Source organism: Bradyrhizobium sp. 18BD, assembly GCF_054185225.1.
Map to the genome: position 1 here is coordinate 112,158 of NZ_JAVAYL010000019.1, position 56,111 is coordinate 168,268.

Here is a 56,111-nt window from a genome sequence, read left to right on the forward strand (position 1 = left end):
AACTTCGCCTCTCGACTAGCCATAACAAAATAATGCGCGGCCTTGACGGCTGCCTTAGGGGAGTGACGCGATGACATCGATGTTCCATCGATCCGTGTTGGCGCTTGCAGCCGTGGCCCTTCTTGCGGGGGCCAGCGCCGGCAATGCACAAGACAAAAGCAAGCCGCTGAAGAAATACGAATCCGGCAACAAGGAATTCTGGACCCATCCGCCGGATGACTGGTTCCTGGGCGATGAGACCGAGGCGCAGAAGGGCCTCGCGCCGCCCTCGGGTCCGCCGACCGGCGCCTCCGAGGCCGAGCTCGCCAACATCATCAAGAAGGTCAAGCTGCCTCCGGGCTTCAAGATGGAGGTCTATGCGCCCGGCGTGCTGGCCGCGCGGCAGATGGCCTGGGGTGACAAGGGCACGCTGTTCGTCGGCTCGTTCGGTCTCGGCAACGTCTATGCCATCAAGGACAACAACGGGAAGAAGGAGGTCAAGACCATCCTCAAGGGGCTGAACATGCCCACGGGTCTGGCCGTCAAGGACGGTGCGCTCTACGTCATCGCGGTCGACAAGCTGATCCGCTACGACGACATCGAAAACAAGCTCGACAATCCCGGCGAGGGCAAGGTCGTCTACGACGACATGCCGTCCTATGCCGCGCATGGATGGAAGTACATCGCGGTCGACAAGGACGGCTGGTTCTACATTCCGTTCGGACCGCCCTTCAACATTGGCATCCCGCCGACCAGCGTCTCGCAGATCCGCCGCGTCGATCCCAAGACCGGCAATGCCGAGGTCTACGCGCTCGGCGTTCGCAACTCAGTCGGCGGCGACGTCGATCCGCGCACCGGCAAATACTGGTTCACCGAGAATGCCCGCGACTGGATCAGCGATGATCTGCCCAGCGACAAGCTGAACATGATCAACAAGATCGGCGAGCACTTCGGCTATCCCTATTGCCACCAGGGCAATCTGCCTGATGACAAATTCGCGATGGGCCACAAATGCTCCGAGTTCACGCCGCCCGTGCTGAATCTCGGCGCACACGTCGCTCCGCTCGGCATGAAGTTCTACACCGGCGACCAATTCCCCGCCGAGTACAAGAACAACATCCTGATCGCCGAGCACGGCTCCTGGAATCGTCACAAGTACCAGGGCGGCCGCATCATGCGCGTGATCGTCGGGCCCGACGGCAAGAACGCCAAGCAAGAGGTGTTCGCCTCCGGCTGGATCGAGGGTGATCAGGGCTATCTCGGCCGTCCCGATGACATCATCCTCGCCAAGGACGGCTCGATTCTCGTCGCCGACGACTGGGCCGGCGCGATCTACCGCATCAGCTACAGCAAGAAGTAGTGCGACACGACGCGGAGGCTGCGACCGGGTCACGGCCGCAGCCTCTTTCATTTCAACGCCCACACTGTCGTTCCGGATTGCGCGCCAGCGCAAGTCCGGAACCCATAACCCCGAATCGTGGTTATGGATTCTCAGATGCGCAATCGCGCATCATAGTTCGCGCCAAGCGGCGCGCCCCGGAATAACGAGTTCGATAGATCGGATCCCCACCATGCGCCGACTGTTTTCTTCGTACGCCATCGGCGCGCTCTCGCTCGCAGCGATCGCATTCGTCCCGGCCGAGGCCGCCGACAATGCCGCGATCAAGGAGAAGGCCGCCGCCTGCTCCGGCTGTCACGGCGAGAACGGTATTTCGCAGACCGAGAACATTCCCTCGCTGGCCGGCCAACCCGATCAATTCATCCAGTGGCAGCTGGTGTTCTTCCGCGCCGGCTCGCGCAAGAACGATCAGATGCAGCCGATCGCCGAGGAGATCACCAACGAGGACATCCGTAACTTCGGCGCTTATTTCGCGCAGATGACGCCGCCGAAGGCAGCGGAGGATAACGATCCCGATCTCTCGAAGAAGGGTGCGCAAGTCGCCGTCGGCCGCCGCTGCGCCTCATGCCATACGGACAGCTTCGCCGGCACCAAGGCCGTCGCGCGGCTCGCGGGCCAGCGCGAGGAATATCTCGTCAAAGCGCTGCACGACTACAAGGCGGGCGCGCGCGTCGGCGGCGGCGTCGCCGCGATGGCCGACGTCGCCTATCACATGAGCGACGAGGAGATTACCGCCGTCTCGCATTATCTGGCGTATTTCAAGTAGCGCGCGGTGTAGCCGCGAACTCCGCCGTCGTCCCGGACAGGCGAAGCGCAGATCCGGGACGACGACCGAGTGTGGAGCTAGCTCGCCCGCTGCTTCTCATACGCCTTCAGATGCGTATACGCGATGCGCAGCTTCGGCACCGGCACCTTGGCGGCATCGGCGCGCGCGATGAGGTCGCCGATCACGTGATCGGCTTCGACCGGGAAGCCAGCCTTGATGTCGCGGAACATCGAGGCCGTCATCGGCGAGCCCTCGGTGGTGATGTTGCGCTTCACGCGCTCGAAGAACGGTCCGCCCGGCGTGTAGCCGGAGGCGGTGGCGATTGCGCTGGTTTCATCCAGCATGCCGAGCAGAAAATCCCGGCCGCCGGGCGCGGCGAGGATGTTGCCGACCGAGGTGCGCATCAGGCTGGTGCTCGCGGCGAGCGAGGACAGGAACACCCACTTCTCCCACATGTCCTGCATGATGTTCTGGCTGGCGGCGGCCCCATTGATGCCGCTCTTGAAGGCCTCGTCGATCGCCTTGACGCGATCGGACAATTTGCCGTCGCGTTCGCCGTAATTGAGCGACTGCATCGGCTGGAGCTGCACCACCTCGCGCTTCTCGTTCAGGGTCGCGGCGATGGCGCAGAGGCCGCCGAGCACGCGCTCCTTGCCGAATTTCGCATCGAGCGTGTCGAGATGCTTCATGCCGTTGAGCATGGGGATGATCGCCGTATCAGGCCCGACCGCCGGCGCAAACGACTTGATGGCGTCGTCGAGGTCGAACGCCTTGCAGCTCAACAGGATGACGTCGAACTTTTCCTTGAGCGCGTCGGCCTGCACGGTCGGCGGATTCTTCAACGTCACGTCGCCGTTCGGACTCTTGATGACGAGGCCGTCGCTGGCGAGCTCGCTGGCGCGGCGCGGCCGGACCAGGAAGGTGACGTCGCGGCCGGCCTGTAACAGCCTGCCACCAAAATAGCCGCCGATGGCGCCGGCGCCGACCACGAGGATACGCATGGGAAATTCCTTATTGTTGCTATTGGCGGTCTATCTATAGTCGCCCTTGCGCGCGAAGCGAAGCAACCCAGAATGTCACCGCGATCACATTCTGTCGCTGAGGATGCGGAGACTACTTCTCCAGCACCATCTCCTCGACCTCGCGCAGCTGCTCCTTGCCGAAGAACATCTCGTTGCCGACGAAGAAGGTCGGCGAGCCGAACGCCCCGCGGGCGACCGCCTCCTCGGTGTTCTTGATCAGTTTGCCTTTCACCTCGGGCTCCTGGGCGCGGGCGAACAGTTTTTGGGCGTCCAGTCCGGAGAACGCCAGCGCCTGCGCCGCGACTTCCGGATCGTCCATCTTCTTCGGCTCGCGCCACATGTGATGGAAGGCGGCGTCGACGTATGCCTCGAATACGCCCTCGAGCTGCGCCGCGATCGCGGTGCGCATCAGATTCAATGTGTTGACGGGGAAGTTGGGATTGAAGACGTAAGGCTGGACCTTGAAGCGCTTGATGAAGCGCTCGGTCTCGACCTGCTGGAATTCGCGCTTGTTCTTGATGCCGGCGAGCGTTTCGGCTGGCGACTTGTTGTTGGTCGACTTGAAGATGCCGCCGAGCAGGATCGGTACATATTCGAATTTGACGCCGATACGCTGCTCGATCGCAGGGATCGCGAGGTGGCTGAGATAGGCGTTCGGGCTACCGAAATCGAACAGGAATTGCGGGGCTGTGCGGGTCAAATTCGTCCTCCCTGACCGACTTTCTGATCTGGCTTTTCATTCATTGTGGCGCAGGGCGCGCCACAGGTCCACCGTTTAATGATGGTCATAATACTTTGATGATCTGGTCAGATCAGACGCCGGATCGCCCGCTTGCGCCACACCAGCAGGTAATAGCCCATCTGCAAAACGAACATGGCGCAGAACACGATCGGATAGGCGGCCCATACGCCTTTGATGCCGATCATGCGGCTCAGGATCACGGCACCCGGTAATTCGATCGCGACAATGGCTGAGATCGACAGCAGCATCGGCGTCAGCGCCACGCCAGCGGCGCGCATCGCGCCTGAAAACGTCGTCGCGAGGCCGAACGGTACCGAGCTCCACAGGGCGATGTACAGCAGGCCCTTCGCCAGATCGAGCACGGCCCCGTCGGTGATGAAGATGCCAAGCACCGCGCGCGGCGCGAGGTAGATCAGCGCCACCAGCCCGCCGGTCAGCACGAGGTTGAACGCTAGGCCGGTGCGCACGATGCCGTCGAGCCGCGCCCTGTCGCCGCCGCCGACAGCCTGCGCGCCAAGGATCGAGACCGCGATCGAAATCGACATCGCCGTGAACTGCGTGTAGCCCATCACCTGATTGACCGCGCCATAGGCCGCGGTGGCTTCCGATCCATAGCCGTTGACGAGGCCGAGCAGCACCAGCTCGGCGATTGCCATCACCACCATGCCGATCGCGCTCGGCAGCCCGATGCCGAGGATTTTTCCGAGCATCGCGCGATCGAGCCAGAGATGACGCAGCATTGCAGCATCAGGCGCGAGCGCATGTTTTTTCCGCAGCAGATAGACCGCCAGCACGAGCAAGGTCACCGCGTTGGAGATCGCGGCCGCCCAGGCCGGACTGGTGATGCCGGCGGCGGGCAATCCGAGCGACCCGTGGATCAGCATCGGCGTCAGGATCAGGCCGATCGCGGTCGACAAGGCCAGCGCCAGCAGCGGCGTGAGCGCATCGCCGACGCCGCGGATCATGGCCGTCATCAGCAGGAAGACGAAGCCGAGCGGCATCGTCAGCAGCATGATGCGCGCATAGGCACTGGCCTGATCGAGAATGTCCGCGGGCGTCGCGAGCATCATCATGAGTTGTCGGCTGAAGATCCCGCCGGCCAGCGCCACCGATATCGACAGTAGCAGGCCGACTGCGAGCGTCGTGCCCACCACGCTCCGGATCTTGCCGTGCTCGCCCGCGCCAAAGGCCTGGCCGATCAGCACGGTGGCGCCGGTACTGAGGCCCATCACGAAGGCGAACAGGAAGAACATCACTGGAAAGAAAACCGAGACTGCTGCGAGCGCGTCGACGCCGATCATCTGGCCGAGATAGACGTTGCTGACCGTGCCGAACAGCGATTGCAGTGCGTTGCTCAACATCAAGGGCGCAAGGAAGCGGAGGAATGTGGTCCAGAGCGGCGTGGGCGTCGACATGGGTTTGCCTTTCATCAGGGCGCGCGAAGCCGTTGCCGCGCGAAGCACGCGCGGCCCAGCCGTCGTTGGGGTTGGAAGAGATCGCGCCTTAGGCGCGGTCGCTGTAGGCGAGCTTGACGATGTGGTCGCGGATGTCAGCCGGCCAATCGGCGATCAGTCCGGTGAAGCGTCGCCGATCGTCTGCAAACAGCGCACGCGAAGCTTCCTCGAACTGCGGCAGGTTGCCGGCCATGGTCGACATGAAGTGATAGGCCGCATCGCGGGCCTGCCGCTCGCGATCCTTGTCGCCGCTGACGCGCCTGGCCTCGTCGACGAGTTTTCGCAGCGCGACCGAGGCGCCACCGGGCTGCGCGTTGAGCCACTCCCAGTGCCGCGGCAACAATGTCACCTCGCGCGCGACCACACCGAGCTTTGGCCGCCCGCGCCCGCGCGGCTCGGCCGATGGTGCGGTCTCCTCGATCGGCGGCGGGATCAGCTTCGCCAGGCGCGCCAGCACCTCGCGATCCCCGCCGCGCAGATCGAAGTCGATCGACCGGCCCGTGGCGTCCTCGAAGATGATGATGGCCTCGTCCGGTTGCGGCGCCACCCGCTTGACGACGAGTGCGACCTCTCCGGCCGGCCCGGACACCAGGCGGCGCTGCCCCTGGAAGGCGGTGAAAGTCTGCTGCATTGAAACCATTGCCATATTGGTGACGTTGGGGCCATTTAATACCCGGGTAAATTATGGACGTCAATATACCCGGGTTAAAATATCCGGACCGGATGGCTCGACATTGGGGTCCCAGACTGGCAGGTACGCGACTGATCACGCCTAGCCCCGGGGACCTCGCGATGCTGACCGTTCATCACCTCAACAATTCCCGCTCGCAGCGCGTGCTGTGGCTGCTCGAGGAGTTGGGCGTGCCCTACGAGATCGTGCGCTATGAGCGTCAGCCCGACATGCGTGCGCCGAAGGCGCTGCGCGCGATCCATCCGCTCGGCAAGTCGCCCGTCATCACCGACAACGGCAACACCGTCGCCGAGTCAGGTGCGATCATCGAATACATCATCGCGACCTACGGCAACGGCCGGCTGATCCCGCCGCCGAACACGCCGGAGCGGCTGCGCTTCACTTACTGGCTGCACTACGCGGAAGGCTCGGCGATGTCGCCGTTGCTGCTCAAGCTGCTGTTCACGCTGATGCCGAAGCGCGCGCCGGCTTTGCTGCGTCCGCTGGTGCGCAAGGTTTCGAACCAGGCGCTGACAGCGCTGGTCAATCCGCAGCTCAAGCAGCACATGGATTATTGGGAAGGCGAGCTTGGCAAGAGCGAGTGGTTCGCCGGCAACGAGTTCACCGCCGCCGATATCCAGATGAGCTTTCCGCTTGAAGCTGCGCAGGCACGCGGCGGGCTCGAGCAGGGCCATCCCAAGGCGATGGCGTTCCTGGAGCGCATCCACGCGCGGCCGGCCTATGCGCGTGCGCTGGAAAAGGGCGGGCCGTATCAGGTGGGGCGGTAAGCTTCCTCACCGCCCCACGATCGCGCAATCGACTATCAGTCCGCGTGCAGCACGCGGCCGCGCGTCTCAGGCAACGCGAACGCCGCGATGAAGAACAGCACGTAAGCCACGACCGCAAAGATCGCGATCGCATTCGCAAGTGACGTCGTCGCCGACAGTGCGCCGACGAGGAACGGGAACAGCGCGCCGATGCCGCGGCCGAAATTGTAGCAGAAGCCCTGGCCGGAGCCGCGCAGCCGCGTCGGATAGAGTTCAGTCAGGAACGCGCCGATCCCCGAGAAATAGCCCGAGGCGAAGAAGCCGAGCGGGAAGCCGAGCACCCACAGAATCTCGTTGGTGAGCGGCAGCTGCGTGTAGAGCAGCACCACCGCCATCGCACCGATCGAGAAGATCAGGAACAGATTGCGCCGTCCGATCCGGTCGGCGAGCCAGGCGCCGACGAGATAGCCGATGAAGGAGCCGATGATCAGCGTGGAGAGATAGCCGGTCGAGCCGACGATCGACAGATGGCGCTCCTTGGTCAGGAACTGCGGCACCCAGAACGTGACGGCGTAATAGCCGCCCTGGCAGCCGGTCGCGGCGAGTGAGGCCAGGATCGTGGTCTTCAGGATCGGGCCCGAGAAGATTTCCCAGAGCGCCGGGCGATCGCCACTCGCGGCCTGCTTCGCGCGGGCCTCGGCTGCGACCTCGGGCTCGGTGACGGAGCGGCGGATGTAGAACACCAGCAGCGCCGGCAGTGCGCCGATCACGAACATCCAGCGCCACGCCGTCTCCGCCGGCATCAGCGAGAACAGGATGGCTTGCGACAGCACCGCAAGGCCCCAGCCGACGGCCCAGCCCGATTGCACCGAGCCGACCGCGCGTCCCCGATATTGCGGCCGGATCGCCTCGCCCATCAGCACCGCGCCCGCGGCCCATTCGCCGCCGAAGCCGAGACCTAGCACCGCGCGCGCGATCAGGAGCTGGTCGAAATTCTGCACGACGGCACAGACCAGCGAGAAGAACGAGAACCAGATGATGGTGATCTGGAGCGTTCTGACCCGGCCGATATGGTCGGAGAGATAGCCGCCGAGCCAGCCGCCGATCGCGGAGGCCAGCAGCGTCACCGTGCCGGCAAGCCCGGCCGAGGCCGCATCGACCTTCCACAGCGCGATGATGGTGCCGATCACCAGCGGATAGATCATGAAGTCCATGCCGTCGAGCGCCCAGCCCGCGGCGCAGGCCCAGAACGTCCGTCGCTCCGACGGGTTCATGTCGCGGTAAAAGGCGAGAAGGCTGGTGTCTTCGATTTCCGCGCGCTCGATGCGCTGGTTCGGATCGGTTGTGGTCATGTGCGTTTCCCCGGCAGTTTCTTGAAAACCGGCGCGGTGGTAGCACGGGCGGCAGCGCGCGCAAGCGGGTGCGCGCGACCGTGCCATGCAACGGCGATGTTACTGTCCCGCGGCTTCCGCGCCGCGCGTGCGCGGATCGGGCGCGCCGAGCGCACCGTTCGGCGTCACGAGAATCGAATTGGCTGAGGTCTGTCCCATCGGCTCGACGATGAGGTGATCCATCGCCTTCAGCTCGAACAGCACATTGTCGGGAAAGCCGCGCTCGATGCGCACCTCATCCGGCAGCCATTGATGATGTAGCCGCGGCGCTGCGACGGCGGCGGCCACGTCCATCTTGTAGTCGAGCACATTGACGATCACCTGGAGCACGGTGGAGATGATACGGCTGCCGCCGGGCGAGCCCGTGACCAGCACCGGCTTGCCAGCTTTCAGCACGATGGTCGGCGACATCGAGGACAGCGGCCGCTTGCCGGGCCCGGGCAGATTGGCCTCATAGCCGACGAGGCCATAGGCATTGGAAGCACCGACCGCTGCGGTGAAGTCGTCAAGCTCGTTGTTGAGCAGCACACCGGTGCCCTCGGCAACGAGACCGACGCCGTAGCTGAAGTTCAGCGTGTAGGTGTTGCTGACGGCGTTGCCGTGGCTGTCGACGACGGAATAGTGCGTGGTGTTGGTGCCCTCGCGCGGCGCCGGCGGGGCGGCAACGAGCTGCTTCGACGGCGTGGCGCGATCGGTGGAGATGCCGGCGCGCAGCTTGGCGGCGTAATCCTTCGCGGTGAGGGTCTCGATCGGCGCGTTGACGAAGGCGGGATCGCCGAGATAGCGCGCGCGGTCGGCATAAGCGCGTTTCATGGCCTCGATCAGCAGATGCAGCGATGCGGGTGATCCCTGCTTGAGATCGGCCAGTTGAAAACCTTCGAGAATGTTGAGCGTCTCAACCAGCACCACGCCGCCGGAGGACGGCAGCGGCATGGAGACGATGTCATAGCCGCGATAGCTGCCGCGGACCGGCGCGCGGATCACCGCTTGATACGATTTCAGATCGGCCGGCGTCATGATGCCGCCGGCATCGGAGATGGCCTTGGCCAGCTTTTCCGCGACCGGCCCCTCATAGAAGCCGCGCGGCCCCTGCGTTGCGATGGCCGACAGCGTCTCTGCGAGATCGCCCTGCACCAGCCGGTCGCCCTCGCCGAGCGGCGTGCCGTCAGGGCGCGAGAAGATCTTCGCCGAAGCGGGCCAGCGCTTGAGACGCGGGTGCCAGGTCGACAGCGTGTCGGCCATGTCGTCGGTGAGGACAAAGCCGTCGCGCGCCAGCGTGATCGCAGGCTCGATCAATTGCGCCAGCGTGAACTGGCCCGAGCCGTATTTCTCCAGCGCTAGGGAAAAACCGGCAACGGTACCGGGCACGCCGACCCCGAGTGCGGAGTCGCGCGACTTCGCCGGATCAGGCTTTCCGTCCGGCCCAAGAAAGATCTGCGGCGTGGTCGCCGCCGGCGCCGTCTCGCGATAGTCGATCGTGATGTCTTCGTTGCGCTCCGCCGAATGGATCACCATGAACCCGCCGCCGCCGATATTGCCGGCGCGCGGATAGGTCACGGCCATCGCAAAGCCGGTGGCGACCGCGGCATCGATTGCATTGCCGCCGCGTCGCAGGATATCGGCGCCGATTTGCGCGGATATCTTCTCCTGCGCCACCACCATGCCATGCTCGGCCGGGACGGCGTGCACCGTGTCGAGTGCGGGCGGGACATAAGCACGGCGCGCATCCTGCGCGGTTGCTGATGCAAGACCAAACGCCAGAGTGGCGATGAGAGCGAAAAATGTGCGCCGTGTCGAAAATGACGACATCATCAAACTTCCGTCGTGGCATTGAGCCGGTTCACACGCGTCACCGCAATGCTATACGGTTTGCGCTAAGAGAGGCAAAACTGTTCGTGATGGGGACTACGGAATGACGACGATCGCACCGGATGCGCGCATGGCTGGCGCGCCGCGGACCTATCCCCCGCGCTCGGCCGTCGTCAGCTGGATCTTCTTCGACTGGGCCGCGCAGCCTTACTTCACGCTGATCACGACCTTTGTGTTCGCGCCTTACTTCGCCACCAGCGTTGCGCCAAATGCTGCCACAGGGCAATCGCTGTGGGGCTTTGCAATGGCGGCGGCGGGCCTTGCTATCGGGCTGATGTCGCCGGTGCTGGGCGCCATTGCCGATGCTTCGGGCCGCAGGAAGCCGTGGATCGCGGGATTCGGCGCAGTGCTGGTGCTGGCCTCCTGCACCCTGTGGATCGGCAAGCCCGGCGATCCCTCGGTCATTCCTCCCTTGCTCACCGCGGTCGCGCTCGCCAGCGTCGGCGCGGAATTCGCCACTGTCTTCAACAATGCGATGATGCCGACCCTGGTGCCGCCGGATCGCATCGGCCGGCTCTCCGGCACCGGCTGGGCCACGGGCTATATCGGCGGCATCGTCAGCCTGATCATCGTGCTCGGTTTCCTCGCAGCTAATCCGGAGACCGGCCGCACGCTGCTCGGCTTCACGCCGCTGTTCGGGCTCGATCCCGCAACCCATCACGGCGATCGCGCCGCGGGACCGCTGACCGGGATTTGGTTCATCGTCTTCGTGACGCCGATGTTCCTGTTCACGCCGGATTACCCGGCGAAGCTGCCGGTGCGCGAGGCGCTGCGCCAAGGCTTGGCGCAGCTGAAGCAGTCGATCAAAAGTCTGCCGCAGCAGAAGTCGCTCGCGGCGTTCCTGCTCGCCAACATGATCTACACCGACGGCCTGGTGTCGCTGTTCGCGTTCGGCGGCATCTATGCCGCGGGCACGTTCGGCTGGCACACGATCCAGATCGGCTCCTTCGGCATCATGCTTGCGATTGCCGGCACCTTCGGTGCATGGCTCGGCGGCAAGCTCGATGATCGTCTCGGGCCGAAGCGTGTCATCGCCGGCAGCATGCTGGTCCTGTTGCTGTCGGTGGCGGCGATCCTGCTGGTCGACAAGGACAGCGTGCTGTTCGTCAAGGTCGCGCCGCCTCTGGCCGGTGCGCCGCTGTTCTCGAGCGCGGCAGAGCGCGCTTATCTGGTGCTGGGTTGCCTGATCGGTGCGGCCGGCGGCCCGCTGCAGGCGGCGTCGCGCACACTGCTGATCCACCTCGCGCCGAAAGATCGCATCGCGCAGTATTTTGGACTGTTCGCGCTGACCGGAAAGGTGACGTCCTTCATCGGCCCGCTGCTGATCGGCGTGATCACCGCGGCGACGGCGAGCCAGAAGGCCGGCATGGCCGTGCTGGTGGTGTTCTTCGTGACAGGGTTCGGACTGTTGATGCGGGTGAAGGACTAGCCGCACCACGCAATTTCACACCCGTCATTGCGAGGAGCGAAGCGACGAAGCAATCCAGACTTGCTCTGCGGAAACAGACTGGATTGCTTCGCTGCGCTCGCAATGACGAGCCGATAGGCTTAGTGCCTGAAGTGCCGCGTGCCGGTGAACACCATGGCGATGCCGTGCTCGTCGGCGGCCTTGATCACCTCGTCGTCGCGCATCGAGCCGCCGGGTTGCACCACGGCGGTGGCGCCGGCCTCGATGCAGGCGAGCATGCCGTCGGCGAACGGGAAGAACGCATCCGACGCCACGACCGAGCCCTTGGTGAGCGGCTCGGCGAGCTTCAGCTCATTGGCCGCATCCTGCGCCTTGCGCGCTGCGATCCGGGCTGAATCCACCCGGCTCATCTGGCCCGCGCCGATGCCGACGGTGGCGAGATCCTTGGCATAGATGATGGTGTTGGACTTGACATGCTTGGCGACCCGGAACGCGAACTTCAGATCGCGCATCTCGGCGTCAGTCGGCGCGCGCTTGGTCACGACCTTGAAGGTCATGTCGTCGACGACGGCATTGTCCCGGCTCTGCACGAGCAGGCCGCCGGCGACCGTCTTGGCGGTGAGGCCGGGCGCGCGCGGATCAGGCAGGCTGCCGGCGAGCAGCAGGCGCAGATTCTTGCGCGCACCGATGATGGAGATCGCCTCTTCGCTGGCGTCGGGCGCGATGATCACTTCGGTGAAGATCTTCGTGATCTCGCGCGCGGTGTCAGCGTCGAGCGCGCGGTTCATCGCGATGATGCCGCCGAACGCCGAGGTGGAATCGCAGGCCAGCGCCTTGCGATAGGCGTCGACGAGATTCGCGCCTTCCGCGACGCCGCAGGGATTGGCGTGCTTGACGATGACGCAGGCCGCGGTGCGCTTGGCGTCGAACTCGCCGATACATTCATAGGCCGCATCGGTGTCGTTGATGTTGTTGTAGGAGAGCTCCTTGCCCTGGAGCTGCCGCGCGGTGGAGACGCCCGGGCGCTTGTCGGGGGTCGCGTAGAACGCCGCGGTCTGGTGCGGGTTCTCGCCATAGCGCAGCGACTGGATCAGCCGCCCGCCGAAGGCGCGGAAGTCGGGCGCGTCGATTTCGAGCTGGCGGTTGAACCAGTTCGAGATCGCGGCGTCATAGGCGCCGGTGCGTGCATAGGCCTTTGCGGCGAGGCGCCGGCGCAGCTTCAGCGTGGTCGCGCCATTGTTGGCGGCGAGCTCGTCGAGCACGGCCTTGTAGTCCTCGGCTTCGACCACCACGGCGACATCGTCATGGTTCTTCGCCGCGGCGCGGATCATCGCGGGGCCGCCGATGTCGATGTTCTCGATGCAATCCTCGAAGCCCGCGCCTTTGTCGACGGTCGCCTCGAACGGATAGAGATTGACGACTAGGAGGTCGATCGGCGCGATGCCGTGCGCCTTCATCGCCTCGGCATGTTCCTTGTTGTCGCGGATCGCGAGCAGGCCGCCATGCACCTTCGGATGCAGCGTCTTGACGCGGCCGTCCATCATCTCGGGGAAGCCGGTGAGGTCGGACACGTCCTTCACCTTGAGGCCGGCCGCGGCGATCGCTTTCGCGGTGCCGCCGGTCGAGACCAGCTCGACATCATGCGCGGCAAGCGCCTTGGCGAACTCGATCAGGCCGGTCTTGTCGGAAACGGAGAGAAGGGCGCGGGTGACGCGGCGGGGATGGTCAGTCATGAGCAAGATCCTCTGTGAAGGGAGTGTCTATGCCCAGGCGCGCGGCGGATATGTGTCGCGCTTCCCGATGGTGCTCCATCCAAGGTCGCCAGTCGCGCGAACGAGCGCTCGATAGCAGCTTTCGGCCGTTTTCACAACGCCGAGATAGGGCCGAATTCGCCTGATTACAGCGGAAGTTCCGGCTCGCGCCGGGCGTTGCGGCGGGCATTGGTGACCGCCGGCGAGGCGCTGGAGCGGACGAAGCTCCAGCGGATCGAGGGTGCCTGCCGCGCATCCTGCCGAATCACGATCTGGGCGGTGCGGCGCGGACCGTCATTGCCGGCAAGGAATACGCTGTCCTCGAGGTCGACCTTGTCGTCCAGTGCTTCGAAGGTCCAGACGTCGCGGTTCGGCAGCACCAGCATGACGCCGCGCGCATCCGACAGCCGGCTCGCCTTCACCGCGGGATGCAGATGGAAGCGCAGCGCGAAATCGGCATCGGCGCCCTTGAAGCGCCCGCCTTGCGGCGGCGACAGCGTGTCCTCGCCGTCGATGCGCGCGCCGTCATTGGCGACCATCAGCACACGGCGATGGATCGCGCCGAACTTGGAGAGATAGCCGTCATGCGAGGTCGTCAGCAGCGTGCCGTTCTGCACCACCTCGCGATAGCTCTCGACCTCGACCGGGCCGCTGGTGACCGGCGAGCCGTGCAGCAGCCGCTTCATCGCCGACATCTCGACGAACCGGCATGAGGACGTCTCGTGATAGGTCAGCGTCGAATGCGCCGCGGTGCTGCGCGCGAATGGCCGCCAATTGTCGCGGCCCGTGGTCGGCATGCCGCAATTGGTGACGATGCGGCTGATGCCGGAGGACAGTTCGAACGACAGGCAGCCGGCATGGGCATCGTGGCTGACGCCGGCCGGCGGCGGCGGGCCGGTGTCGATGATCAGCGTGGTCTGGCCGGCATCGAGGCGCTGGAAGCCGGTATGCGGCATGTTCGCCATCGGCGCGCCATGGGTGTCGTCATAGGCGAGCAGTGTCGCGAGCAAATCCGAAGGTGTCGCGCTCATGCCGTTGAACAGCGCGAAATTGCCGTCGCCGTGACGGAAGAAACGCAGCATCGGCATCATGCGGTCGATCGCGTTGAGCAGCGCCGGCGGCGGCGCGATGTTGCGCGCGGCAAAGGTCTGCCGCAACGGCAGCAGGTCGATCAAAAGCTCGATCAGCGCGCCCGGATTGCGCGAGATGTGGCCGCCGTCGGGCAGGATCTGCCGCTGCAATTCGTCCGACAGCTTCTTCGACGCACTGCGGATATGACGCGCCTGGTTGGCGAGGCACAGCGCCGCATAGCACAGCGCGATCAGCACCTGCAGCTTCGGCACCCCGTCGGGGATGTCCACCATGGTGTAGCGCAGGAAACGGATCTCGCGTGCCAGCGCGCGCAAATAGCGGCGGTAGAATTTGTTGTCGGTGTCGTTGAGCACCAGCGGCGCCTGCGACAGCAGCGAGATCACGCGCCGCGCCAGCACGTCGGCGCGCCGCGCGACGGGGCGGCGCTTGTTGGCGGGGTTGGCGATCCAGTCCTCGACCAGCGCGCGCGCATTGGCCCGCGTCAGCGCGGTGTCGGCGGCACGCAGATGGCGCAGCCAGCCGAAACCGAGCAGCGCGACCTCCCAATCTTCCGACGGCGGCTCGAGATCGAAGATCGAGCGGCCGTGGCAATTGACGATCTTGCCGGCGAAGACGAAGCGGCCGGCATAGATCTCGGCGGCACGCGTCGCATCCGCGGTGCGCAGATCATGCGGTGCGATGATGAGCCGGTCGGTGCGGCCGGGCCAGACCCGCGACAGCGCCACCGAACTGCCGCTCGCGCGCGCGAGCATGTTCCGCGCGAAGCGGTTCATCACCAGCGTCGAGATACGTCTGCGTTGAGCGACCGACACGCCTTGCCTTGAAGGGGGAGAGGATTCCGACGAATCCTTATTAATCCTAAAATTGACCGCCTGACACCACCCTGAACGGGACGAATCAGTGTCGAAGTTGCAAAAACCGGTGCAAAATCAGGATTTAACGAGCCGGGCCGCGAAGAATCCGTCGAGCCCGCCGAGCTTGGGATCGGCGTTCGGCAGATGGCTGGGCAGGGTGCGCAGGTCGCCATCGGCGGTGATGATTTCGTCGAGGCCCGCGACCTCGGACGCCGCGATCGGGACGCGGCGAAGCGCAGGCTCCGCGGCCAGCAGCGAAGCCACGGCCTGCTCGCCTTCCTCGGGTTCCAGCGAACAGGTGCAATAGACCAGCGTTCCGCCCGGCTTGAGCAGCGCGACGGATTTTTTCAGCAGCCGCTGCTGGAGCGCAGTCAGGGCGGCGATGTCGGATTCCTGCCGGAGCCAAGCGACATCAGGATGGCGGCGGATCGTGCCGGTCGAGGTGCAGGGCGCATCGATCAGGATGCCGTCGAAACCCTCAGCCGGTCCGGCCCATTCGACCGCGTCGGCGACGACAGTCTCCGCCTGCAGCGACAGCCGCGTCAGGTTTTCGCGCAGGCGCGCCACACGGGCGGGGGAGCGGTCGATCGCCGTCACGTGCGCACCTGATAGCGCCAGCTGCGCGGTCTTGCCGCCGGGCGCGGCGCAGAGATCGGCGATGGACTTGCCCTTGATGTCGCCGAACAGCCGTGCCGGCAGCGCGGCGGCGGCGTCCTGCACCCACCATTGTCCCTCGGCAAAGCCGGGCAGCATGGTCACCGCGCCGTGCAGCAGCATCCGTACTGTCCCGGTCGGCAGCGTCTCGCCATGCAGGCGGCTCGCCCATTGTGCGGCATCCGACTTCACGGTGAGATCCAGCGAGGGCTCGTGGCCGAGCGCGAGTGCCATGTCCCGCGCCGTCGCTTCGCCGTAATGCGCGCTCCAGCGCGCGAGCATCCAGGGCGGCAGGTCGAGCGATTGCGCGGCGACTTCTTCGACCAGCGCCTGGCCCTCGCGCGCGCAGCGGCGCAGCACGGCGTTGACGAGGCCGGCATAGCGCGCAGCGCGCCGGTCGGATTGCACGAGGCGGACGGAGAGATCGACCGCGGCGTGATCGGGCACGTCCATCCAGAGAATCTGCGCGGCGCCGATCAGCAGCGCGCTCTGCGCGCGCGGCGCGTCGGAGGGAATGCCCTTGTCGAGCAGGCGGGAGAGCACATGGCCGAGCGTGCCGAGCCGCCGCAGCACGGTCGCAACCAGGCGGCGCATCAGCGCGCGGTCGCGGTCGGCCAGCGTCTTCAGTCCGGGATGGGCACCGCCGCCGTCGAGCTGGTCGTCAAGCGTGCGGTGCTTGTGCAGCACGCCGTCGACGATGTCGGCGGCAATCCGCCGCGCCGCGAGACCAGGCACTTCGGACGGAGGGGCGAAACGTTGAGATGGCATGCGGCTTAAGGTTCTTGGCGAGCGGCAGTTCCGCCGCAATGGGCGCATGCCTTGAGAAGGCGATCTCTGGCACGCGAATATGCCAAATGTAAGAATGGGCTCTCGCGTTTGCAGGCCACGACCACCATTTCAGCAATGCGATATTGCATCTCGCACGCTCCATGATCCTGCGCTAGGAACCACTCGATGAGTGACCAGCCCTCCGTTCCCGATCGCAAGCAGCTCCCTCCGGCCGCCCAGCGCGCGCTGGCTGAGGCGGAAGCGCGCCGGCAGGCCGCAGCGGCGGCGCATGCCGAAGCGGCGCCCAAGGAATTGCAGGGACCGAAGGGGCCTGAACCCACCCGCTACGGTGATTGGGAGCGCAAGGGTATCGCCTCGGACTTTTGATGCGCTGGTCTAAGGCGCGCTTGCCGGGCCGGCCGACTCAGCCCTAGCGTGCGCGGATGTCGCGTTTCGACCCCAGCCGTCCCTATCGGCCCTCATACCGTGGTTCGCCGTTCGGCCGTCGCTTCTCCGGCTTGTTGCCGTGGATGTTTGTGATCGGCGTCGTGACGGCGATTGTGCTCGGCTTCCGCCAGGGAACGATCTGGCCCATTCCGCATGCGGATGATGGACAGTCACGTGATGCCAATATCATCCTGCAGTCCGGCAATTCCGACACGCGTCTAGCGGTCGATGTTGTCCGCACCGTCGATGGCGATACTTTCCTCGCACGCGTACACCAGCCCAACGGGCGCGATCTCGTCGCGCGCGTCCGTCTGCGCGGCATCGATGCGCCCGAGATGAAAGCATCTTGCCAGGCTGAACTGGACAAGGCCGAAGCCGCCAGCGACGCGCTGCGCAATCTGCTCGGTCAGGGCGGCGTCACGATCTATAATCTCGGCCAGGATAAATACGGGCGCGTCCTCGCCGATGCCGCGACCAGGCGCACGCCTAACGTTTCGGCGGCGTTGCTCGCGGGCGGTTACGCGCGCAGCTACAATGGCGGCCATCGCGATGGCTGGTGCGCGCGGGGCTGGCGCTTCTGGTAACGAAAAAGCCGCGTCGTTGGACGCGGCTTTTGCAATTCTCTTCGATCGCGGAGATCAGCGCGTCACGACCACCGTCGTGCCGACCGAGACGCGGCTGTAGAGATCGGTGATGTCGTCGTTGAGCATGCGGATGCAGCCATAGGAGACGAAGCCGCCGACCGAGCCCGGCACGTTGGTGCCGTGGATGGCATATTCGCCGCCGGCCAGCGTCATCGCAGCAACGCCCATCGGGTTGTGCGGCGAGCCGCCGGGGATGACGTCCGGAATGCTTGGCTTGTCGCGCTTCACCTCGGCGGGCGGCGACCATGCCGGATTGCGATACTTGCCGTCGATGCGGGTAGTGCCGGCCCACTGCTTGCCGGACTTGCCGACGCCGACCGGATAGCGCACCGCATGACCGCTATCGAGAATGAGATAGAGTTTGCGCTCGTTGGTTTTGACCACGATGGTGCCCGGCGAATAGTCGCCCGGATGCGCGCCCACCATTTCCGGCCGCGCCTCGGCCGCCGTCGACAACAAAACCCCTGCCCCGATGGTGGCGGCCAGCGCCACTGCAATCCTCATCGCCATCGATTTTCCCCTTGGGTCGTCCAAATTCACGCAAAACCGGCAATCGCCTCGCGTGCCCAGACATTCTTAACCGCGCGCGTTAACCGGATAGTTTCCACGCACGGCCGCCAGGGGCCCGCCAGCCGGGGGAACAAAGGAAAAGTTCGAAATAAAGTAAATGACAAGAAAACAACACCCGGCCGGAAAGACACGGACGAGCCCGCCCGCGCCCTGACAAGCGCGTGAGCGTGTGAACGGCGGTTGTTTTGAGGAGATGGCCGACGCGAAGGACAGTCTCGTGTCCCGGACGCGGCGCGGCATGCAATGACGCGACGCAGAGCCGGGACCCAGCTTTTTCTTTCCGCTGGTCGATGGGCCCCGGCTCAGCAGCGCATCACTTACGCGCTGCGCTGCGTCCGGGGCACGCGGGCGGAGCCTTACGCCGGCTTCTTGTTCTGCCGGTTCTTGACGAGGTCGTCGACCACGGCGGGATCGGCCAGCGTGGAGGTGTCGCCGAGGCTGCTCGGCTCGTCCTCGGCGATCTTGCGCAGGATGCGGCGCATGATCTTGCCGGAGCGGGTCTTCGGCAGGCCCGGCGCGAACTGGATCTGGTCCGGGGATGCGATCGGGCCGATCTCCTTGCGCACCCAGGTCACGAGCTCCTTGCGCAGCTCTTCGGTCGGCTGCACGCCGGCCATCAGGGTGACATAGGCGTAGATGCCCTGGCCCTTGATGTCGTGCGGGAAGCCGACCACGGCGGCCTCCGAGACCTTCTCGTGCGCGACCAGCGCGCTCTCGACTTCCGCAGTGCCCATGCGATGGCCGGAGACGTTGATGACGTCGTCGACGCGGCCGGTGATCCAGTAATAGCCGTCGGCGTCGCGCCGGCAGCCGTCGCCGGTGAAGTACTTGCCTTTGTAGGTCGAGAAATAGGTCTGCTCGAAGCGGGCGTGATCGCCATAGACGGTGCGCATCTGGCCCGGCCAGGAGCGCGTCAGGCAGAGGTTACCGGTGGTCTCGCCGTCCAGCACCTTGCCGTCGGCATCGACGATCTCGGGGACGACGCCGAAGAACGGCTGCGTTGCAGAACCTGGCTTGAGTTTCGTCGCGCCCGGCAGCGGCGTGATCAGAATGCCGCCGGTTTCGGTTTGCCACCAGGTGTCGACGATCGGGCAGCGGTCGTCGCCGACGACGCGGTGATACCACTCCCAGGCTTCCGGATTGATGGGCTCGCCGACCGAGCCGAGCAGGCGCAGGCTGGCGCGCGAGGTCTTCTTCACGGGCTCGTCGCCGGACTGCATCAGCGCGCGGATCGCCGTCGGCGCGGTGTAGAAGGTGTTGACCTTGTGCTTGTCGATGACGTTCCAGAACCTGGAATTATCCGGGTAATTCGGCACGCCCTCGAACATCAGCGTGGTCGCGCCGTTCGCCAGCGGACCATAGAGAATGTAGCTGTGGCCGGTGACCCAGCCGACGTCGGCGGTGCACCAGTAGATGTCGCCGTCGTGATAATCGAAGACGTATTGATGCGTCATCGAGGCGAATACGAGATAGCCGGCGGAGGTGTGCAGCACGCCCTTGGGCTGGCCGGTCGAGCCCGAGGTGTAGAGGATGAACAATGGATCCTCGGCGTGCATGTGCTCGACCGGGCATTCCGTCGTCACCATCGCCGCCGCCTCGTGATACCAGAGGTCGCGGGTCGGGTTCATGTCGACCTTGCCGCCGGTGCGCTTGACCACGACGACCCAGTCGACGCCGTCGGCCTTGGCGAGCGCCGCGTCGACATTGGCCTTCAGCGGCACCTTCTTGCCGCCGCGCAGGCCTTCATCCGCGGTGATGATGAGCTTGGACTGGCAGTCGTTGATGCGCTGGGCGAGGCTGTCGGGCGAGAAGCCTGCGAACACCACGGAGTGGATCGCGCCGATCCGCGCGCAGGCCAGCATGGCGTAGGCCGCTTCCGGAATCATCGGCAGGTAGATGGTGACGCGGTCGCCCTTCTTGACGTTGCGGGTGCGCAGGATGTTGGCCATCCGGCAGACCTCGTCGTGGAGCTCCTTGTAGGTGATGTGCTTGGACTGCGAGGGATCGTCGCCTTCCCAGATGATCGCGGTCTGGTTGGCGCGCTTGTGCAGATGCCGGTCGATGCAGTTGTGGGCGACGTTGAGGATGCCGTCCTCGAACCATTTGATCGAGATGTTGCCCGGCGCGAAGGAGACGTTCTCGATCTTCGTCGGCACCTTCATCCAGTCGATGCGCTTGGCCTGTTCGGCCCAGAAACCGTTCGGGTCCGAGATCGAGCGGGCGTACATGTCCTTGTACTTGGCCTGGTCGACCCAGGCGCGTTTGGCCCATTCCGCGGGGACGTCGTAGATCTTCTCGGACATGTTTCCCTCCAGATACGGCAAGCCGACCACAGATGACTGGCGCGCCGACTTCATCGTTGAACGATTATGCGTCGGGCTAACCGGACCCGACAAGGAGCACAAGCTGGACCTTCGACGAGCCGCCGGCCATGCGGAGAATCAAGCTGCGCAGGACGGCTGTCGCAAATCTGAAACAGGCCAAGAGGCCGCTTTCGGCTCTTTACCCAAATCTCGGGAAGGGGCCCTGCAGGGCGCCCATGCGCCGCAGGCGGTATTTAGAGACCGCTTTTCACTGATTCGGGACTCGCAATGCGGTTCGGAACACCCTAAGTGGCTTAACCGGGTCCCCAGAGACCGTGCAAGACACCCCTTGGAACCAAAATCAGAACAGCGGCATTGACCGATATCAGACAGGGCTAAGGCGTAAGACTATGATGGATCAGCAGAATCTCGGCACGGTCCGGCCCGCTTCGGCCGATCCTGCCGCCATTGCGCTGGCCAAGGCCCTCGGACAATGGCCGAAACCGGCCGGTTCCACCCGCCCCAGTCCCAAAAAGGTGTTCGACACAGCGCCCGCGGCGACGGTCGAGGCGCTCGCCAAGGAGCTGGGCCTGCGGCTCGGCGACCAGAACGAGCTGACCATCCGCCGTATCCGGCGCGGCAAGGGCTATTCCTTCGTTCGCGGCAACGGCGCCCATATCCGCGACGCCCGTACCATCCGCCGCCTGCACGCCATGGCGGTGCCGCCGGCCTATCGCGAGGTGCGCTACTCGGCCGATCCGAGCTCGCATCTCCAGGCGGTGGGCCGCGATGCCGCGGGCCGGCTGCAATATCGCTATCACGCCGACTGGGAGAAGGTTCGGGAGCACCGCAAGGCGCATCGTCTGGAAAAGCTTGTTGGCGCCCTGCCCAAGATCCGGCGCAAGGTCTCGGCGTTCCTGTCGGGCGACGAGCCGACGCGCGAATTCGCGCTCTCGGCCGTGATCGAGCTGATCGCGCGCACCGCGATCCGTCCCGGTAATGAATCCTATGCCCGCCTCAACGGCACCCGCGGCGCCACCACGCTGCTGAAGTCGAACGTGACGCTGGAAGACGATTGCTTCGTGCTGACCTTCAAGGCGAAGGGCGGCAAGGCGGTGCGGAAAGAGTGCGACGCGGCCAAGCTGGTGCGCGCCATCGGCATTTTGCAGGGTGTTCCCGGCAAGCGCATGTTCCAGTATCGCGATGCCTACGGCATCGTGCGCGCGGTCAGCACCACGCAGGTCAACGCGTTCCTGCGCGAGATCGCCGGCATCAAGATTTCGCTGAAGGATTTTCGCACGCTGATGGCCTCCGCCGTCGTCGTCGAGTCGTTGTCGCGGATCACGCCGGCGACCAGCCAGCGTGGCCGCAAGAAGCAGGTGCTGGACGCGATCCGCGCCGCCGCCGACAAGCTCTCCAACACGCCGGCGATCTGCCGCAAGAGCTACGTCCACGACACCATCGTCACCGCCTTCGAGGACGGCATCCTCGAGCGTTTCGCGGCGACCATGAAGGGCCAGCGTTCGCAGGCGCGGCGCGAGCAGCTGCTGGCGCAGGTGGTGGCGACCGCGGCTGTTTAGCAACCGGCGAACTCGTAGCCCGGATTTCGCTTCGCTCCATCCGGGCTACGGCAGCGGCGATTACAACAACGACCCGTCGCTATGCCTTGTCCGACACACCCCTGTCCGGACCGGGATCGCTGCCCGCGGCCGCGATCGTGAGCCGTCCCAGATAATGCGCCCATCCCTTCGCATGTGCGGCCGCCTGTTCTTCGGTCGGCAGCCCGCTATGGGTCATGCGCAGCAGCGTGCCGCCGTCGCGCTCGATCAGGTCGATCTCGATCAGGCTCGAGCCGGGCGGCACTTCCTGACCGCCCTCCCAGCCGAATGTGTAGGCGAGACGATGCACCGGCACGACCTCGCGGAACGCGCCGCGGCCGACGCCACTGCGCGGGCCGATTCCCTTGACCAGATAGAGCCCGCCGGGATGCGGCTCGGTGGTCGCATCCGAACCCATCCAGCTCAGGATCTTCTCGGGGTCGGTCAAATAGGCGAAGACGGTGGCGCGCGGGGCTGCGATCTGGGTTTCGCGTCGCACTACGAACGGCTCGGTCATGGGCGATCATCCCTGGGCTCTGGCTTCTTGTTCTGACGTTTTCCTTACGCGAACCGGTATCCACTTCGCTTGAAAACGCTTTGATCGTCGGACATGGCGGTGCCAAAGCGGCCCGTCAAGGATTGCCCGTGACAAAGGCGGTCCACCTTCGCCATCATCGGGCGATGCACCTCTCCCCGACCCTCGCCTGGCTGGTCGATGCCGCCTCCGATTGTTCCGGGGCCGACCGCCTGCTCGCGGAACTCGGCGCCCATCTGATCGCCGATGGCGTACCGCTTGCGGCAGGCAGCCTGACGCTGGAGGTTCCGCATCCGTTGATCGCGAAACGGACATGGCTCTGGCGTGCGGAGAGCGGCCGGGTGATCGAAGCTCTCGGTTTTGCACCGGGCGGTCTCGCGCCCGATCCGCCCAACGATGCCGGGCGGCGCTGGCTGCGCGACATCGCGGGCGGCGAGGTGCACGAGGACGTCGTCGGGCGACAGGATGGCCCGCTGCTCGGCTGGATCGGCCCGCGTCCGTTCACGTCGGACGAAATCGAGCAATTGCATCAGGCCGCGCGCTTTGCCGCGACCCCGCTCGCCGTGCTCGCCGCGCGCGCCACGTTGCGCGCGACACTCGATGCCTATCTCGGCAAGCGCAGCGCGGAGCGTGTGCTGGCAGCGCCGCTGCGGCGCGATCTCGGTGAGACCATTCAGGCCGCGCTGCTCTATGCCGATCTGCGCAACTTCACGTCGCTGTCGGAAACCACACCGCCCGCCGATGTCATCACTGCGCTCGATGCCTGGTTCGACCGCATCGCCGGCGCCGTTCATGCCTTCGGCGGCGAGGTGCTGAAGTTCATCGGCGACGGCGTGCTCGCGATCTTTCCGGTGGTCGAGGCCTCACCGCGCCGCGCCTGCGAGGCGGCGCTGCGCGCCGCGGGCGCAGCCGAAGCCGGGATGGCGTATCTCAACGCGGAGCGCGGCGCGCAAGGATTGCCGCCGCTCGCGTTCGGCGCGGCGCTTCATCTCGGCGAGATGCTATGGGGCAATATCGGGGCCGCCAACCGGCTCGATTTCACCGCGATCGGTCCCGCCGTCAATCTTGCCAGCCGGCTCGAGGGCTTGTGCAAGCCGCTCGGCCGGACCGTGCTGGTGTCGGGGGCGCTTGCGGCGGAGACGGAGATGCCGCTCGTCGGGCTCGGATCGCATGCGCTGCGCGGTATCGCCGCGCCGTGTGAGGTGTTTGCGCTGCCGGAGACGCGGGCCCGGACATCGTAGCCCGGATGAGCGCAGCGACATGCGGAGACGAATTGGTCCCGGATGTCGCTTCGCTCATCCGGGCTACGGCCGCCCCTAAACCCCGCCCATCTTGCAAACGAGCTTCCATTCCTCGGCCGTCACCGGCTGCACCGACAGGCGCGAATATTTCACCAGCGCCATGTCGGCGAGCTTCTTCTCGGCCTTGATTGCGGCCATTGTCACCGGCGTCTTCAGGGGCTTGTCGGCCTTGATGTCGACGCAGACGAATTTTTCGGTCTTGTCGGTGGGGTCGGTGTAGGCTTCCTTGATGATCTCGGCGATGCCGACGATCTCCTTGCCCTCGTTGGAATGATAGAAGAACGCCTTGTCGCCCTTCTTCATGTTCACGAGGTTTATGCGCGCGGTGTAATTGCGCACGCCGGTCCAGGCCTCGCCCTTGGCGCCCTTTGCCACCTGCTGCTCCCAGGACCACACCGACGGTTCGGATTTCACCAGCCAGTAGTTCATCGTTCGCCCGCCCTGCTTTCGATACGCCATGTCGCCTTCCGCGATGTTTAGGGCACGCGGATGCCCGCGACAAGCGCGGGCATCCGGTATCCCATCGCAGGCACTCATTCCTTCAGATGACGATCGAAGAATTTTGCGATGTCGGTGAAGGCTTCCTTCGTCTCCGGCGCGTTGATGTTGAACTGGTACTGCGCGTGCGACTGGCCTTCATAGACGTTGAGATCGGCAATCACGCCGGCGCGACGCAATTTGCGATGGGTGCGAACCGTGTTGCTGAGGAACAGATCGCGCGTGCCCGATGTCAGAATGGTCGGCGGAAAATCTTTGAAGTCGCCATAGATCGGCGAGATGTAGGGATTCTTCAGGTCCGTGCCGTTGGCGTAGAGCTTTGCGGCCCGGCCGAGCCAGCCGTCCCAGGTCACCAGCACGTTGTCGACCCACTCGTTGCTGGCATAGGTGTCGCCGACCTTGTCGATGTCGGACCACGGCGTGCCCGGGGCGATCGCGGCTGGCCTCTGTAGCTTCTCGTCCTTGGCCCGCAGCACCATCGCCAGCGTCATCGCGCCGCCCGTCGACGTCCCGAAGATCGCCATGCGGCGGGCGTCGTGGTCCCTGGTGACCTCGTTCCAGACCGCCATCGCATCGTCCATCGCGGCGGGATAGGGGAAGTCGGGCGGCATGCGGTAGTCGACCGAGATCACCTTGAAGCCGCCAAAGCCCGCCATCATGATCGCTTCCGGCAGCGCGGCCTCGCCGGGCCCGAACACATAGCCGCCGCCATGGACGTGGACCAGAAGACGGCGCCGGTTCTCCGGCGGGATCTTGTTGGGCGTCACGATGAAGCAATGCACGCCGGCAATTTTGGTCTCCTCGACCTTGACGCCGAGCTTCTCCTTAATCGCCGGTACGCCTGATATCGACAGTTTTGCGCGGCGATCGATCAGCTCCTTCCATTCCGTCGGCGTCTTCGGGTCCGCATTAATGCGGCGGAAACGGTGCACCGATCATGGCCTGCATGTCGGAGCTGACGTCGTTGGCGGGACTGCCGATCGATTTGACCGGTGCGACCCGCTTGCCGTTGTCGGCGTTGGCAGCCGCCTCGGTCTTGGCGAGCTCGTCATAGGAAAGCGCGGCCTGTGTGTAAGCAGCGGTGGGTAGAGCAATTGCGGCAAGTGTGATGATGGCGATCGAAATGATCGCGCGATGCGGTTTGCGCATGCGGTTTCCCCTGGGATCCGTTTCGTTATTGTTGGACCGGGATCCTGCGGTGTGGCGCTAGGCTAGACCAGCGTGCACGGGCCGTGAAGTGCTACCTGCGATGCGCGAAGCTGCGGCTATTGCTCGGCCCTGAACGGCCGCGTCAGCAGCCCTTCGATCGCGGCGTCGATCGTCAGTCTGCCGTCGAGGATGGCGGCGACCGCCTGTGAGACCGGCATGTCGACGCCTCGCGCGGCCGCGAGCTCGACCAGCACCGGCGCGGTGAATGCACCTTCCGCAAGCTTGCCGGCGGGCGCGGCCTCGCCCCGACCGAGCGCGATACCGAGCGCGAAATTGCGCGACTGCTCGGTCGAGCAGCTCAGCAAGAGGTCACCGAGGCCGGAGAGACCCGAAAGTGTCTCCGTGCGCGCGCCACAGGCGCGGCCGAGCCGCGCCAGCTCGCTGAAGCCGCGCGTGGTCAGCGCGGCGTGTGCGGAGGCGCCAAGCTTGCGGCCGACCACGATGCCGGCGGCAATCGCCAGCACGTTCTTGGCAGCGCCGCCGATCTCGACGCCGCGGACGTCGGTGGAGTGATAGGGACGGAAGGTCGGCGAGCCCAGCGCCTGCACCATCGCGCTCGCCAGGGCCTCGTCCTTTGCCGCAAGCGTCACTGCGGTTGGCAAGCCTCGCGCGACGTCGTCGGCAAAGCTCGGGCCCGACAGGATCGCCGGCTGCGCGTGCGGCGCGGCCTCCGCGATGATGTCGGTCATGAATTTATGGGTGCCGTGCTCGATGCCCTTGGCGCAGGCGACGATCGGCACCGGCTTCGCCAGATGCGGGGCCAGCATGTTCACCGCGCCGCGCAGGTGCTGCGCCGGCGTGACGATCAGCAGCATGTCGGCGCGTGCGGCTTCGGCGAGCTCGTGCGTGACAACGATCTCCGGCGCGAGCTTCACGCCGGGCAGCCGCGGATTGTCGCGGGTCGATGCGATCCGCGTCGCGTGCTCTGCACTGCGGGCCCAGAGCGTCACGTTCCGTCCGGCCCGTGCCGCCACGGTCGCCAGCGCCGTGCCCCAGGCGCCGGCCCCGATCACGGCGACGGACTGGAACGCAGTCATGGCTAATATCCCGCCCGCGTCTTGCCGTAGCCCGCGGGTGCCGTCGCGTTGGCGTCGAGCAGCCAGCGGGCGCGGGGCTGAGCTTCCATCGTGTCGGTCAGGCCGAGCGCGAGGCGTTCGGCGCCGGCCCAGGCGATCATCGCGCCATTGTCGGTGCAGAGCGCGGGCGGCGGCATGATGAGTTGCGTGTCGGCCTCGCGCGCGACGCCGTACAGGGCGCCGCGGATCGCATGATTGGCCGCGACACCGCCGGCGGCCACCAGCGCATTGGGCGCGCCGAACCGCTCGCGGAAAAGTCGGAGACCGACGTTGAGACGATCCGCCGTCGAATCCAGCACTGCGGCCTGAAAGCTCGCGCAGAGATCGCTGATGTCCTGCGGCGTGATCTCAGCCAGCCGGCTCGCCTCGGTGCGGACCGCCGTCTTCAATCCTGAGAGCGAGAAGTTGGCATCGGGACGTCCCTGCATCGGCCGCGGAAACGCAAAGCGCATGGCATCGCCGTTTGCCGCCGCGCGTTCGACCTGCGGGCCGCCCGGATAAGGCAGGCCCAGCATCTTCGCGACCTTGTCGAAGGCTTCGCCGATGGCGTCGTCGACGGTGGTGCCGAGCCGCACATACTGACCGACGCCGGTGACGGCGACGATCTGGGTATGACCGCCCGAGGCGAGGAACAGGCAGTAGGGAAATTCGATGGCGTCGGTGAGACGCGGCGTCAGCGCATGCGCTTCGAGATGGTTCACCGCGATCAGCGGCGTGTCGTGCACCATCGCGATCGCCTTCGCGGTGGTGAGCCCGACGATGACGCCGCCGATCAGGCCCGGCCCCGCAGCGGCGGCGACACCGCTGAGCTGGGCGTAGTCGATGCCGGCCTCGTGCATGGCACGGTCGATGATGCCGTCGAGGACATCGACATGCGCGCGCGCGGCGATCTCCGGCACGACGCCGCCGAAGCGGGCGTGCTCCTCGATCTGGGACCGCACGATGTTGGACAAGATCTTGCCGGCCCCGTCGGGTGCGCGCTCGATCACGGCCGCGGCGGTCTCGTCGCAGGTGGTTTCGATGCCCAGCACCAGCATTGGTGAATCGTTATCCAATTTGGGCCCTTGCGCTCATCCGTAAAGCAGAGTTCTGGTACGTCCGGTAGCATTCCGGGGTCGGCTTGCGCAATCGTCACGCGCGGCCGTCCCGGTGAATGCGTCACCGTCACGCGGTTCGGGAACACACGCGATGTCCATTCTTGTCACACGGCCGCATCCCGACAATGAGGCGACGGCAGAGAATTTGCGCGCGCGGGGTCATGTGGTGCTGCTCGCGCCGGTGCTCAAGTTCGAGCCGGTCGCCTTTCATGACGAGAGCGAGGCGGGCTACAGCGCGATCATCGTCACGTCGGCCAATGCAATCCGTGCCGTCGCGCCGCAATTGCAAGATTCTGGCTTAGAGAACCTTGGCCTTTTGGAGCTGCCGCTGTTTGCGGTCGGCGAGCACACTGCGACCGCCGCACGCGATGCCGGCTTTGCCGAGGTGATCGTCGCCGGCGGCGATGCCGCTTCCCTGCGCGACAAGGTCATTCAAAGTGCGCGCGACAAGGTGCTGAAGAAGGGCACGCTGCTTTATCTTGCCGGCGCGGATTTGTCGCGCGACCTCAGCGGTGAGCTCGGAGCCCAAGGATTCAGCGTGGTCACGCAGACCACCTATCGCATGGCGCCGGTCAAGCATCTGCCGCGCGAGGTCTGCGAGGGGTTTGCCGCCCATGGCGTCGAGGCGGTGCTGCATTACTCCCGCCGCAGCGCGCGGGCCTTCCTGGAGGCGGCACGGGACGAAGGTGTCGAAATCTCGGCGCTGGCGATCCCGCAATGCTGCCTGTCCGAGACGGTCGCGGCGGTGCTGCGCGATGCCGGTGCGTCGCAGGTTCTGGTGGCGGCGTCGCCGGACGAAAATGCCTTGTTTGGCACCTTGGAGCGTGCTTTGCGGACCCGTTTGGCGTAAGAGGTCGGGCCGAATCCGACGCAATCGGGTCCGTTTTGGGCATGCAAGTGTGAGGAACCGTCACGATGGCCGACGACAAGCCTGAAGACGCAGGACTGGCCCCCGAATCCGGCCGCGCCAAGCGGACCCCGCCCACCATCGACCTCGAGGCGACCGAAGTCTCCACCCAGCCGCAGGAGACGGCTGCTGCGTCCGAGGTCCAGTCGGGGCCTGAGCAGGCTGCGGTTGACGAAACGAAGTCCGAAAAGGTCGAGGCTGAAGAGGCCAAGTTGGAAGAGGTCAGGTCGGACGAGGTCAAGTCTGAGCCGCAGCCCGAACGGACCGAGGAGCAGCCTTCCGTTACGGCCGCGCCGGTTTCGCCGTCGATTTCACCCTGGGTCATTGCGCCGTTCTCGGGCGCTGTCGCAGCCGCGCTGGTGATCGGGGTCGGCTGGGTGCTGGGCTGGCCTGCCGTGCAGGCGCCGCCGGCCGCCCCGCAAGTGACGAGCGCGACGGTCGACGCGCTGAGCGGCCGCGTTGCCGCGGTCGAAGCCAAGGCCGGCAAGCCCGCGCCTGATACGGCCATGGTGGCGCGGATCGACGCGCTGGAAAAATCAGCCAGCGCCCTGCGCAGCGACATCGCTAATCTGCGCGCGCAGTCCGACAAGACCGCGTCCGCTCTGAACGATGCCAAATCCGCGCCGCGCGATGCCGCTGCTTCGTCCGCCCTTTCAGCGCTGAGCGATCGCATTGCCCAGCTCGAGCGGGCCAGCAAGTCCGAACGCGCCGAGCTCGCGCAGCAGGGCGAGAAGATCGCCGATGCAAAGGTGATGGACGACAAGCCGCTGCGCTATGTGGTCGTCGCCTCCCTGCTCGACGTGGCCGTGCGCCACAATGATCCCTATGAGGCGCAGCTCGCTGCCGCGCGGGCGCTCGCGCCCAAGCCCGACATGCTGAAGCCGCTCGATGTGTTCGCGTCCGCCGGCATCCCGACGCCGGTCGCGCTGAGCCGCGAGCTGCTCAACATCGTGCCGAAATTGACGCCGCCTGCGGAAGCCCCGAGCGCCAACGCCGGCATCGTCGAGCGCCTTCAGGCCGGCGCCTCGAAACTCGTCCGCATCGAGCGCACCGATGGGGTCGGCAACGACCGCGGCGCCATCGTCGCGCGCGTGACAGCGGCGGCGCTTCGCAATGATTTCACGGAGGCGCGGCGCGAGCTGAAGACGCTGCCCGAGGCCGATCGCGCACCGGCCCAGGCCTGGCTCGACAAGATCGATGCGCGAGACGCTGCGCTCGCAGCCTCACGCAAATTCGCCGACGATGCCATGGCCGGTCTCACCAAGCCTGCTCAATAAGATTCGCGCAACAAACTGCGCGTATAGGGATTGCCATGCTTCGCATCGTCCTCTTCCTTGTTCTGATTGCGCTCGCAGGCGCCGGCGCGGCCTGGATTGCCGATCAGCCCGGCGATGTCGTGATGACCTGGGGCGGTTATCGGGCGTCACCGAGCATTCCGGTGTTCGTGCTTGGCCTCGGCATATTCGCCGTCCTGATCGTTTTGCTCTGGAGCCTCGTGACGATGCTCTGGCGCGCGCCGGGGCGTCTGCGCTGCCGCAGCCGCGAGAAGCGCCACGCCCGCGGCCGCCACGCCATCACCCACGGCCTGCTTGCGATCGGCCATGGCGATACCGCGCTGGCCCGCCGTCACGCCGATACCGCACGGCGGCTGGCCACAAACGATCCGCTCGCGCTGCTGCTGCACGCGCAGTCGGCTCAGCTCGAAGGCAATCGCGACGAGGCCCAGCGCGTCTTCCGCGTCATGGCCGAGCGCGAGGATACCCGCCTGCTCGGCCTGCGCGGCCTGTTCATCGAGGCGCAGCGCGCCGACGATGCGGTCGGCGCCGTCATGATCGCGGAGGAAGCGATCAAGCTGTCGCCGTCCTCGACCTGGGCCTCCCATGCGGTGCTCGGCTTCCGCTGCGCGCGCGGCGACTGGAGCGGTGCGCTCGCGATCCTCGATTCGAATCTGTCCGCGGGCCAGATCGACAAGCGGGCCTATCGCCGCCAACGCGGCGTGCTGCTGACGGCGCGTGCGCTCGAGCTGCAAACGATGGACCGCGATGTCGCGCGCGAGAGCGTGATGGAGGCGATCAAGCTGGCGCCGACCCTGGTGCCGGCCGCAGTGCTCGCCGCGAAATTCGAGAGCGAGGCGCATCAGGTGCGCCGCGCCATGAAGCTGGTCGAAGCCGCCTGGCTCGCCAATCCGCACCCCGACCTCGCCGACGCCTATGCGCATGTCAAACTCGGCGATTCCGCGCGGCAGCGCTTGCAGCGGGTCGAGACGCTCGCGGCCAAGACGCCCGCCGACAAGGCCGGTCACATCGAGGGCCAGCTCGCGATCGCGCGCGCCGCAATCGACGCTTCCGAGTTCGCCCGTGCGCGCGCCGTGCTGGCGCCTTACGTCAACGATCCGACCCAGCGCGTCGCGCTGCTGATGGCCGAGCTCGAGCGTACCGAGCATGGCGACGGCGGCCGGGCCCGCGCCTGGACCCTGCGCGCCGTGCGCGCCCGCCTCGATCCGGCCTGGACCGCGGACGGCTATGTCAGCGACCGCTGGCGCCCGGTCTCCCCGGTCACCGGCCGGCTCGACGCCTTCCAGTGGCAGACGCCGGTGGCGAGCCTGCCGTCCGACAAGGGCACCACGATCGAATCCTCGGCCTTCGAGGAAGCCATGCTGGCCGCCCCGCCGCCGAAGCGGGTGACCGCGGCCCCAAGCGAAAGTCCTGTGGAACCGGCCGTGATCGCGCCGGCGCCGGTGCCGGCCGCACAGGACAATTCGCCCCCTGAGGCCAACGAAGCACCCAAGGAGACGGTCAAGGAAACGACCAAGGAAGTCGTCACGGAAGAGCCGGTGGTCACGCCCGCCGAGCCGGCCAAACCGGCCCCTGAGACCGCCGAATCATCGCCGCTGGCGGCAACGCCGGTGTTCCGGACCCGCGCCGACCTCGGCAAGCCTGCGCAGGCCCCGATCCAGACCGTGATTCCCATCATTCGCGCCCCTGACGATCCCGGAATCGATGATGACGGCCCGAGCGATGAATTTACGGAACAAATCGGCACGCCCAAGGCCCAGGCCGGCGGCTGGCGCGGATTCTGGTCCCGCTGGGGCGCCTGAGGGCATTTCGCCTCCGGCTTGTCCTTGCCAATTCGGGCCATGCCCGATATCAGGAGCGCGCGTATCGGGGCCGGCATCGCCAGGTCCCGGCAGGGTTCGCCGCAATAGCTCAGTCGGTAGAGCACGTCATTCGTAATGACGGGGTCGGGGGTTCGAATCCCTCTTGCGGCACCAGCCCCTCCCTTGTCCAGCCCGGAGACATAGGTAACGGATCGTACCTAAGACATGGGTGACAACCTCGTGCCGAACGCGGTCCTGCGGGTTCGAATTGTGCGGCAGTTCATGTGATGCCAGTCACATAATCCCGGACGCATCTCCCGTAGTGTCACGGTCACGCAAACACGGGGAGATTTCATATGCGCAAGATCATTCTGGTTGCCGCCATGGTCCTGGCCTCTGCATCTGCCCATGCGGGCGATCGTAGCCTGTCGCTGTCAGGGGCGGCTGGGCCGACCGTTGCTCCGCAAGCCACGACGACCACCGCCCCGACGACGCAAATCAGCGACGTCGCGCCATCAGTCGAAGCACCGAAATATGTCGACCGTCCGCCGGCGGTGTCGGCGCCTGCTCCTGCGCCCGCCCCCGCTGCGGCGACCGCTCCTGCTGCGACTTCGACCACGATCACCGCGGCGCCGGTCGCGACGACCAAGCCCGCGAAGACCGCAAGGGTGGAGAAGCCGAAGCGCAAACGCGAATGGACCGAGCGCCGCATCATCAGCGAGCTGCATCGCCACGGCATCTATTGGTAAGGTAGCCAACCGCACCAAAAGCAAATGGCCGGGCAACAAGCCCGGCCATGCGCGTATCGGAGGAGCGTTTCGCGCTTACTGCGAGACCGTCTGCACCACGCTCGAGATTGGGCGCGTGGTCGTGCTTGCGGTCGGCACCTTCATGTCCTTCATCAGCACCTCGTCATATTCCGGCAGCGACTGAAGCGTCGTCTTTGCTTTCATCTGCACGACCTTGTAGCCGCCGGCCTTGAGGCGCGCAAGCAGCGCCGGCATCGCTTCGCCGGTGTGCTTCTGGAAGTCGTGCATCAGGATGATGCCCTTGCCGAGCTTGTCGAGCCGCGTCATCACCGTCTCGATGATCTTCTCCGGCGTCGCGCCCTTCCGGAAGTCGAAGGAGTCGATGTCGGTCGAGAACATCGCGACGTTGCGGGTGCCGAAATAGCTCACAATCGCCGGATTGTGCTGAAGCTGCGGGAAGCGGAAGAACGGCGCGGGGTTGGCACCGAGCGCGAATTTCACCGCGCTGATGCCCTTCTCGACCTCGTCCTTGGCCATCTGCTCGGTCATCTTCTTGCCGTTCAGATTGACGTGCGACCAGGTGTGGGTGCCGACCGTGTGGCCCTGGGCCAGCACCTGGCGCAGGATTTCCGGATGATAGGTCGCATGCTTGCCGACCGAGAAGAACAGGCCCTTGGTGCATTCATCCGCGAGCGCCTTCAGCACCGCGGGCGTGTTCACCGGCCAGGGACCGTCGTCGAAGGTCAGCACGACCTCCTTGTCGGTGAGGAAGTCGAACTGCTTGAAATGGTCGAAGCCGAAGCCGGGGCCGCCGGTGGTGTCGATCTCGACCACGCGGGAGACGCCCAGGGCGTTCGGATTGGCGCAGGCCTGCTTCGGCTGCACCGGCATGATCGGGGCGGATGCCGGCGCAGGCGCGGGTGCCTGGGCAAGGGCCGTCGGCCTGGCCGCGATCGTCGCGGTGGTCGCGACGTCGTCCTTGGCGGCGAGCTTCGCCTGTGCCGGCAATTGATCGGCGGCACGGGCGGCAACTGTCTTGGGAGCGCCCTGATCGGCGCGCGAGGAATAATAAAACCAACCTCCGGCGGCGATCACGACCGCCGCAACTACACTGGCCAGCATCAGGCCCAACGCATTACGCATCGCTACTCTTTCCAATTACGCAACCAAACCGGCGGAATCCCCCGCGCGACGAGCCATTAATGCGAAGGAACAGTTAACGTGACACCAACACGACAGCGGATGCGCAGGAATTTCAGCGAGGTGCGCCAAAGTGACCGATGTCACAGTTGGGGTGCGGCTCGTGACCGTCATCACAGTGGAAACTGTTTTGCTGGAGCATCGTAGTTCCCATCAACAACGGGGCCCGCTACGGCGGCGCCAATGGGAGCTTCAAATGACCCCCTCGCTGAACACCAAGTCCCTGACCAGCAAGATCCGCGACACCAGCCTGGCGCTGGGCTTTGCCGCGATCGTCTCGATCATCTCGACGACCTCGAGCTTCGCCTTCTCGGCCGAGGCGCAGCAGCAGTGCACCGGCGATGCCTTCCGCCTGTGCTCGTCGGAAATCCCCAACATCCCGAAGATCACCGCGTGCATGATGAAGCATCGTTCGGATCTGAGCGCCGGCTGCCGCGCTGTGATGTACAAGGACCTCGCCAAGGGCGCCTCACGCAAGGTCGCTGACGCCCAGGACAGTCAATAACAGACAGTCAGTAAGAGAACGGGCAACGTCGCAAGCGTTGCAATCGACGAGCTCCCCTCGCGATGCGCTCCGGCGTCAAGCCGGGGCCACGCGGTGGCGCCAATCAGCTTACAATAAAGCCGTTGCGGCTGAGGGATCGTCGCACTAGCTTCGCCCGCACATTCTTCCGGGTAAGAGGCATTGTGCGATGACCAGATTTCTTTTCATTCTTCCTTTGCTCCTGTGCGCATCGGCCGCGTCAGCGCAGCAGCAGCCTGGCCACGATGCCTGCGCGCGCGACGTCACGCGCTTCTGCCGTGCCGTGATGAACAATGGCGATGGCGCCGTGCTGGCGTGCCTGAAGCAGAATCGCACCAAGCTGAGCAAGGCCTGCGACAAGATGCTGACCGATCACGGGCAGTAAGACGTGACGTCGTAGCCCGGATGAGCGCAGCGATATCCGGGACGCCTGGCCCCGCATGTCGCTTCGCTCATGCGGGCTACGTTCTGACAAGAACCTAAGTGCTGCTCCCCGCCGCGGTCGCGACCACCGGCAGCACTTCGCTCTTGGCGCGATCCGGCGTCTCTTCCTTCCAGCGTACCGAGCCGAACGGCCGTTCCAGCATGCGGCGGATCCGCACCGGATCGGGGCCCATATGGAAGTCGATCGCCTGCTGATGCAGCGCGCGCTCGGACTGGGTCGAACGGTTGCGCTGGCGCAGATAGTCGAACCAGGTCGGGCAGTGATAGCGCTCGGTCCACAATTCGGGATCGGCGATGTCGCGCGCGATCGACCAGCCATAGGCGCCGTTGCGCTGCCGGGAGAGCTGCACGTCCTGCATCACATTGTGGAAGGCGCGCGCGTTCTCCTGAGACACCCGGTATTCGATCTCGACCACCAGCGGCCCGCTGCGGCCGGTGATCGACAGCTTCACCTCGGGATCGGCCAGCACGTCGGCGTCCTCGTTGCGGGCACCGACGCGCGGCATCGCCAGCCAGATCCCGAGCAGCGGCGAGAGCAGCATCAGGCCCGCCGCAACCAGCAGCGCGACCTCGACGCCGGCATAGTCGGTGAGATGACCCCATCCCCAGGCGCCGATCGCGATGCCGCCGGAAATCGAAGCCTGGAACGCTGCAAGCGAGCGGCCGGCGACCCAGCGCGGTGCCGAGAGCTGCACGCCGATATTGAACAGCGCGACAGCCGCCATCCAGACCGCACCCGCGAGCACCAGCGCGGCCGCCGTCAGCACCGGCTCGTTGCTGACGGCCAACGCGGCCATCGCGAAGGCCATCGAGAGGGTGCACGCGCGGATTGCGGCTTCGCCGCTCATGCGCTTGCGCAATTCGTGGATGTTGAGCGCGCCGACCACCGCGCCCATGCCGAAGGCACCGAGCATGATGCCGTAGGTCTGCGCACCGCCATGCAGGAGGTCGCGCGCGACCAGCGGCATCAGCGCCATCACGGCGCCGCCGATCAGGCCCATCACCAGCGTGCGCAACAGCACGATCTTGATCGGCGGCGAGTTGGTGATGTAGCGGAAGCCCGAGACCATGGCGCGGTTGAGCTTTTCCCGCGGCAGGCGCGACGGTTCGACCGAGCGGCGCCACATCAGCAGCACCACCAGCAGCGGCAGATAGAGAATCGCATTGCAGGCAAACGCCGCGACTGCGCCGAGCGAGGCGACGATGACACCACCGACCGCGGGACCGAAGCTGCGCGCGATGTTGTAGCTGATGCCGTTGAGCGCGACGGCCGATGGCAGGGCTTCGGGCGGCACCTGCTCGCTGACCGAGGATTGCCAGGCCGGGCCGAACAGCGCATTGCCGCTGCCGACGACGAAGCAGAAGGCGAGCAGCGTCTCCGGCGTGATCAGCTTGAGCCCGGCCAGGATCGTCAGCGCGGTGGCGCCGGTCAGCGCGATCGCGAGCGAGACCAGGGTGACGACGCGGCGGTCATACATGTCGGCGATGGCGCCGGCCGGCATCGAGATCAGCATGATCGGCAGCATCAGGGCGGTCTGCACCAGCGCGACCTTGTCCGCCGAGGCCGCCATCTGCGTCATCGCCCAGGCCGCGCCCACGCCCTGGATCAGGAGGCCGAGATTGGAGAGCAGGCTGGCGAGCCAGATGCGCCGGAATACGGTGTACCGCAGGGGTGCGGTGATGCCGTCGCCGGCGAATTTCTGACGGTTCGGCTGCTCGGTCATATCCCCTTCCAAATGGGCTGGCAGAAGTGGTCTTGGAGTGGTCTTTGGGTGATTCCGGCAAGTCCAGTGATGCCCGCGAAAGTCCTTCGCTGTCCAGTGCTTAGGCCGGTATAAGCGGTGCAAAGATGGTTTTGCCGGGGAGGAACAGATGAAGCTGTCGCGACGGACGATCTTGCTGGGCGCCGGCAGCTTGCCTTTCGCGGTTGCGAGCTTGCCGACGGGCGCATTGGCGCAATCGGCGCCGATCGCGGCGTCTGTCCCGGAGCCGCCTCCGATCCTGTTCGTGCACGGCAATGGCGACTACGACGCGCTCTGGATCACGACCCTCTGGCGGATGGAATCCAACGGCGTCGCGCGCCACCGCATGATGGCGATCAATTTCACCGATCCCAATGCGCGCACCGACGACAAGGTCGAGCAGGCGGGCCGTTCCTCGACCGAGGATCAGCGCCGCGAGCTCGCCGCCGCGATCGCGGAATTGAAGCGCCGTACCGGCGCACCTCGCGTGGCGCTGGTCGGCAGCTCGCGCGGCGGCTACGCCATCCGCAACGTCATCAGAAACGGCGGCGCCGGCGATGTCAGCCATGCCGTGTTGTGCGGTACGCCCAATCACGGCGTGTTCGCGACCGACGACCAGCCCAGCAACGAGTTCAACGGCCGCGGCGCCTTTCTGCGTGGCCTGAACGAAGGCGAGAGCGAGGTGACGCCGGGTGTCGCCTTCCTCACGTTGCGCAGCGACGGCATGGACAAATATGCGCAGGCCGACGGCCGCTTCATCGGCAAGCCCGGCACGCCGACCGGCGTCACCGCGGAAGGGCCGGAGTTGAAAGGCGCGACCAATCTCGTGCTCGGCGCGCTCGATCACCGCGAGGTGGCGTTCCACCCGCGCGCCTTCCGCGAGATCTACAAATTCATCGCCGGAGGTGAGCCCGCACGCATCGCGATCGTCCCGGAACAAAGTGTCAGGCTGAGTGGCCTCGTCACGGGCGCGCCCGGCGGGGTCTCGACCAATCGCCCGGTTACGGGTGCAACCGTCGAGATATTCCGCGTCGATCCTGATACCGGCGAGCGCAAGGGCGGCCCTGTCCATATCGCGAAGACCGGCGCCGACGGCCGCTGGGGGCCGGCACAGGTCGATCCGTCCTGGTCGCTCGAATTCGTCCTGACCTCGCCGGATGCGCCGACAACGCATATCTACCGCTCGCCATTCCCGCGCTCGTCCGACGTCGTGCATCTGCGGCCTGCGCGCCCGCTCGGGCCGGCGGACAAGGATGCCGGAGCGGTCGTGATCATGTCGCGGCCGCGCGGCTATCTCGGCATGCCGCGCGACGTGGTGCTGCTCGACGGCAAGGAGCCGGCCGACGTCAAGCCGGGCGTGCCCACGGATTCGGCCGCGACCTTGCGGCTCTCGCCAAGCGAAATCGGGCGTAACATCGTGGCCCAGTTCGGCGAAGAATGGATTGTGGCACGCGCCTGGCCCGCCGCCGAGAACAGGATTGCGATTGCCGAGCTGACTTACTAGCTATCTGCCTGCGCTACATCTCGGGAGTGAGCCATGAATATCGCCAGCGTGCGTCGGCCCATCACCCCTCCGGCTCCGCCGCGTGCGCCCGACGACATGACGTTCCTCGGCCGGGTCGCGCTCCTCCGGCAGAACATGATCGCGACCTGGGGGCAGCGCGCCTATGAGGAAGAGGTCATCAAGGGACGCTTCTTCCTCCATAACAGCTTCATCCTGAACCAGCCGGATGCGATCCGGCACGTCCTGCTCAACAACTACGAGAATTACACGCGCACGCCGGCCGGGATCCGCATGCTGCGCCCGGTTCTCGGTGAGGGCCTCCTGATCGCGGAAGGTCATTCCTGGACGTTTCAACGCCGCACGCTTGCGCCTGCGTTCACGCCGCGCGCGACTGCGAATCTCGTCCCGCACATGACGGCCGTGCTCGACGAGACCATTGCGAAGCTCGATACGCAGACCGGCGCGCCGGTCGACCTGCGCGAGATCATGCAGCGCATGACGCTGGAGATCGCCGGGCGCACGATGTTCTCGTTCGGCATGGACCGCCACGGCGCGACCTTGCGCAACTTCGTCATGGAGTATGGCCAGCGGCTGGGACGGCCGTATTTCCTCGACATGCTGCTGCCGGTGTCGTGGCCGACCCCGATGGATTTTGCCCGCGCCCGCTTCCGCAAGCGCTGGACCGAATTCGTCGCGATGCTGATCGCCGAGCGGCGCAAGATGGGCAAGAAGGACGGCGCGCCGCCGCGCGACCTGTTCGACCTCATGGACGAAGCGCGCGATCCTGAAACCGGCAAGGGTTTTTCGGACGAGCAGCTCGTCGACGAGGTCGCAACCATGATCCTCGCCGGTCACGAGACCACGGCGACCGCGCTGTTCTGGGCGCTCTATCTCCTCGCGCTCGATCCGGAGACGCAGGAGGAGGTGGCGTCCGAAACCCGCGGTGAGCATCTCGACAGCATAGCCGACATCGATCGCCAGAAATTCACCCGCGCCGTGATCGACGAGACCACGCGGCTCTATCCGCCGGCTTTCCTGGTCGCGCGGGCTGCGCGCGAGAAGGACAATGCCGCCGGCGTCGAGATCGGCAAGGGCGACATCATCATGATCGCGCCGTGGCTGCTGCACCGGCACGAGAAGCTGTGGGACCAGCCGAACGCGTTCATTCCCAAGCGCTTCATGTCGAAAGAGCCGCCCGACCGCTTTGCCTATCTGCCGTTCGGCGCAGGTCCACGTGTCTGCATCGGCGCGCCGTTCGCGCAGGCTGAATCCGTGCTGGCGCTTGCCCGGCTGATTGGCGCCTTCCGCGTCCAGCTCGCCGACAAGGCTCCGGTGATCCCGCTCGGTGTCGTCACGACCCAGCCGGACCGTTCGCCCCTGTTCAACATCACCCGTCGGTGACAGGCGATTGCCTGGCCGGTGGCGTGATCCAACCAAGATAGAGTTACGTCATGAGCGATATCCAGGCCCAGCTTTCTGTTCTGAAGCAGACCGCCGATGCGAAGGTGACTGACGCGATTGCGGCGCTCATCGAGCACGGCGAGGATCACGAGCTCAACCGCGTCAACGTCCTCGATTTCTCCAGGCAGCACGGGCTTGACGAGGAGCGCGTCATCTCCGCCTTCCTGCATTCGGCCCGGCTCGGTCTGTTCGATCTCGGCTGGAACGTGCTGTGCCCGGGTTGCGGCGGCGTCCTGGGGGCGCACTCGACGCTGAAGGCGCTCAAGCCCGATGATTACCACTGCGCGCTCTGCGCCTGCGGCTACAAGGCCTCGGTCGACGATCAGGTCGAGGTCTCCTTCACCGTGAACCCGCGCGTGCGGCGCATCGCGGCGCACGATCCCGATACGCTCCCTGTGTGGGAGTATTTCAAGCAGGTGTTCTGGAGCTCCGGCGTCGACTTCAACAAGGAATCGTTCGCGACGCTGTCCGATGAGGTGACGCTCGACACGATGGAGCTGCCGGCCGGCGAGAAGGCGACCATGTCGCTGCAACTGCCGAACGACTTCATCATCATCTTCGAGCCGGTGACGCACGCCGCCCATTTCATCGACGTGCAGGGCGAGCCGACCAAGGATCGCCAGCAGCTCGCCATCATGTACAACAAGGTGCAGGCGCCAACCGGGACCACGACGATGCGGCCGGGGCCGCTGCGTCTGTCGCTGGAGAACCAGGCCGGCGTGCGTGTGTTGCCGTCGGTGTTCATCGCTGCCGAGGCGCTTCACCACCTCATCGGCAAGCGCAAGCCGTTCCTCACCGCCAAGCGCATGCTGTCGAACCAGACCTTTCGCGATGTGTTCAAGGCGGACAATCTCAGTCTCGACCAGCGGCTGCAGATCACTTCGCTGACCTTCCTGTTCACCGATCTGAAGGGCTCGACCGCGCTCTACGAGCGCGTCGGCGATCTCGCCGCCTTCGATCTCGTGCGCGCGCATTTCCATGCGCTGCTCGAGATCATCTCCTCGGAGAAGGGGGCGGTGGTGAAGACGATCGGTGATGCCGTGATGGCGACCTTCGTCCGTCCCGAGCATGCGATCGTCGCTGGCCTTCGCATGCGCGCGGCGATGGACCAGCTCAACAAGCAGCGCGGCACCGAGGATCTCATCGTCAAGATCGGCATCCATGAAGGCCCGTGCCTCGCAGTGATGCTCAACGAGCGGCAGGACTATTTCGGCCAGACCGTCAACATCGCCGCGCGTGTGCAGAGCCTGTCGACCGCGCGGGAGATCCACATCACCAGTCCCGTGCTGGACGCACCGGCGGTCGCCGAAGTGCTGGAGCAGCGCGCGATCAAGCCGATCCAGAAACAGGCCGCGCTGCGCGGCATCGCCGACAAGATGGTGGTGTATGAGATTCCGTGAGGGACGGTCGCCGTCCTACACGCTCTCCGTCATTGCGAGGAGCCCTTGCGACGAAGCAATCCAGAATCTTTCCGCGGCGGCAGTCTGGATTGCTTCGCTACGCTCGCAATGACGATGTGGAGACGGTTGCGTGCCAAATCTTCATTGTTCTGGCCGGACAAATGCGATCATGACGCCAGCCAGTGCTCTCCAGATTGCCGAAACGTAATCAGCGCGCGGAGCTGACGCACGTTGCGCTGGTTGGGTTTCCCGCTCATATAATGCCGGTAACGGCCGCGCTCCCGCGGCGTCATCGATTTTGGTAGGACCTTATGCTCGACGGCCTGCGCCAATTCATCGCCGACATTGTTGCTCCCCAAGCCCAGGATCGCGCGTTCGGCGACAGCGATTACCGGCTGGCGGCGACGGCGTTGCTGGTCCACGTGGTCTCGCTGGACGGTCAGCCGACGGCGACCGAGCAGCGCAAGCTGCACAGCCTGATTGAAAGCCATTTTGGGCTCGATCGCGGCACGGCGGATCGTCTGATCGCCGACGCGACCCAGGTCGAGGGCGACGCGGTCGATCTCTATCACTTCACCAGCGTGATCATGCGCTCGCTCGACGAAGAGGGTCGCAAACGCATCGTCCAGATGATGTGGGAGCTGGTCTACGCCGACGGCCAGGTTTCTGAATTCGAGGACAATGTGGTCTGGCGGGCCTCTGACCTGCTCGGGATTTCCCAGCGTGACCGGATCGACCTCAAGCACGCGGTCGCGGACCGGGCCGGTGGTCAGGTCAAGGACGGCGCCGTCGGCGGCTGATGGCTTGCCGGTGGCCGATCGCCGGTTGTATCGGGTACATGACGAAACTTTAATGTAGCCCTCTGCCGCCCGGTTCCGGATTCGCCTGCAAATCCGGGATTTTCCTGCCCTCCTGTTGCCTGCTCAAGCCGCCATGCCAATGGCGACGCTTGCCTGTCGCGCATGCCCTATGCTCTCGTTCGGCAATTGTGCGGCCAAAAAACGTCAATTCAAGAGACTTCGATCGTGACTGAGCGGGTAACGTTGATCACCGGTGCTTCGGCGGGCATAGGTACGGAGCTGGCGCGTGTGTTCGCCGCCAACGGGCATCGTCTCGCGCTGACGGCGCGACGGGCCGACCGGCTGGAAGCGCTCGCCAATGAGCTTGCCGCTAAGGGCGGCAAGAAGCCGATCGTGATCGCCTGTGATCTCCAGGACATCGACGCCGGCGAGAAGATCGCCGCGGCGCTCGCGGCCGAAGGTGTCGAGCTCGACAATCTCGTCAACAATGCCGGCTTCGGCGTGTTCGGCGATGCCATCGAGCGCGACCGCTGCGAGCAGGTCGGTATCGTCGACGTCAACGTCCGCGCGTTGACCGATCTGTCGCTGCGCTTTGCCGATCAGCTGATCAGGAACAAGGGTGGCCTGCTCAATGTCGGCTCGGTCGCAGGCTTCCTGCCCGGCCCCGGCATGGCCGTGTACTACGCGTCCAAGGCCTATGTGATTTCTCTCACCGAGGCGCTGCGGGCGGAGCTCGCGCCGCGCGGCGTTCGCGTCACCGTGCTTTGCCCGGGTCCAGTGCCCACCGAATTCCAGGCGCGCGCCGGCGTCGGGTCCGGCCACGATACAGCCCTTCTCAATGTCCCCGCGGCCGTTGTCGCAGAGCAGGCCTATCGCGGCCTGATGGCTAACAAACGGGCAGTGCTGCCCGGTCTCGGCATCAAGATCGTGCCCTTCGCGCTGCGTTTCTTCCCGCGCGGCTTCATCCTCTCCGCCACGAGCCGGTTTCAGCGGCAGCGGCACTGAAGAAAGCCCTCAGCACCCGTAGTGGCCCGGAGCTTGCTTCAATATCGGGGCGTGTGTGCGCGAACTCACGCGATGTTAACCTTCGCTTAGCTATGCTGGCGATCTGAACCGATAGCACTCGCAGAGGCCATGTCGTTCCGGACGGACAGGTTTGGTGGCGCAGAGTTGGTGCCCTTCCCCAGAAGGACGCCGGGCGCGGCCGCCTCCGAGACCCGGTTGCCGGTTCTGATCGTCCTGCATCAGGAATCCTCGACGCCCGGCCGCGTCGGCAATGCGCTCCGCGCGCTCGGCCATCGCCTCGACATCCGCCGTCCCCGTTTCGGCGATCCCCTGCCCGAGACGCTCGACCGGCATGCCGGCGCCGTATTCTTTGGCGGCCCGATGAGCGCCAACGATCCCGACGACTACATCCGCCGCGAGATCGACTGGATCGAAATTCCGCTCCGCGAACAGAGGCCGTTCCTCGGCATTTGCCTCGGTGCCCAGATGCTGGCGATGCAGCTCGGCGCCCGCGTCGCGCCGCACGCGGAGGCGCTGACCCAGATCGGTTACTACCCGATCCGCCCGACAGCGGCGGGTCACGCGCTCTGCCCGCACTGGCCCGCGCAGGTCTATCACTGGCATCGCGAGGGATTTCAATTGCCTGCAGGCGCCGAATTGCTGGCGGAAGGCGATGATTTTCCGATCCAGGCATTCCGCACCGCCAATGCCTTCGGCGTGCAGTTTCATCCCGACGTGACCTACGCGATGATGCATTGCTGGACCACGCGCGGCTATGATGGCCTCCGCGCGCCCGGTGCGCGCGAGCGGCATCATCATTTCGCCGATCGCGCCGTCTATGATGCCGCGGAACGCGCCTGGCTCGACCATTTCATCGACGGCTGGCTCGAACGCCGGCCGGTGCTGGCGCAAGCCGCGGAGTAATCGCGCTTACGCGCAGATCCTTCGCACAGGTCCTTGGCGCAAGTGTCCTTGCCTCTTCCCTGGATATGCTAGGCTCGCTGCCAACGAGCGCGCGCGAACGCGTGCCGGCAAAGGGAGAGCGCCATGGCCTATGAACACATTCTCTATGAGGTGAGCGACAAGATCGCGACCATCACGCTCAATCGCCCCGACCGCATGAATGCGTGGACGCCGATCATGGAGCGCGACGTACGTCACGCGATGGAAGCATCGAGTGCTGACGACAATGTCCGCGTCATTGTGCTCACAGGCGCGGGCCGCGCCTTCTGTGCCGGCGCCGACATGGATGCGCTGAAGGGGCTTGATCCCAACGACGTCAGGCGCGCATCGAACCTGCCGTCGTTCGACATGAACCGCCGGCCCGACTGGCAGACGCGCTACGGATTCTATCCGTCGATCGGAAAGCCGGTCATCGCCATGCTCAACGGCGCGACTGCCGGCATTGGCCTGGTCCACGCGCTCTATTGCGACCTGCGCTTTGCCGCCGACAACACCGTGTTCACGACGGCCTTCGCGCGGCGCGGGCTGATCGCCGAACACGGCATGTCCTGGATGCTGCCGCACATCGTCGGCCACGCCAATGCGATGGATCTCTTGCTCTCGGCCCGGCGTGTGTCGAGCGAGGAGGCGTTGCGAATCGGATTGGTCAATCGGCTCTGCTCGCCGGAAAAGCTGCGCGAGGAGACCTATGCCTATGCGCGCGACCTCGCCGATTTCGTCTCGCCGAGCGCCATGGCCGTGATCAAGCGGCAGCTCTACGAGGTGCCGTTCCAGACCCTGGCCGAGGCGACCATCGAGGCGAATCGCGAGATGATGGTGGCGCTGAACGGCAGCGATTTCCGGGAGGGGGTCGCAAGCTTCATGGAGAAGCGGCCGCCGCGGTTTACGGGGAGATAGGGGGGAGGTTGTTCCTCAACCAGTCCGTCTCGCCCTGCGGGCTTCGCCGGACACCACGCTTCACCCTTCGGGCTCTGCGCGGCTGCGCCACGCGTAGCCCGAAGGGCGAAGCGTGGTGGAGCCAGGCGGGATCGAACCGCCGACCTCGTCATTGCGAACGACGCGCTCTCCCAGCTGAGCTATGGCCCCTTTGCTGGCCGCTCTGGTAAACGCGGCCGACAACCGGGCGCCATTTAAGTCCCCGGCAGGGTCAAGTCAAGGACGCGTGTAACCCGGTTTTAGCCATCCCGGCACCGACTTCCCTTGTTTGGGCGGGGGGGAACCGATATCTAGCAAAAGGCGTCAATCCCGACCGCAGCCAGCGTTTTCAAAAGCCAGAGTCTTCAAAAGCCAGAGTTCTGAAAAATCATGCGTGCCGTTCTCGACATCGTCATCATCGTGCTCGACCTCTACGTCTGGCTGCTGATCGCCTCCGCGATCCTGTCCTGGCTGATCGCCTTCAACGTCGTGAACACCCGCAACCAGTTCGTTTCGGCGGTGGCGGAGTTCCTGTACCGGATCACCGAGCCGGTCCTGGCGCCGATTCGCAACTTTCTGCCCAGCCTCGGCGGCCTCGATATCTCGCCGATCATCCTGATCCTGCTCATCATGTTCATCGAGCGGGTGATCCTGTACTACATCTATCCGAACGTGATCTGAGCAGGCTGGAGCGCCTTGGTTGCCAAAGACGCCTTTAGGGAACCCTGGCGCTACTCGGCCGCAGGAATCAGCATCGCGCTGCGGGTGACGCCCCGCGGCGGCCGCGACGACATCGACGGGATCGAACAATTGGCCGATGGCCGCAGCGTGCTCAAGGTGCGGGTGCGCGCGGTCGCCGATGGCGGCGAGGCCAACAAGGCCGTTCTGGTCCTGTTGGCGAAATCGCTGGGCGTGCCCAAGGCCAGTGTGAAACTGCTATCCGGTGCCACCTCGCGGCTGAAGCAGATCGCGGTCGACGGCGATCCGGCGCGGCTCGGCGAGGCCCTGCGCAAGCTCGCTCAAGCCAAAGCGGCAGACGCCAAACCGAGAGACTGAGGGAACTGACATGACCGCCAAGATCATCGATGGAAAGATCATCGCCGCGGAACTCCGCGGCCGCGTCGCCGACGAGGTCGCCCGCGTCAAGCGTGAGCACAATCTGGTGCCGGGCCTCGCGGTGGTGCTGGTCGGCAACGATCCCGCCAGCGAGGTCTATGTCCGCTCCAAGCACACTCAGACCCAAGCCGCCGGCATGGCCTCCTTCGAACACAAGCTGGCCGCAGACGTCTCGCAGGCGGACCTGCTGGCGGTCGTCGCCAAGCTCAACCGCGATCCCGCCGTGCACGGTATTCTCGTGCAGCTGCCGCTGCCGAAGGGCCTGAACACCGAGGCGGTCATCAATGCCATCGATCCCGCCAAGGACGTCGACGGTCTGCATCCGAACAACGCCGGCCGGCTCGCCGGCGGCTTCGAGGCGCTGTCGCCCTGCACGCCGCTCGGCTCGATCATCCTGACCAAGAGCGTTCATGCCTCGCTCGAAGGCATGAACGCCATCGTCATCGGCCGTTCCAACCTGGTCGGCCGCCCGCTGGTGCAATTGCTGCTGAACGAGAACGCTACAGTGACCGTCGCGCATTCGCGCTCGCGCGATCTGCCCGGGCTCGTGAAGCGCGCCGACCTCGTCTATGCCGCGGTCGGCAAGCCCGAGATGGTGCGCGGCGACTGGCTGAAGCCGGGTGCGACCGTGATCGACATCGGCATCAACCGTATTCCCAAAGAGGACGGCAAGACGCGCCTCGTCGGCGATGTCGCCTATCAGGAAGCGCTCGAAGTTGCCGGTGCGATCACGCCGGTGCCCGGCGGCGTCGGCCAGATGACGGTGGCGTGCTTGCTGGTGAATACGCTGCGCGCGGCGTGTGCGATCGCGGGCCTGCCGAAGCCGGCGGTGTAGCTCACCTCACCCTGCGCTGTTCTCGATCAGCCGCCGATAGAACCGGATCATGTCGGCGTAGCCTTCGACGCTGAGCCGCTCATTGGTGCCGTGAAAGCGCTTGAGGTCGTCGGAATTGGCGCGCACCGGCGAGAAGCGGAAGATGTTGTCGGTGAGGCCGGCATAGTGGCGTGAATCCGTCGCGGCGATCATCAGGCCGGGCGCCACGATCGCGTCTGGAAACACCTCGCGGATCGCGCGCGCCAGTGCCGCATAGGATTTACTCGCGGTGCCCGTCACCGGCGGCGGATCGGTATTGCCGGGGAAGGTCGCGATCGAGATCTTCGGGTTGGCGATCGTCGAGCGGACATGATCGGTGACGCTGGTTTCGGTATCGCCGGGCAGCAGGCGGAAATTGACGGTGGCCTCCGCATTGCCCGGCAGCACATTGTCCTTGTCGCCGGCATTGAAGATGGTCAGCGCCGTCGTGGTGCGGACCATCGCTTCGGTCGGCCCACTCTTCTCGAACTCCCGCAGCAGCAACGGCTTGAACAGCCACAGATTCGACAGCACCACGCGGTTGAAGCCGCGCATCTCCGGCGCCAGCGTGTCGAACATCTCGGCGACCGCGCCGCGGACATGCACCGGCAGCCGGTGGTCCTCCAGCCGCGTCAGCGCGGCGCTCATCATGCCGATCGCGGTCTCGCGCGGCGGCATCGAGGAATGGCCGGGCGCGGTGCGCGCCGTCAGCACCAGCGTCGAATAGCCCTTTTCGGCAACGCCGATCAGCGCGGCCGGCTTGTCGAGGCCCTTCATGATGCCTTCGGTGATGAGCAGGCCCTCGTCGAGCACGAAGCCGAGCTTTACGCCGCGCGCAGCCAATGCGGCGGCGATCGCCTTGGCGCCGCGGGTGCCCGCGACCTCCTCGTCATGGCCGAAGGCGAAATAGATCGTGCGCTTGGGACGAAAGCCGTCCTTCGCCATCTGCTCGGCCGCCTCGAGCATTGCATAGAGGTTGCCCTTGTCGTCCCAGGAGCCGCGGCCCCAGATGAAGCCGTCGGCGATCGCACCGTCGAACGGCTTCTGCTGCCAGTCCTTCTCGGTGCCGGGTGCGATCGGGACCACATCCTGATGCGCGAGCAGCGCGATCGGCTGCGCTTTGGGGTCAGAACCTTCCCAGGTGTAAAGCAGGCTGTAGCTGCCAATCACCTCGCGCTTGGCGGCGGCGTGGAAGGCCGGGAAGCTCGCGGCGATATGCGCCTGGAGGCCGCGCAACGCGTCGGCATCCTGATCGGGATTGAGGAAATTCGAGATGGTCTGGAAGCGGATCGCTTCCGATAGGCGCTGCGCCGCGCCTTGCGTGTCGACGGTCGCGCGCGGGATGGCAGCGACCTGCATCTGCCGCGAGCCGCGCGTAACGACATTGAATGCCAGCACGCCAGCGAGAACGACGACGCTGAGAACGATCAGCAGGACCAGATTGCGGACGACCTTGAGAAAGCGGCGCATCCGGCCTTCTTGCCCCGGACGCAGCGCAGCACGCAAGTGGTGCGCCGGCGAGCCGGGGCGCGGTACAAGTAGCGCCTTGGGTCCCGGCTCTGCGGCGCATCACTTCGTGCTGCGCCGCGTCCGGGACACGAGACTTAGCCCTTCTTTTTCTTCTCGCGCTCAATGCCTTCGAGGATCAGCTTCTGCGCTTCCTCGGGGCCGCCCCAGCGCGTGATCTTCACCCACTTGCCCTTCTCGAGATCCTTGTAATGCTCGAAGAAGTGCTGGATCTGCTGCAGCGTGATGTCGGGCAGGTCGGAATACGACTTCACCTTGTCGTAGCGCTGGGTGAGCTTCGACGACGGCACCGCCAGAATCTTCTCGTCGCCGCCGGCTTCGTCTTCCATGAACAGCACGCCGACCGGACGCACGCTCATGACGGCGCCGGGGATGATGGCGCGGGTGTTGATGATCAGCACGTCGCAGGGATCGCCGTCATCGGACAGCGTGTGCGGGATGAAGCCGTAGTTACCGGGGTAACGCATCGGCGTGTAGAGGAAGCGGTCGACAACCAGCGTGCCGGCCTCCTTGTCCATCTCGTATTTGATCGGTTCGCCGCCCACGGGGACTTCGATGATGACGTTAACGTCGTGGGGGACGTCTTTTCCGATCGAGACCGCATCGATACGCATTAGAAAGGCTCCGTTATTGCCGAAATTAAATCTCGCCCGGCAGCGATTTTCGGCGCTGTCTTACGCGGGCTTGGCCCGCTGATCCATCGTGTTTTTGCGAAATAATGAATCCAGCGATCACCGGCTCAAAAAGGCAACGGTATCGACGGATGGGTAACGCTGCCGACTAAGCCTTCAGCAGCTCAATTGGTCCAAGCGAAGGCAACCTTGTCGAGCGCCTTGGGCCCGAAACGCTCGGACGAGCGCGCCACCATGCGGCCGCCAAGGGCCCGGTAGAACTCGGTCGCGGGGTCGTTGTCCGAGAGTGCCCACACCACCATGCTCTTGAGGCCGCTCTGCATCAGGTCGCGGCGGGCTGCGGCGAACAGGCGGCGGCCGAAGCCGAGGCCCTGGAATTCCGGACGCAGATAGAGCTCGTAGATCTCGCCGTCGAAATGCAGGCTGCGGGCACGGTTACGACCGTAATTCGCGTAACCCGCGATCTTGTCGCCGAACACGAGCACGCTGACGCGGCTGCCCTTGCGGATCGCGCTGTCCCACCACTGCGGACCGCGGCGGTTGATCAGCTTCTCCAGCTCGGCGCCGGGAATGATGCCCTGATAGGCGGAGCGCCAGGCTTCGTCATGGGTGGACGCCACCGCAGTTGCATCTGCAGCTTTGGCCGGCCGGACCTCGATCAGGGTTGTGCTCATGGGCGTGATCAAACCAAGTCGCCGCGCCGGCGGCAAGACCTATCGTTAATTATCGGTTAACCTGTGGACTTTGTGCATCAGTATTTTAACCATGGTGTACCGAAAAAAGACAAGAGGCCACTTCGAGCGGCACTGGCGTGCCATGGGTCGGTGCAAAACTGCTTTGCGGCAACGAATGAACCGAAATGGCAACGCAGAAAGTCCGCCTCAAGTGATTCGTTCCTACTAGTGTGGTCGTCGCTGTCCGTGTTCGCTTCCGGCAATTCATGCGGCTCTTCAATACCTTTGCGCTCCTGCCTCTGCTGGCCCTGCTGATCGCATCGCCTGTGTGCGCGCAGGTCACGTTTGGATCATCGGGCGAGGAAGGCGAACCTTTTCGCCGTCAGCTTTGGCGCGTGCCGTCGCTGGACTCCGATATTGCCGCGCGGGCCCTGCTGTTTCGCCCCGCGGGCACGGGTCCGTTCCGGCTCGCGGTGATCGCGCATGCCTCGACGCAGAACGTGCTTCGTCGCGCGCAAATGCCGCAGTCGGAATACCGCGCGCTCGCAGCCTTTCTCGTCGCGCGCGGCTTTGCCGTGCTGGTGCCGGAGCGGCTCGGCCATGGCGCGACCGGTGGCCGATATATCGAGGACCAGGGCGGGTGTGACGAAGCGGACTATGCGCGTTCAGGCCGTGTGACCGCTGACGAGATTTCACTCGCACTCGAATTCCTGCGAAGGCAGGATTTTATTCGCAAGGATGCCGCTATCGTGATCGGTCATTCCGCCGGCGGCTGGGGCGCGCTGGCGCTCGCGAAAGCCGATCCAAAGACGATCTCTGCCATCATCGCGTTCGCGCCGGGCCGCGGCGGCCATGCCAATGACGAACCGAACCGGATTTGCGCGCCACAGACGCTGCTTGCGGCCGCCGCGGAATTCGGCAAGACGGCGCGCATTCCCGTGACCTGGCTCGTTGCTGCCAATGACAGCTATTTCGCGCCGAAGTTCTCGCAATCGCTCGCGGATGCGTTTCGCGGCAGCGACGGCAAGGTCGATGTCCGCAGCCTGCCGGCGGTGGGCGGCGAGGGCCATTGGATGATCGAGACTGAGGCCGCCGTGAAGGCTGCGAGCGCGGAGCTCGATCATGCGCTGAACCTGCCAAAGCCTTTGGCGACCAAGAAGCCATGATGCTGTATTTCCTGGTCAAATATCTCCACGTGCTCGGTGCCATCGTCATCCTCGGCACCGGAACCGGCATCGCCTTCTTCATGCTGACGGCGCATCGCACGCAGGACGCGGCGTTCATCGCGCGCACGGCGTCGGTGGTGGTGATCGCGGACGCGATCTTCACGCTGTCGGCGGTGATCCTCCAGCCGGTCACGGGCGGCCTGCTGATGATGCTGTCGGCAACGCCGATCACCGAGCGCTGGCTGCTGGCCTCGCTTGCACTCTATGTCTTCGCCGGCTTGTTCTGGGTCCCCGTCGTGTTCATGCAGATCGAGATGCGCGATCTCGCGCGCAAGGCCGCCGAACAAGACAGCGCGCTTCCGGATCGTTATTTCATGCTGTTCCGCCGCTGGTTCGCATTCGGCTTTCCCGGCTTCGGCGCGACGATGCTCATTCTCTGGCTGATGATCGCAAAGCCGTTCTGAGGAAACCGATGGATCAGCGAACCATTCTGGTGCTCGGCGCCTCCGGCCTGATCGGCCGCTTCGTCACCGACGATCTTCGCGCGCGGGGTTTTCGCGTCGTCGGCGTGGCGCGCAGCCTGTCGCCGGCGCAGACAATGGTTGCGCTGAATATCGCGCGGCCGATCCTCTCGCTTGACGCTGCCGCGCTGACGCACCTGCTCGGCGAATATGCCGTGGACGTGGTGGTGAATTGCCTCGGCGTGCTCCAGGATGGCCCCGGCAGCGATACCAATGCCGTGCATTGCGTTTTCGTCGCGCGCCTGCTTCAGGCCATTGCCGACAGCGGCCGCGCGATCCGGCTGGTGCATATCTCGATCCCCGGGACTTCAGAGGCCGACCGCACAGCCTTCGCGACCACCAAGCGCGAGGCCGAGCGTCTGATCGCGGCGTCCGGCATTCCGCACGCCATCCTGCGGCCCGGCTTCGTGGTCGCATCGTCGGCCTATGGCGGCAGCGCCATGCTGCGCGCGCTCGCCGCCTTCCCGCTCGACCTGCCGGAGAAGGAGATGGCAACGCCGTTCCAGCCTGTCGCGGTCGAGGATATTTCAGCGACCATCGCCTGGCTCGCCGCGCGCGATTGCGACGATGCCTCCGTGAAAGCCGTGACCTGGGACCTGATGCAGGCTGAGCCGGTCACCATGGCCGGCGTCATCAAGCAGTTCCGCCTCGCGTTCGGCACGGCCGGCTGGCCGCGTGTCGCGATGCCGACGTTCATGCTCGATCTTGGCGCGAAGGTCGGCGATCTCGCTAGTTGTCTCGGCTGGATGCCGCCGATGCGCTCCACGGCCATCGCCGAGCTCCGCCGCGGCGTGACCGGTGATCCCTCCGCGTGGATCGCCGCCACAGGCATTGCACCGAAGAGATTGGCCGAGGCGATCGGACGCCATCCCGTCACCATCCAGGACAAATGGTTCGCACGCCTGTTCTTGATCAAGGCACTGATCTTCGCCAGCCTGGTCGCGTTCTGGCTCGTCTCCGGCTTCATCGCGCTGTTCGTGTCCTACCGCGCCGCCGCGGGCATCCTGACCGCGCACAATTTTCCGCCGTCGCTGGTCGATCCCATTACCATCGGCACCAGCGTGATGGACATGAGCATCGGCATGTTGATCGCCTTCCGCCGCACCGCGGCGATCGGGCTCGTTGCAGGCATTGTCGCCTCGCTCGGCTATATGTTCAGCGCGGCGATCCTGACGCCCGATCTCTGGATCGAGCCGCTCGGTGCGCTGGTGAAGACCGGACCGGCGATCGTGCTGATGCTGGTCGCGCTGCTGGTGTTGGACAATCGCTGATGAGTAAGTGGCCCGACGACGACGTAATCCTGTTCGACGGCGTCTGCATCTTCTGCTCGCGCTGGGTGCGGTTCGTTGCCAAGCGCGACACGGCGCGGCGATTTCGGTTCACGCCGGTCCAGTCGGACTATGGCGCGAGGCTAGCGCGAACCTTCGGCATCGACCCCGCTGATCCCGATACCAATGCCGTCGTCCATGGCGACGAGGCGTTCGTGAAGTCCGACGCCGCGCTGACCGTGCTCTCGCTACTTCCCGGCTGGGGTTGGGTGCATATGTTGTTCGCTGTGCCAAAGCCGCTGCGGGACCCCGTCTACAGCCTCATCGCGCGCAACCGCTATCGCATCTTCGGCAAGTACGATGCGTGCTTTGTGCCGGATGCTGATTTGCGGGCTCGAGTGATCGAGTGACGCATCATTGCGAGGAGCGCAGCGACGAAGCAATCCAGGTTCTTTCCACGGTGGCAGTCTGGATTGCTTCGCTGCGCTCGCAATGACGGAGTGCTCGGCTACGGCTTGCCTAGCGCAGCCAGCACTTCCTTCGTAGCGCGCTCCCCACTGTCCCGTGCCCCATGCGCCGTCGTGAAGAACGTCGGCGACGTCGCCTCGCCGGCGAAGAACAATCGCTCATCTACCGGCGCGGCCAGCACGGCGCGATCTCCGGCGTGACCCGGCAGCGCGTGCGAGTACGAGCCGCGCGCAAACGGATCATGCGCCCAGCGCGACTCGTAGAGAGGCTTCAGCTTGCGGCGGATGTCATTGCCCAAAAAACCTGCGATCTCGTCAATGCTGTGTGCGGCGATGGCACCTTCGCCGGCATCTTCCAGCTCGCGGGCAAAGCTGCCGCCGAAGAAGCCCTCGATGCAGGGCTGGCCGAACGGGCGGATGTGGTAGGTGCCTATCTCGGTGCGCATGGTGGCGCCGCGCAAATTGCCTTCCTTGGGGAAGGCTTCGGCCCCGTCGAGCGCCAGCGTGACCTTGTCGTCGACGCCGAGTGGGAGGCCGGCTGCTGCGCTCACCTTTGAGGGGAGCGGCGGTGAGAAACGGATGGCTTCGTCCGCGATCAAATTGGTCGGGACGGTGACGATGACCTTGTCCGCGGTCAGCGTGCCCTGCGACGTCTCGATGCGGATGCGCTTGCTGGAATGATCGATCAGCGTGACGTTGCTGTTCAGCGCCACCGGGCAGGGCGCGCCATACGCCGTGATCAGTGCGCCATAGCCGCGGCGGACGCGCCAGTTGAGTTCGCTGTCCTCATAGGCGTCCCAGTCCAGCGTGGACATATTCTTGAGTTCGCAGCCGTTGATGTAGGTCGAGATCGCATCGATCATCGGGTTCCAGCGGTTGCCGGGCTCGAGGCTCAGGCTCGCGGGCTCGTCCTTGCCCTTCTGCGCCGCCTGCCAGAGGCGCTCGTAGAACGCGTCCATCGCGCGCATGAAATCGTCGCGCTCGCTTTGCGGAAACGCATTGCCATAGGCGCGCTCACGCCAGGGCGGCAGGTCCTTGTTGATCTCGAAACCGAGCGCGCGTGCGATTGGAACGAATGAGTTCTTGTCCGCCGAGTGCAGCCAGCCGCAGCCGACGTCGAAGGTGACCTCAGGCGAGGCCTGCACGGTCCAGGCGCGGCCACCGAGCCGGTTGCGCGCCTCCAGCACGATCGCGGTGAGGCCGGAGCCCGCCAGCGCATGCGCCGCGCCGAGGCCGGCTGCGCCGGCACCGATGATCGCGACGTCGACGGAGGAGGGAAGGGAGGTCATAGGCGGGCTCTAGCACGTTCGCTGGGTGTGCTGAAGCCGGCCAGATATACAGCTCGCGTGTCCCGGGCGCGCTGCAGCGCGCTTGCGCTGCTGCGCAGAGCCGGGACCCAAGGTGATGTGCAGAAGGTGAGAAAGTCTGGGCCCCGGCTCAGCAGCGCACCACTGGCGTACTGCGCTGCGTCCGGGGCACGAGAGAGGCAGCAGCTTACGCCACGGCTTCCTTGGCCTTTTCCGCGCGCTTGCGCTCGTTCGGGTCGAGATGCTTCTTGCGCAGGCGGATCGACTTCGGGGTGATCTCCACCAGCTCGTCGTCCTCGATATAGGCCAGCGCCTTTTCCAGCGTCATGCGGATCGGCGGGGTCAGGCGCACAGCCTCGTCCTTCGAGGTGGTGCGGATGTTGGTGAGCTGCTTGCCCTTGAGAACGTTGATCTCGAGATCGTTGTCGCGGGTATGCTCGCCGACGATCATGCCCTTGTAGACCTTCCAGCCGGGCTCGATCATCATCGGGCCACGGTCTTCCAGCTTGAACATGGCATAGGCCACCGCCTCGCCCTGGTCGTTCGAGATCAGCACGCCGTTGCGACGGCCCTGGATCGGGCCCTTGTAGGGCAGGTAGTTGTGGAACAGGCGGTTCATGATCGCCGTGCCCTTGGTATCGGTCATCAGCTCGCCCTGGTAGCCGATCAGGCCGCGGGTCGGCGCGTAGAACACCAGACGCAGGCGGTTGCCGCCGGACGGCTTCATCTCGATCAGCTCGGACTTGCGCTCGCTCATCTTCTGCACGACGACGCCGGAATGCTCCTCGTCGACGTCGACCACGACCTCCTCGATCGGCTCCAGGGTCTGGCCGGTGGCTTCGTCCTTCTGGAACACGACGCGCGGACGCGATACGGAGAGCTCAAAGCCCTCGCGGCGCATGGTCTCGATCAGGATCGCGAGCTGCAATTCGCCGCGGCCGGAGACTTCCATCGCGTCCTTGTCGGCGGATTCGACGACGCGCAGCGCGACATTGCCTTCGGCCTCGCGCAGCAGGCGGTCGCGGATCAGGCGACTGGTGACCTTGTCGCCCTCGGTGCCGGCGAGCGGCGAGTTGTTGACGATGAAGGTCATCGACACGGTCGGCGGATCGATCGGCTGCGCCTGCATCGGGCTCTCGACCGCGGGATCGCAGAAAGTGTCGGCGACGGTGCCCTTGGTGAGGCCCGCGATGGCGACGATGTCGCCGGCCTCGGCGAACTCGACCGGCTGGCGCTCGAGTCCGCGGAACGCCAGGATCTTGGTGATGCGGCCGCTCTCGATCAGCTTGCCTTCACGCGACAGCACCTTGACGGCCTGGTTCGGCTTCACAGAACCCGACGCGATGCGGCCGGTGATGATGCGGCCGAGATAGGGATTGGCCTCGATGATGGTGCCGAGCAGCCGGAACGGGCCTTCCTGGACCACGGGGGGCGCCACATGCTTGAGCACGAGCTCGAACAGCGGCCTCATGCCGACATCATGGGAGGCGTCGGGCGAGTTCGCCATCCAGCCGTTCTTGCCCGAGCCGTAGAGAATCGGGAAGTCGAGTTGCTCGTCGGTGGCGTCGAGCGCCGCGAACAGGTCGAACACCTCGTTGACGACTTCGGAGATGCGGGCGTCAGGACGATCGACCTTGTTGATGGCGACGATCGGCTTCAGGCCGAGCTTGAGCGCCTTGCCGACCACGAATTTGGTCTGCGGCATCGGGCCTTCAGCCGCGTCGACCAGCACGATCACGCCATCGACCATCGACAGGATGCGCTCGACCTCGCCGCCGAAATCGGCGTGGCCGGGGGTGTCGACGATGTTGATCTGGGTGTTTTCCCAAGTCACCGAGGTGCACTTGGCCAGAATGGTGATGCCGCGCTCACGCTCCAGATCGTTGGAGTCCATGGCGCGCTCGGCGACCTTCTGGTTGTCGCGATAGGTGCCGGATTGCTGCAGCAGCTTGTCGACCAGGGTGGTTTTGCCGTGGTCGACGTGGGCGATGATGGCGATGTTGCGA

Annotated in this window: 50 protein-coding genes, 2 tRNA genes, 1 pseudogene and 1 riboswitch (1 of these 54 only partly in view); of the genes and pseudogenes, 29 read left to right on the forward strand and 24 right to left on the reverse strand. The window is 65.4% G+C overall.

Translation table 11 applies throughout. The features are described from left to right. Positions 1–70: 70 nt before the first annotated feature. Both RAD16_RS29950 and RAD16_RS29955 read left to right on the forward strand, forming a co-directional pair. Positions 71–1,339: a PQQ-dependent sugar dehydrogenase gene (locus RAD16_RS29950; protein ID WP_458161426.1), complete on the forward strand. Its 1,269-nt coding sequence runs from the start codon at positions 71–73 to the stop codon at positions 1,337–1,339. 211 nt (positions 1,340–1,550) lie between these two features. After that, positions 1,551–2,144, forward strand: coding sequence for a c-type cytochrome (locus RAD16_RS29955; protein WP_458161427.1), 594 nt, complete (start codon positions 1,551–1,553; stop codon positions 2,142–2,144). Between the two features lie 77 nt (positions 2,145–2,221). On the opposite strand, the gene panE is transcribed toward RAD16_RS29955, so the two are convergent. The 4 genes from panE to RAD16_RS29975 all read right to left on the reverse strand — a co-directional run bounded on the left by panE (position 2,222) and on the right by RAD16_RS29975 (position 5,993). Continuing rightward, positions 2,222–3,145, reverse strand: a complete 924-nt coding sequence (panE, locus tag RAD16_RS29960; protein WP_458161428.1) for a 2-dehydropantoate 2-reductase — start codon at positions 3,143–3,145, stop codon at positions 2,222–2,224. A gap of 112 nt (positions 3,146–3,257) precedes the next feature. Next, positions 3,258–3,866, reverse strand: coding sequence for a 2-hydroxychromene-2-carboxylate isomerase (locus tag RAD16_RS29965; RefSeq protein WP_458161429.1), 609 nt, complete (start codon positions 3,864–3,866; stop codon positions 3,258–3,260). 107 nt (positions 3,867–3,973) lie between these two features. After that, positions 3,974–5,323: an MATE family efflux transporter gene (locus RAD16_RS29970; RefSeq protein WP_458161430.1), complete on the reverse strand. Its 1,350-nt coding sequence runs from the start codon at positions 5,321–5,323 to the stop codon at positions 3,974–3,976. A gap of 88 nt (positions 5,324–5,411) precedes the next feature. Next, entirely contained in the window at positions 5,412–5,993 is a 582-nt protein-coding gene (locus RAD16_RS29975) for a DUF2239 family protein (RefSeq protein ID WP_458161431.1), read from the reverse strand. Between the two features lie 161 nt (positions 5,994–6,154). On the opposite strand from RAD16_RS29975, the gene RAD16_RS29980 reads away from it, so the two are divergent. Next, positions 6,155–6,820: a glutathione S-transferase family protein gene (locus RAD16_RS29980; protein ID WP_458161432.1), complete on the forward strand. Its 666-nt coding sequence runs from the start codon at positions 6,155–6,157 to the stop codon at positions 6,818–6,820. A 35-nt stretch (positions 6,821–6,855) separates the two neighbouring features. Here RAD16_RS29980 and RAD16_RS29985 read toward each other — a convergent pair whose 3' ends face one another. Together RAD16_RS29985 and ggt are read right to left on the reverse strand one after the other, a co-directional pair. Next, positions 6,856–8,151, reverse strand: coding sequence for an MFS transporter (locus tag RAD16_RS29985; RefSeq protein ID WP_458161433.1), 1,296 nt, complete (start codon positions 8,149–8,151; stop codon positions 6,856–6,858). A gap of 99 nt (positions 8,152–8,250) precedes the next feature. Next, positions 8,251–10,002, reverse strand: a complete 1,752-nt coding sequence (gene ggt, locus RAD16_RS29990; RefSeq protein ID WP_458161434.1) for a gamma-glutamyltransferase — start codon at positions 10,000–10,002, stop codon at positions 8,251–8,253. 100 nt (positions 10,003–10,102) lie between these two features. On the opposite strand from ggt, the gene RAD16_RS29995 reads away from it, so the two are divergent. After that, positions 10,103–11,488: an MFS transporter gene (locus RAD16_RS29995; RefSeq protein WP_458161435.1), complete on the forward strand. Its 1,386-nt coding sequence runs from the start codon at positions 10,103–10,105 to the stop codon at positions 11,486–11,488. A gap of 119 nt (positions 11,489–11,607) precedes the next feature. Here RAD16_RS29995 and purH read toward each other — a convergent pair whose 3' ends face one another. From purH to RAD16_RS30010, 3 genes are all read right to left on the reverse strand, one after another. Next, entirely contained in the window at positions 11,608–13,200 is a 1,593-nt protein-coding gene (gene purH / locus RAD16_RS30000) for a bifunctional phosphoribosylaminoimidazolecarboxamide formyltransferase/IMP cyclohydrolase (protein WP_458161436.1), read from the reverse strand. Between the two features lie 24 nt (positions 13,201–13,224). After that, a riboswitch (ZMP/ZTP riboswitch) is annotated at positions 13,225–13,306 on the reverse strand. Positions 13,307–13,364: 58 nt separating this feature from the next. Continuing rightward, on the reverse strand, positions 13,365–15,083 hold the full coding sequence (locus tag RAD16_RS30005) for a heparinase II/III family protein (protein ID WP_458161488.1): 1,719 nt from the start codon (positions 15,081–15,083) through the stop codon (positions 13,365–13,367). 156 nt (positions 15,084–15,239) lie between these two features. Further along, positions 15,240–16,586, reverse strand: a complete 1,347-nt coding sequence (locus RAD16_RS30010) for an RsmB/NOP family class I SAM-dependent RNA methyltransferase (RefSeq protein WP_458161437.1) — start codon at positions 16,584–16,586, stop codon at positions 15,240–15,242. 186 nt (positions 16,587–16,772) lie between these two features. On the opposite strand from RAD16_RS30010, the gene RAD16_RS30015 reads away from it, so the two are divergent. Both RAD16_RS30015 and RAD16_RS30020 read left to right on the forward strand, forming a co-directional pair. Further along, positions 16,773–16,973, forward strand: coding sequence for a DUF1674 domain-containing protein (locus tag RAD16_RS30015; RefSeq protein ID WP_458161438.1), 201 nt, complete (start codon positions 16,773–16,775; stop codon positions 16,971–16,973). 56 nt (positions 16,974–17,029) lie between these two features. Beyond that, a complete protein-coding gene (locus tag RAD16_RS30020) occupies positions 17,030–17,617 on the forward strand; it encodes a thermonuclease family protein (RefSeq protein ID WP_458161439.1) in 588 nt (195 codons plus the stop codon). Positions 17,618–17,671: 54 nt separating this feature from the next. Here the strand turns inward: RAD16_RS30020 and RAD16_RS30025 are convergent, their stop codons facing one another. Together RAD16_RS30025 and acs are read right to left on the reverse strand one after the other, a co-directional pair. After that, on the reverse strand, positions 17,672–18,187 hold the full coding sequence (locus RAD16_RS30025; protein WP_458161440.1) for a L,D-transpeptidase: 516 nt from the start codon (positions 18,185–18,187) through the stop codon (positions 17,672–17,674). A 416-nt stretch (positions 18,188–18,603) separates the two neighbouring features. Further along, on the reverse strand, positions 18,604–20,550 hold the full coding sequence (gene acs, locus RAD16_RS30030) for an acetate--CoA ligase (RefSeq protein ID WP_458161441.1): 1,947 nt from the start codon (positions 20,548–20,550) through the stop codon (positions 18,604–18,606). A 410-nt stretch (positions 20,551–20,960) separates the two neighbouring features. Here acs and RAD16_RS30035 point away from each other — a divergent pair, with 410 nt between their 5' ends. Continuing rightward, on the forward strand, positions 20,961–22,130 hold the full coding sequence (locus RAD16_RS30035) for a DNA topoisomerase IB (RefSeq protein ID WP_458161442.1): 1,170 nt from the start codon (positions 20,961–20,963) through the stop codon (positions 22,128–22,130). A 79-nt stretch (positions 22,131–22,209) separates the two neighbouring features. Here the strand turns inward: RAD16_RS30035 and RAD16_RS30040 are convergent, their stop codons facing one another. Then, positions 22,210–22,665 carry an SRPBCC family protein gene (locus tag RAD16_RS30040; RefSeq protein WP_458161443.1) on the reverse strand — a complete coding sequence of 152 codons (456 nt, stop codon included), beginning with the start codon at positions 22,663–22,665 and terminating at the stop codon, positions 22,210–22,212. 164 nt (positions 22,666–22,829) lie between these two features. Between RAD16_RS30040 and RAD16_RS30045 the strand changes: the two genes are divergently transcribed. Further along, complete coding sequence (locus RAD16_RS30045) at positions 22,830–23,924, forward strand: adenylate/guanylate cyclase domain-containing protein (RefSeq protein ID WP_458161489.1); 1,095 nt, start codon at positions 22,830–22,832, stop codon at positions 23,922–23,924. A gap of 75 nt (positions 23,925–23,999) precedes the next feature. Here RAD16_RS30045 and RAD16_RS30050 read toward each other — a convergent pair whose 3' ends face one another. The 4 genes and pseudogenes from RAD16_RS30050 to tsaD all read right to left on the reverse strand — a co-directional run bounded on the left by RAD16_RS30050 (position 24,000) and on the right by tsaD (position 27,804). After that, the gene (locus RAD16_RS30050; RefSeq protein ID WP_458161490.1) at positions 24,000–24,413 is read right to left on the reverse strand and encodes an EVE domain-containing protein; all 414 of its coding nucleotides are present in this window, start codon (positions 24,411–24,413) and stop codon (positions 24,000–24,002) included. Positions 24,414–24,517: 104 nt separating this feature from the next. Continuing rightward, a pseudogene (locus RAD16_RS30055) lies at positions 24,518–25,631 on the reverse strand (alpha/beta hydrolase). A gap of 116 nt (positions 25,632–25,747) precedes the next feature. Beyond that, positions 25,748–26,728: an NAD(P)H-dependent glycerol-3-phosphate dehydrogenase gene (locus RAD16_RS30060; protein ID WP_458161444.1), complete on the reverse strand. Its 981-nt coding sequence runs from the start codon at positions 26,726–26,728 to the stop codon at positions 25,748–25,750. A 2-nt stretch (positions 26,729–26,730) separates the two neighbouring features. Beyond that, a complete protein-coding gene (tsaD, locus tag RAD16_RS30065; protein WP_458161445.1) occupies positions 26,731–27,804 on the reverse strand; it encodes a tRNA (adenosine(37)-N6)-threonylcarbamoyltransferase complex transferase subunit TsaD in 1,074 nt (357 codons plus the stop codon). A gap of 151 nt (positions 27,805–27,955) precedes the next feature. Here tsaD and RAD16_RS30070 point away from each other — a divergent pair, with 151 nt between their 5' ends. The 5 genes from RAD16_RS30070 (at position 27,956) to RAD16_RS30090 (ending at position 32,617) form a co-directional block, all read left to right on the forward strand. Further along, entirely contained in the window at positions 27,956–28,714 is a 759-nt protein-coding gene (locus RAD16_RS30070; protein WP_458161446.1) for a uroporphyrinogen-III synthase, read from the forward strand. Positions 28,715–28,779: 65 nt separating this feature from the next. Continuing rightward, a complete protein-coding gene (locus RAD16_RS30075; protein ID WP_458161447.1) occupies positions 28,780–30,048 on the forward strand; it encodes a COG4223 family protein in 1,269 nt (422 codons plus the stop codon). A gap of 35 nt (positions 30,049–30,083) precedes the next feature. Continuing rightward, positions 30,084–31,868, forward strand: coding sequence for a heme biosynthesis HemY N-terminal domain-containing protein (locus RAD16_RS30080; protein WP_458161448.1), 1,785 nt, complete (start codon positions 30,084–30,086; stop codon positions 31,866–31,868). Between the two features lie 98 nt (positions 31,869–31,966). Then, positions 31,967–32,042 (forward strand) — tRNA-Thr (locus tag RAD16_RS30085). Positions 32,043–32,224: 182 nt separating this feature from the next. Beyond that, a complete protein-coding gene (locus RAD16_RS30090) occupies positions 32,225–32,617 on the forward strand; it encodes a hypothetical protein (protein WP_458161449.1) in 393 nt (130 codons plus the stop codon). 75 nt (positions 32,618–32,692) lie between these two features. Here RAD16_RS30090 and RAD16_RS30095 read toward each other — a convergent pair whose 3' ends face one another. Next, entirely contained in the window at positions 32,693–33,760 is a 1,068-nt protein-coding gene (locus RAD16_RS30095) for a polysaccharide deacetylase family protein (RefSeq protein ID WP_458161450.1), read from the reverse strand. 253 nt (positions 33,761–34,013) lie between these two features. On the opposite strand from RAD16_RS30095, the gene RAD16_RS30100 reads away from it, so the two are divergent. Together RAD16_RS30100 and RAD16_RS30105 are read left to right on the forward strand one after the other, a co-directional pair. Further along, on the forward strand, positions 34,014–34,322 hold the full coding sequence (locus RAD16_RS30100; protein ID WP_458161451.1) for a hypothetical protein: 309 nt from the start codon (positions 34,014–34,016) through the stop codon (positions 34,320–34,322). 187 nt (positions 34,323–34,509) lie between these two features. After that, positions 34,510–34,725, forward strand: a complete 216-nt coding sequence (locus RAD16_RS30105; protein WP_326896903.1) for a hypothetical protein — start codon at positions 34,510–34,512, stop codon at positions 34,723–34,725. Between the two features lie 94 nt (positions 34,726–34,819). Here RAD16_RS30105 and RAD16_RS30110 read toward each other — a convergent pair whose 3' ends face one another. Beyond that, positions 34,820–36,508, reverse strand: a complete 1,689-nt coding sequence (locus RAD16_RS30110; RefSeq protein ID WP_458161452.1) for an MFS transporter — start codon at positions 36,506–36,508, stop codon at positions 34,820–34,822. Between the two features lie 148 nt (positions 36,509–36,656). Between RAD16_RS30110 and RAD16_RS30115 the strand changes: the two genes are divergently transcribed. The 7 genes from RAD16_RS30115 to RAD16_RS30145 all read left to right on the forward strand — a co-directional run bounded on the left by RAD16_RS30115 (position 36,657) and on the right by RAD16_RS30145 (position 44,556). Further along, complete coding sequence (locus RAD16_RS30115) at positions 36,657–38,030, forward strand: hydrolase (RefSeq protein WP_458161453.1); 1,374 nt, start codon at positions 36,657–36,659, stop codon at positions 38,028–38,030. A 33-nt stretch (positions 38,031–38,063) separates the two neighbouring features. Next, positions 38,064–39,431: a cytochrome P450 gene (locus RAD16_RS30120; RefSeq protein WP_458161454.1), complete on the forward strand. Its 1,368-nt coding sequence runs from the start codon at positions 38,064–38,066 to the stop codon at positions 39,429–39,431. Between the two features lie 50 nt (positions 39,432–39,481). Then, entirely contained in the window at positions 39,482–40,891 is a 1,410-nt protein-coding gene (locus RAD16_RS30125; protein WP_458161455.1) for a DUF5939 domain-containing protein, read from the forward strand. Positions 40,892–41,202: 311 nt separating this feature from the next. Beyond that, positions 41,203–41,691 carry a tellurite resistance TerB family protein gene (locus RAD16_RS30130; RefSeq protein ID WP_458161456.1) on the forward strand — a complete coding sequence of 163 codons (489 nt, stop codon included), beginning with the start codon at positions 41,203–41,205 and terminating at the stop codon, positions 41,689–41,691. 225 nt (positions 41,692–41,916) lie between these two features. After that, positions 41,917–42,696 carry an SDR family NAD(P)-dependent oxidoreductase gene (locus RAD16_RS30135; RefSeq protein WP_458161457.1) on the forward strand — a complete coding sequence of 260 codons (780 nt, stop codon included), beginning with the start codon at positions 41,917–41,919 and terminating at the stop codon, positions 42,694–42,696. A gap of 129 nt (positions 42,697–42,825) precedes the next feature. Continuing rightward, a complete protein-coding gene (locus tag RAD16_RS30140) occupies positions 42,826–43,620 on the forward strand; it encodes a glutamine amidotransferase (protein WP_458161459.1) in 795 nt (264 codons plus the stop codon). 123 nt (positions 43,621–43,743) lie between these two features. Then, positions 43,744–44,556 carry an enoyl-CoA hydratase gene (locus RAD16_RS30145; protein WP_458161460.1) on the forward strand — a complete coding sequence of 271 codons (813 nt, stop codon included), beginning with the start codon at positions 43,744–43,746 and terminating at the stop codon, positions 44,554–44,556. 113 nt (positions 44,557–44,669) lie between these two features. On the opposite strand, the gene RAD16_RS30150 is transcribed toward RAD16_RS30145, so the two are convergent. Further along, positions 44,670–44,745, reverse strand: a tRNA-Ala gene (locus RAD16_RS30150). Between the two features lie 219 nt (positions 44,746–44,964). Between RAD16_RS30150 and RAD16_RS30155 the strand changes: the two genes are divergently transcribed. Genes RAD16_RS30155 through folD form a run of 3 tightly spaced genes read left to right on the forward strand, consistent with a single transcriptional unit; the run spans position 44,965 to position 46,525 of the window. After that, positions 44,965–45,255 carry a YggT family protein gene (locus RAD16_RS30155; protein ID WP_007598721.1) on the forward strand — a complete coding sequence of 97 codons (291 nt, stop codon included), beginning with the start codon at positions 44,965–44,967 and terminating at the stop codon, positions 45,253–45,255. Between the two features lie 15 nt (positions 45,256–45,270). Further along, positions 45,271–45,630, forward strand: coding sequence for a DUF167 domain-containing protein (locus RAD16_RS30160; RefSeq protein ID WP_458161461.1), 360 nt, complete (start codon positions 45,271–45,273; stop codon positions 45,628–45,630). 10 nt (positions 45,631–45,640) lie between these two features. After that, positions 45,641–46,525 carry a bifunctional methylenetetrahydrofolate dehydrogenase/methenyltetrahydrofolate cyclohydrolase FolD gene (gene folD, locus RAD16_RS30165; protein ID WP_458161462.1) on the forward strand — a complete coding sequence of 295 codons (885 nt, stop codon included), beginning with the start codon at positions 45,641–45,643 and terminating at the stop codon, positions 46,523–46,525. A 6-nt stretch (positions 46,526–46,531) separates the two neighbouring features. Here the strand turns inward: folD and RAD16_RS30170 are convergent, their stop codons facing one another. From RAD16_RS30170 to RAD16_RS30180, 3 genes are all read right to left on the reverse strand, one after another. After that, positions 46,532–48,013, reverse strand: coding sequence for a M20 family peptidase (locus tag RAD16_RS30170; RefSeq protein WP_458161463.1), 1,482 nt, complete (start codon positions 48,011–48,013; stop codon positions 46,532–46,534). A gap of 134 nt (positions 48,014–48,147) precedes the next feature. Beyond that, positions 48,148–48,684, reverse strand: a complete 537-nt coding sequence (gene ppa, locus RAD16_RS30175; RefSeq protein ID WP_458161464.1) for an inorganic diphosphatase — start codon at positions 48,682–48,684, stop codon at positions 48,148–48,150. A 182-nt stretch (positions 48,685–48,866) separates the two neighbouring features. After that, positions 48,867–49,376 carry a GNAT family N-acetyltransferase gene (locus RAD16_RS30180; RefSeq protein WP_024338772.1) on the reverse strand — a complete coding sequence of 170 codons (510 nt, stop codon included), beginning with the start codon at positions 49,374–49,376 and terminating at the stop codon, positions 48,867–48,869. 266 nt (positions 49,377–49,642) lie between these two features. On the opposite strand from RAD16_RS30180, the gene RAD16_RS30185 reads away from it, so the two are divergent. Genes RAD16_RS30185 through RAD16_RS30200 form a run of 4 tightly spaced genes read left to right on the forward strand, consistent with a single transcriptional unit; the run spans position 49,643 to position 52,741 of the window. Further along, positions 49,643–50,542 carry an alpha/beta hydrolase family protein gene (locus RAD16_RS30185; protein WP_458161465.1) on the forward strand — a complete coding sequence of 300 codons (900 nt, stop codon included), beginning with the start codon at positions 49,643–49,645 and terminating at the stop codon, positions 50,540–50,542. Continuing rightward, on the forward strand, positions 50,539–51,006 hold the full coding sequence (locus RAD16_RS30190; RefSeq protein WP_458161466.1) for a DUF2269 family protein: 468 nt from the start codon (positions 50,539–50,541) through the stop codon (positions 51,004–51,006). Before RAD16_RS30185 ends, RAD16_RS30190 begins: the two co-directional genes overlap by 4 nt. An 8-nt stretch (positions 51,007–51,014) precedes the next feature. Next, positions 51,015–52,334, forward strand: coding sequence for an SDR family oxidoreductase (locus tag RAD16_RS30195; RefSeq protein ID WP_458161467.1), 1,320 nt, complete (start codon positions 51,015–51,017; stop codon positions 52,332–52,334). Continuing rightward, positions 52,334–52,741 (forward strand): thiol-disulfide oxidoreductase DCC family protein, encoded by a 408-nt coding sequence (locus tag RAD16_RS30200; protein WP_458161468.1) that lies wholly within the window; start codon positions 52,334–52,336, stop codon positions 52,739–52,741. Before RAD16_RS30195 ends, RAD16_RS30200 begins: the two co-directional genes overlap by 1 nt. Before the next feature lie 98 nt (positions 52,742–52,839). On the opposite strand, the gene RAD16_RS30205 is transcribed toward RAD16_RS30200, so the two are convergent. Together RAD16_RS30205 and typA are read right to left on the reverse strand one after the other, a co-directional pair. Then, on the reverse strand, positions 52,840–54,087 hold the full coding sequence (locus RAD16_RS30205) for a flavin monoamine oxidase family protein (protein ID WP_458161469.1): 1,248 nt from the start codon (positions 54,085–54,087) through the stop codon (positions 52,840–52,842). Between the two features lie 205 nt (positions 54,088–54,292). Further along, a protein-coding gene (gene typA, locus RAD16_RS30210) for a translational GTPase TypA (protein ID WP_458161470.1) crosses the window boundary here: on the reverse strand, positions 54,293–56,111 show its 3' portion. It continues 8 nt past the right edge of the window; 1,819 of the gene's 1,827 nt are visible here — the last part of the coding sequence; the start codon falls outside the window, past its right edge; it ends in the stop codon at positions 54,293–54,295.

Excerpts from the sequence above, each read along its gene's own strand:
- RAD16_RS29950 (WP_458161426.1), top strand. The coding sequence starts at position 71 with ATGACATCGATGTTCCATCGATCCGTGTTGGCGCTTGCAGCCGTGGCC.
- RAD16_RS29955 (WP_458161427.1), top strand. The coding sequence starts at position 1,551 with ATGCGCCGACTGTTTTCTTCGTACGCCATCGGCGCGCTCTCGCTCGCA.
- panE (WP_458161428.1), bottom strand. The coding sequence starts at position 3,145 with ATGCGTATCCTCGTGGTCGGCGCCGGCGCCATCGGCGGCTATTTTGGT.
- RAD16_RS29970 (WP_458161430.1), bottom strand. The coding sequence starts at position 5,323 with ATGTCGACGCCCACGCCGCTCTGGACCACATTCCTCCGCTTCCTTGCG.
- RAD16_RS29975 (WP_458161431.1), bottom strand. The coding sequence starts at position 5,993 with ATGCAGCAGACTTTCACCGCCTTCCAGGGGCAGCGCCGCCTGGTGTCC.
- RAD16_RS29980 (WP_458161432.1), top strand. The coding sequence starts at position 6,155 with ATGCTGACCGTTCATCACCTCAACAATTCCCGCTCGCAGCGCGTGCTG.
- RAD16_RS29985 (WP_458161433.1), bottom strand. The coding sequence starts at position 8,151 with ATGACCACAACCGATCCGAACCAGCGCATCGAGCGCGCGGAAATCGAA.
- ggt (WP_458161434.1), bottom strand. The coding sequence starts at position 10,002 with ATGATGTCGTCATTTTCGACACGGCGCACATTTTTCGCTCTCATCGCC.
- RAD16_RS29995 (WP_458161435.1), top strand. The coding sequence starts at position 10,103 with ATGACGACGATCGCACCGGATGCGCGCATGGCTGGCGCGCCGCGGACC.
- purH (WP_458161436.1), bottom strand. The coding sequence starts at position 13,200 with ATGACTGACCATCCCCGCCGCGTCACCCGCGCCCTTCTCTCCGTTTCC.
- RAD16_RS30005 (WP_458161488.1), bottom strand. The coding sequence starts at position 15,083 with ATGAACCGCTTCGCGCGGAACATGCTCGCGCGCGCGAGCGGCAGTTCG.
- RAD16_RS30010 (WP_458161437.1), bottom strand. The coding sequence starts at position 16,586 with ATGCCATCTCAACGTTTCGCCCCTCCGTCCGAAGTGCCTGGTCTCGCG.
- RAD16_RS30015 (WP_458161438.1), top strand. The coding sequence starts at position 16,773 with ATGAGTGACCAGCCCTCCGTTCCCGATCGCAAGCAGCTCCCTCCGGCC.
- RAD16_RS30020 (WP_458161439.1), top strand. The coding sequence starts at position 17,030 with ATGTCGCGTTTCGACCCCAGCCGTCCCTATCGGCCCTCATACCGTGGT.
- RAD16_RS30025 (WP_458161440.1), bottom strand. The coding sequence starts at position 18,187 with ATGGCGATGAGGATTGCAGTGGCGCTGGCCGCCACCATCGGGGCAGGG.
- acs (WP_458161441.1), bottom strand. The coding sequence starts at position 20,550 with ATGTCCGAGAAGATCTACGACGTCCCCGCGGAATGGGCCAAACGCGCC.
- RAD16_RS30035 (WP_458161442.1), top strand. The coding sequence starts at position 20,961 with ATGATGGATCAGCAGAATCTCGGCACGGTCCGGCCCGCTTCGGCCGAT.
- RAD16_RS30040 (WP_458161443.1), bottom strand. The coding sequence starts at position 22,665 with ATGACCGAGCCGTTCGTAGTGCGACGCGAAACCCAGATCGCAGCCCCG.
- RAD16_RS30045 (WP_458161489.1), top strand. The coding sequence starts at position 22,830 with ATGCACCTCTCCCCGACCCTCGCCTGGCTGGTCGATGCCGCCTCCGAT.
- RAD16_RS30050 (WP_458161490.1), bottom strand. The coding sequence starts at position 24,413 with ATGAACTACTGGCTGGTGAAATCCGAACCGTCGGTGTGGTCCTGGGAG.
- RAD16_RS30060 (WP_458161444.1), bottom strand. The coding sequence starts at position 26,728 with ATGACTGCGTTCCAGTCCGTCGCCGTGATCGGGGCCGGCGCCTGGGGC.
- tsaD (WP_458161445.1), bottom strand. The coding sequence starts at position 27,804 with ATGCTGGTGCTGGGCATCGAAACCACCTGCGACGAGACCGCCGCGGCC.
- RAD16_RS30070 (WP_458161446.1), top strand. The coding sequence starts at position 27,956 with ATGTCCATTCTTGTCACACGGCCGCATCCCGACAATGAGGCGACGGCA.
- RAD16_RS30075 (WP_458161447.1), top strand. The coding sequence starts at position 28,780 with ATGGCCGACGACAAGCCTGAAGACGCAGGACTGGCCCCCGAATCCGGC.
- RAD16_RS30080 (WP_458161448.1), top strand. The coding sequence starts at position 30,084 with ATGCTTCGCATCGTCCTCTTCCTTGTTCTGATTGCGCTCGCAGGCGCC.
- RAD16_RS30090 (WP_458161449.1), top strand. The coding sequence starts at position 32,225 with ATGCGCAAGATCATTCTGGTTGCCGCCATGGTCCTGGCCTCTGCATCT.
- RAD16_RS30095 (WP_458161450.1), bottom strand. The coding sequence starts at position 33,760 with ATGCGTAATGCGTTGGGCCTGATGCTGGCCAGTGTAGTTGCGGCGGTC.
- RAD16_RS30100 (WP_458161451.1), top strand. The coding sequence starts at position 34,014 with ATGACCCCCTCGCTGAACACCAAGTCCCTGACCAGCAAGATCCGCGAC.
- RAD16_RS30105 (WP_326896903.1), top strand. The coding sequence starts at position 34,510 with ATGACCAGATTTCTTTTCATTCTTCCTTTGCTCCTGTGCGCATCGGCC.
- RAD16_RS30110 (WP_458161452.1), bottom strand. The coding sequence starts at position 36,508 with ATGACCGAGCAGCCGAACCGTCAGAAATTCGCCGGCGACGGCATCACC.
- RAD16_RS30115 (WP_458161453.1), top strand. The coding sequence starts at position 36,657 with ATGAAGCTGTCGCGACGGACGATCTTGCTGGGCGCCGGCAGCTTGCCT.
- RAD16_RS30120 (WP_458161454.1), top strand. The coding sequence starts at position 38,064 with ATGAATATCGCCAGCGTGCGTCGGCCCATCACCCCTCCGGCTCCGCCG.
- RAD16_RS30125 (WP_458161455.1), top strand. The coding sequence starts at position 39,482 with ATGAGCGATATCCAGGCCCAGCTTTCTGTTCTGAAGCAGACCGCCGAT.
- RAD16_RS30130 (WP_458161456.1), top strand. The coding sequence starts at position 41,203 with ATGCTCGACGGCCTGCGCCAATTCATCGCCGACATTGTTGCTCCCCAA.
- RAD16_RS30140 (WP_458161459.1), top strand. The coding sequence starts at position 42,826 with ATGTCGTTCCGGACGGACAGGTTTGGTGGCGCAGAGTTGGTGCCCTTC.
- RAD16_RS30145 (WP_458161460.1), top strand. The coding sequence starts at position 43,744 with ATGGCCTATGAACACATTCTCTATGAGGTGAGCGACAAGATCGCGACC.
- RAD16_RS30155 (WP_007598721.1), top strand. The coding sequence starts at position 44,965 with ATGCGTGCCGTTCTCGACATCGTCATCATCGTGCTCGACCTCTACGTC.
- folD (WP_458161462.1), top strand. The coding sequence starts at position 45,641 with ATGACCGCCAAGATCATCGATGGAAAGATCATCGCCGCGGAACTCCGC.
- RAD16_RS30170 (WP_458161463.1), bottom strand. The coding sequence starts at position 48,013 with ATGCGCCGCTTTCTCAAGGTCGTCCGCAATCTGGTCCTGCTGATCGTT.
- ppa (WP_458161464.1), bottom strand. The coding sequence starts at position 48,684 with ATGCGTATCGATGCGGTCTCGATCGGAAAAGACGTCCCCCACGACGTT.
- RAD16_RS30180 (WP_024338772.1), bottom strand. The coding sequence starts at position 49,376 with ATGAGCACAACCCTGATCGAGGTCCGGCCGGCCAAAGCTGCAGATGCA.
- RAD16_RS30185 (WP_458161465.1), top strand. The coding sequence starts at position 49,643 with ATGCGGCTCTTCAATACCTTTGCGCTCCTGCCTCTGCTGGCCCTGCTG.
- RAD16_RS30190 (WP_458161466.1), top strand. The coding sequence starts at position 50,539 with ATGATGCTGTATTTCCTGGTCAAATATCTCCACGTGCTCGGTGCCATC.
- RAD16_RS30195 (WP_458161467.1), top strand. The coding sequence starts at position 51,015 with ATGGATCAGCGAACCATTCTGGTGCTCGGCGCCTCCGGCCTGATCGGC.
- RAD16_RS30200 (WP_458161468.1), top strand. The coding sequence starts at position 52,334 with ATGAGTAAGTGGCCCGACGACGACGTAATCCTGTTCGACGGCGTCTGC.
- RAD16_RS30205 (WP_458161469.1), bottom strand. The coding sequence starts at position 54,087 with ATGACCTCCCTTCCCTCCTCCGTCGACGTCGCGATCATCGGTGCCGGC.